Origin of the sequence: Nitrososphaera sp., from assembly GCF_013388945.1 — an archaeon.
In the GTDB taxonomy this organism is placed as follows: Archaea; Thermoproteota; Nitrososphaeria; order Nitrososphaerales; family Nitrososphaeraceae; genus Nitrososphaera.
This window is the reverse complement of record NZ_JACAEH010000021.1, coordinates 1-52,709: the sequence shown is the minus strand read 5'-3', so window position 1 is coordinate 52,709 and position 52,709 is coordinate 1. Positions and strand designations below refer to the sequence as shown.

Sequence of the window (52,709 nt, the reverse complement as noted above, 5' to 3'; positions counted from 1 at the left end):
GGCCGCTGTCGGCGGGTTGAACAGGTTGCCTCCCCCAGAAAAGCCTCCTCCAAAGGCGATTATCCCGACGCTCACGCCGACCCCGAGCGCGGAAAAGACCCCCACCATTATTGCAACCTGCCTCTTTGGAGTCACGTACTTACAGAGCCCCAGACCTTATTTATACTTGGACATCTTCATTATCCTGTCCCAGAGCTTTTCCGGGACGGGCATCACCGACAGCCTTGATATCCGCACGAGCTCCCAGCCTGCAAACGCGGGGTCCGCCTTTACCTGCTCAAGCGTCACCGGCTTTTCCAGCCTGCCGGCAGGCTTGACGTCGACTATCACAAGCGACTTGTCCTTGGGGTCCGGGTACGGATCAGACACTATGTCCATTATCCCTACCGCCCGCTTTTCGTCGCCTGTGTGGTAGAATATGGCCCTGTCGCCCTTTCTTGCGGCGCGCAGGTGCTTCAGCGCCAGGTTGTTTGCGACGCCGTCCCACACAGTTTTTCCATCTTTCTCAAGCTGCGAGTAGCTGTACGTCGAAGGCTCTTGCTTGAAAAGCCAGTAAGCCATGCCTGCGTTCACCAGGCTTCCAGATATTAAGTTACAAAGATAAGCAGGGCCGGCCCATGCAGAGCTGTTGAAGCCCGTGCCCGAGATAGACCGCATGGCAGGGATGGAGTGCTACTGCACGGACTTTGCCGGGACCGGAGGCTCGATAAAGCAGAAAAGCGAGGGGTTCAGGGTGTCAGAGCTTGTGGACGACTCGCTCCTTGCAGGCATATCGCCCGCGTTCGGTGGCGCGCACCGCTACCCTCTCTACGTCCTTGAAAAGGAAGGCGTGGACTCGAACCACGCGCTGATGGAAATAGAGCGCGTCCACAGGCTCCGGCTGCGCGTTATGGGGATAAAGGACGCCAAGGCGGCGACCACGCAGTACGCCGGCGCAAGCCACGCGTGGAAGGACCCTCCCAAGAGGCTCGAAACCCAGCACACCCTGCTCTCGCTCAAAGGCTTTACGAAAAAGCCCATCGGCAGGGAGTCGCTTGCAGGCAACGAGTTTGAGATAACAATCCACGGCGCCGGAAGCAGCATCGGCGGCTTTGCGCGGGAGGCGGGCAAAATAGCCAACTTTTACGGCCTCCAGAGGTTCGGGAGCGAGCGGATGGTCACGCACCTGGCAGGCAGAGAGATTGTGAAGCGGAACTTTGCCGGCGCCGTTAGGCTGTTGCTGTGTTACACCACAGAATACGACTCGGAGTCAAGCAGGGAGATCAGGAAAAAATGCGAGGATCCTGCAAACTATCGCCGCGCACTGAAGGAGATGCCCCGCGGCATGGACATCGAGCGGCAGCTGCTTGCCGCGCTGGCAGACGGCAAAGAACCGGTCGCGGCGCTCAGGGCGATACCGATAACAATCCGCCGGCTCTTTGTGCAGGCCTACCAGTCGTTTCTCTTCAACCGGTGCCTGAGCCTTGCAATCGCGCAGGGGCACGACGTGACAAGCCCGGAGGAAGGAGACCTCTGCTTTGAGATGGAAGGGCCCTTCACGTTTGGCAGGGTGATGAAATTCAGCGCTTCGGGCAAGCAGATGGTCCCGGCGGTGCGGATGGCCGGCTACACCTTCCAGCCTGGCAAGGGCAGGTTTGAAACTATTACCAAGGGGCTTTTAGAGCAGGAGGGTGTGGCTGCAAGGGACTTTTACATAAAGGAGATGCAGGAGCTCAGCCAGCAGGGAGGCTTCCGCCAGGCGCCGCTATGGTGCAGGGACCTTGCCTTTTCACAAAATCCATTGCGCGTGTCGTTCAAGCTTCCGAAAGGCTCGTACGCCACGACTCTTTTGCGCGAGCTGATAAAGCCGGAAGACCCGATAGCTGCTGGATTTTGAAATCGGGCCCTGCCCGTGGACGAGAGGAAGAGGCGGCGCCCGGAACAGGGCCCGAGCTTTTGGGTTAGCAGCATGAAGCTGGCAGCCACGGTATTAAAAAAATGGCTTAACATGGTTAACGGACGCTCGGCGCGACCTTCATCGCCCTCATCTTTTCCTTGTACTTTGTGCCCCGCGGCTTGGTCCTGAGCCTGTAGCCGCAGCACGGGCAGAGGTTGCCGTCGCATTTCAGGAAAAGGTCGCATATCTGGCAGCGCTTTTGTCCGCACGCGTACCTGCTCGGCCCCTCGGACCTGTACGCCCTGTAGCTTGGACAAATCCCCCTACATCCCATTACGCCATCTGTCCTCTTGCATGCAGGCGCTTTGGGCATGACGCTGATAATGTCTTGCTTAACTATGTTACGTAAGGCATTATTTGCAACCGTCGATACGACAGTCATGGCCGTACCGCGTTCAAGCGCAATACTTGTTGCAGCAGCCATGGCACTTGGAGCTCTTCTTGGTTCTGGCATCACATCATATCTCTCGCAACCTGCCGTCTCGCAGCCTGACCTGCCGCAGGCAAACATGCAGGCAACGGCGCAGGCTGAACAGCAGACTGCAGTCCAGGCAAACGACCTGACTGCAATCTATAACCAGGTTGAAAACTCGGTGGTCCAGATAACAGCCAGGGTATCTTCTGTCAACAGCAACATCATCATAAACGGCATGCCGCTTGAAAGTCAGTCGACTGTCCTTGGCTCGGGCTTTGTCTACGATACAGAAGGCCACATAGTGACCAACAACCACGTCGTCGACGGGGCAAGCGAAGTAGAGGTGACGTTCACCGACGGCAACACATACTCTGCAGAGGTGCTCGGCAGGGACGCGTACAGCGACCTTGCGGTGCTCGAAATAACCGACAGAATGGCCGAGACGCTTGAGCCGCTAAAGATGGCCGATTCGTCAAAGGTCGCAATAGGCGAGCCGGTGATAGCAATAGGCAACCCTTTTGGCCTTAGCAACACGATGACTGCCGGCATCATAAGCCAGCTTGGCAGGCTGCTTCCAAACGAGAGCTCGGGCTTTTCGATACCAAACGTCATCCAGACAGACGCGGCGATAAACCCTGGCAACTCGGGCGGGCCGCTCCTTAACACAAAAGGCGAGGTGGTGGGCGTCAACACTGCAATCCGCTCAAGCACCGGCGACTTTGCAGGCGTGGGCTTTGCAATCCCGTCCAACACCGTGAACCGCATAGTGCCGGTGCTAGCAAAGGAAGGCTCGTACGACCACCCGTGGCTTGGGATATCAGGCGCCAGCATCAACCCCGACCTTGCCCGGGAGCTCGGGCTTGAAAAGAACTACAAGGGCATCCTAGTGAACACCGTTATGCAGGGCGGACCTGCGGACAAGGCGGGCATCAGGGGAACGACGGTGGACAGGGCAGGCAACATTTCAGAGAAGGGCGACATCATTACTGCAATTGACGGCCATTCCGCAAAGAGGATGGAGAATCTGATAACGTACCTGGAAGAGCAAAAGGCAGTCGGAGACAGCGTGACGCTCTCAGTCGACAGGGCAGGTCATGAAATTACAATTAAAGCGGTCCTGGAAGCAAGACCCGGGCTGAACTAGCTCCCGCACAACAATATATACCGCCGGGTGGTACAGCGCGCAGGATGCTTGGAGACCGCAACCTGCGCGAGATAATCGAAAAGACTTTTGACAGGTTGTACCAGGACCTGAACGTCAAGGTAGACAGGGCAAACCCTGACCGCATCCACGCGATAGAGGCCGCGCTCTGCACCCGGCTTGCCTACTATGAGCGCCGTGACCCGCTGCCGGTCGACAACGCGACAAAGATGTCGATCCTTCTTTCGCACGGCATGCGCAAGGCCCTGAGCAACGTACGTGGCGAGTACAAGGCAGACAGCCTGGCACTGCAGGTGGACGCAGACATGGTAATAGCAGACGAGTTTGTCGTCCGCTTCGAGGTGGTTCCGGAGCTTCCCGAGGTCCCGCACCCGAGGCACATGCTCTACCTCAACGCGTGCCTGTTTGCGCTTGGCAAGCAGGACGGGATGCTCATATACATGACCGGCGACGGCAAGACCACCGAGTTTTCGATAACCAGGAACAACAAGATGTTTGAAGAGATAGTCAGGCGCGCAAGGGTGCTCAGCACGCTTTTAAAAGAGAACAAGGTGCCCATAGTCGAGCCCTCTGACCTTTGCACCAGCTGCAAGTATTATTCACGCTGCTATGCAAGGGAAAAGGTAAAAGAAGGAAGCGGGGACCTCCTGGCCGACCTTTTCGGCAAGCTGAAGGCCAAGTAAAAAAGATCAGCCGCCGTGGCTTTCCACGGCTGACGTGTATCCGCCGCTGTACCGCCTCGCCCTTGACCCGAAGAGGATCGCAGCGAGGAAGATGAACACGCCGATCGTCGTACCGAATATCATTGCAGCTGCTGTTTCCGCCATGCCGATGCGTTTTTTTCCAAACTTATTATCCTTATTGGTATGGCATATTCCACAAAGTGATATTATCATAAAATCTTATGGAAATGTCACGCTGAACGTCTCTTCCAGCGCGGAGGTCTCCAGGTTTGCCTGGGTCAGCCTGTACGCCGACGTGCCGGTTATCGTGTAAGTGGCAGAGCCGTCGACCATGCTGTCCCACTCTTGCGCTATCTGGTCGTTTCTTTCAACAGTCGTCGTGACTGCCGGTATGGGCGACGACCCCTGCGAGACTATCAGCAGCCCCTGCGAGCCCACCACGAACCCCTCGGCTATGTCTCCCCACTGGCCCTGCGTCACCTGCCTGTTATCGATGAACAAGTCGTACTGGATGGCCTCTATGTACATCGACCTAGGGTTGGGGTTGCTCACTGCAAACTTGACCTGCAGCTGCGCCTCGTCGCCCTCGACTCCCGTCACGGTCACGTCGGTAACCGACACTACAGGCGGGAGCACCTGCACCTGCGGCCGCTCCTGCGGGCCTGGAAGCGCAAGCCCCGGCCCGAGAAGGAAAAACACCGCAACGGCCGCGACAGCGATGCCACCTGCGGCCGCGTATACAAACTTGTTCACTGCAAGCTTTTCTCTGCTTCTTCTGTTTAAATCTGTCGATTGGAGTCTATCGTGCCGCTGTCTGCGTCCACCCTGACGCGCGTCCCGCCCTTGATTGAAGAGATGGGCTTTTTCGCAGGCAGGTCCACTACAGGTATCCTTGCTATTGCGCAGCCAGACGCTGTTGTGATGTCGGCCTTTGTGCAGACAATTGCCGCCGGAGCAGTTCCTGATTCTCTCAGCGAGTAAAAGACGTACGCGCCGACGCTGCTCCCAATCGCGTTTGGGAACACCAAGACCGTGTCTTTCAGGGACCTGCCGAACAGCTCATGCTTTTCGTCAGTTATCCTGCCCGTCTTTGCGTCGACCATCGCAAGAAAGTTTATCGGCTGCGAGCTGACAAGCGCCGCGCCTTCGCCTGAGCCCCCGACTATTTTCCTGCAGCCTGAGATCTTCATTGCGTGTACTCCTTCACTATGGTCTTCATGTCCTTGAGCGCGACGCCGACCTTGTTTGAGCTGTTCATGTAGTAGGCCGCCTTGACGCTGCTTGTTATAACCGAGTCATAGTTTTCCTTGCTGACATAAGGCGTGAGGCAGGTGCACGAGTCGCACATGAACTCGCCGCCCGCTTTTTCGAGCCTGCCGGCAAGCCCTATCTTGACTGCCTGGTTGTGAATCGCCCTCGAGCAGAAAATCATGCACCTTTTCTTGAACTTTTTGCCTTCAGTCAGGTTCGCGAGCGTGTTCAGCTCTTCGATGTTGAGCTGCGGGCTGCCAAAAGTGATGACGTCGCCGTCGTCGGCAGTCGACAGTTCGTCTTTTATCTTCCTTGCTTCTTCTTTTCCAAAAGAGATTTTTTCTTTTGCCTTGGGGTTCCCAAGCGTAAACATGCCGCACGACCCGGACGTGCCTATGCCGGCTGAAAGCGCCTTTGCCTGCGGCCGCGACAATGAATCAACTCCTGCAAGCGCGACGCTTGAGCCCTTGACGTTTTTGCCGGCAAAGTACCCGAGCAGGCCAAAGTCAAGCTCGCTTTTGAAATCAAAGTCTGCCTGGATCTTTACATTTGGGTTCCTGCCCTCGTCGAGCCTGAGGTCTGAGAGCGGCGCCTTGCCCGTCACAGAGCTTGCAAGCGCCGAGAGCGCTGACTCTTTGTTCGTCTTTATACCAAGGAGCGAGTTTGAGAATACAGCTGCATTGCTCTCTGCAAAGCTCACCTGCGTCCCCTTGCGGGGCATGTCAAACACGTCGTAGGGAGTGCAGGTAAAGGAGGGCTCGACGCCCATGCGCTCGTACGACCTGACTATGCTCGCCTGCTTTTCTGCAAATTTTTCAGAGATGCCTTCAGGATGGTTCATGTCGTAGCCCATCGGGTTGACAGTCGTCCTTATTGCGACCCTTGCCTCCCTGCTAAAGCTGTCAAGGAACTGGACGCCTGCGTCGCCAATCGTGTTGTAGTTGACGCCGGAGACATGCGCCCATTTTACGGGAACGAGTTTTTTTGCGCCCGTCGCCTCGCCTATTGCGGCAAGGATGCGGTAAGCGGAGGCAAGCGCCTCGCCCTTTTCGCCACGGAGCGCCCTCTCTTCCTCCCGGTCAAGTTCCACGATCTCACCTTTGGCAAATGACTATAATAACCATTGGAGGAGTGAGATTATATCGAGGGCAGAGATAGTTTTCCTGCTCTTGGCATCAGACGTGGGCGCTATACTGAAAAAGATGGAGGAGACTCTGCACCGCGAAAAGCCGCCCCGGCTCACCGCGCTGCGCGGGCTTCAGATGGAAGAGCACGGCGACCCCTTCAAGATACTTGTAGGCACCATACTGTCCGCAAGGTCCCGGGACGAAAACACCACCAAGGTCGTGAACAGGCTGTTTGCAGTTTACAATACGCCGGAGGCCCTTGCAAAGGCAGACATCCGCGAAATAAAAAAGATAATCCACAGCATCGGCTTTTACAATGTCAAGGCCGCAAGGATAAAGCAGGTCGCCCGGGAAATAGTGGACAAGTTTGCAGGCAAGGTCCCGTCAGACATCGACAAGCTGCTAGAGCTGCCCGGAGTCGGCCGCAAGACCGCAAACTGCGTTCTTGTCTACGCCTTTGACAAGCCTGCGATACCAGTAGACGTCCACGTGCACCGCATCTCAAACAGGCTGGGGCTCGTTAGCACAAAGACGCCGGAGCAGACCGAGCAGGAGCTTTTGAAAATAGTCGACAGAAAGCTGTGGACAAAGGTGAACGACACGTTTGTGATGTACGGCCAGAACATCTGCCTGCCTGTCAGGCCTAACTGCAGGGCCTGCGACCTGAAAAGAACCTGCAGATACTACGCTACTTCTTCCTCTTCTTGACAATCAGCAGTATGCCTATCACCGCCCCGACTCCGGCCATTATCGCGCCGGGCAAATAGTAGACGGGCGTGCCGACTATGCTTCCAAACACCAGGCTGAAAGAGACCGCGCCTGCGTAGGCGTTTGCGGGCAGTCCTGATTCGTCGTTTCCGTACACCTCTACAGACGCAAGGTTAAAGCCGTTCACGTCCAGCTTGTCGACCACGACGCGCTGGCCGTCAGAGATGAGAAGCCCCTGGTTTTCCACGTGGGTAACTCCGACAGGACCCTCGGTGGACCATCCTCTCTCGTCATTGCTGTAGATGGTGGTGTAGCCTATCTCCGGGCTGTTCACGTTCACGACATATTTCCTGACATCTCCGCCGTACATGTAAATCTCGATGAACTTTTCGCTCGGGGCCTGCTCGCGCAGCACCATCACCACCTTGGCGTCCTGCTTTGTAGTATAGGACAGCGTGTTTTGCACGCCCATTATCCAGTTCTGGCCGATGGGCTGGTCAAAGGTGTATACCACGGGGTCCCTGCGATCGTGGTTTGCGGCCCCGTACGGCAGGACAAAGCTTTCGTTGCGCTCGCCCTTGACAATGTCGTAGGCCTGGTCGCCCTGTGCGTATGCTGCAAGCGGTACAAGCACGACAAGCGTCAGAAAGACGGCCACAAGCGTGCGTGGAACGGGCACGAGGTGTATTTTCGCAGACTAGTAATATATACGACACGCGTAGAGCCCGGCTCCATTTCGGGCCATGCGGAACGCCCGTTTCAGAGTTCCTGATATAAGCTCTGGCCGTAATAAACGGCGGAAATGGGGTGGGCGAGGACGGCCGGCATTGTACTTGCTCTAGCGATTGCTGCATCGCTGCCAGCAGTCACCGCGCAGGCCCAGTCGTTTTACATTACAACGAGCAAGGGAGTCTATGAAGAGGGCGAGCGCGTGGTGGTGGCAGGCACGGTGTCAGACGCCGACGACCCGCGGCCCGTGCTGGTAAAAGTAACAAGCGGCGGGGACGAATGCGCAAGGCAGAACGTCAGGCCACTCCGAGACGGCTCGTTTGTCTCGAGACCCATGAACATCACGGACTGCGGCGCGGGCGATTTCAAGGTGACTGCCGCTCACGCCGACGAGACCACGTCCGCCTCTTTTGCAGTGCGGGGCAAGCAGGAAGTGGAAGACAGCTTTGAGCTGCGCGCAATCAAGTCGACGGTGACTGAGGCGCAGGATGTCGTGAACGCCCGGGTGCGCGAAATGCTTGACGCAAACCTGGCGATACCCGAGCGCGCCGCAGAGGCCTACAGCAAGGGCGCGGCGGAGGCTTCGCTCACCCTCCAGGGAGTCGAGCGCGGGGACGTCGAGTTCGCAGGCGAGCACAGGGAGCAGGCCCTTGCGTATTTCAGGGAAGCACTCGACCTGCTCTCGCCGGACAGGCTGGGCGCTGTGACCGACGACGTCAGGGAAGAGCAAACCCGCGTCTCTGCTGCAAACGAATGGCTCGGCCGGTTGCAAGATCTGTTTGGCAAGCTCGTAAACCTTGCTGACAAGAACAACCTCGTGGTGGACGAGGAGTTCAGCAGGATTGACGGATTTTTGAGCGACGCCCGGCAGCTCATCGGCGAAAACAGGACTGACAGCGCCGAGGAGTCGTTAAAGTCGGCAGACCAGCTCCTCGAAGAGGCCCGCAAGAAACTGATCCAGCAGGCTGAAGGCGGCGACTCGCAGGCGCAGTCCCTGACTTCGGCGGCCGACAGGCTGCAGAGCACTGCGCAGGAGCTGCGCGGCCAGGCCGACGGCGTCCCAAGGGCGCTTGCAAAGGTGAACGCCTCGTTTGTGCTCATTAACGGCGCCAGGGCTTCCATAGAGGAAGGAGACTATGACGCGGCCAAGGCTTCGCTTGACTCGGCGCTCAGGATTCTGGAAGACGCCAAAAAGATACTTGAAGACCGGGACTGAAGCTCCTCGGGATTCTTTGAAACAGGCATAACAGGGCCCGGAAGCGCAAATCGACTTGAAATAGCCCCGAACGCACCTGCTGCGCCAAGAAATGGCGCTGAAACGGGCGTTCCTAAGCGAATTCCACCCTCCCCCTAAAATAATCTGTAACAATCTATTAGGGTAATGTCTGCACGAAAAAACAACAGGGGAAAAATCGAGATAATGGCCGACATCCTTAACCTGTCAACGGTTGGGATCAAGAAGACACACATCATGTACAGGGCAAACCTGAGCTACGAACAGATACTCTACTATCTGGGCGAGCTCCAGGACAAGGGGCTCTTAGAGCAGCGCATCGAGGACGGCACCACTGTGTACGGCACGACTGAAAAGGGCAGGGAGTTTCTCGGCCACTTTACGCACATGTCGGAGCTGATGGTGCAGTACCCTGAAGCAGAGGCACCGCTTCTGGCTCACTAGCTATTTTCTTGTGATCCAGAAGAGGACCGCGAGCGCGCCGGACTGGGCGATGTTTATCGCAAAGAGGTACGGCGCGGCCGCGTCCACTATGTTTTTGATCGCAGGTCCGGCAGCGTAGAGGTTGGACCAGAAGATGACTATTACCACGTTCTGGACTATGAAAAGCGAGGCCACTATCACAAGCCCCCATGTGAAATACGACTTGATGAGCCGGAGGCTCTGGATGTACATCGCTATTATGCCTCCAAGGAGCCCGATGTTTGCCAGCGCGGCTGCAGCGGCGCCGAGCATAAAGTCCATCTAGCTTCCGCCCTCCCCGTTGCCTAATTTACTTTTTCCCAATTTGGCCCCAAGTGTCATTCTCTTCTCACCCTAGCAAGTATCTCCTGGAACGACTGGTAGTTCTTTTCCATGAGCGGCGTCAAAAAGTACGTGGCGCCGTACGCTTCGCGGTCTTCAGTTATGATAAGGCCGTTTTCGGTGAGCACCTTCAGGTGGTGGAGCACCGTCTTGTAGTCAAGTTTCAATTCTGACGCTATCTGGTTTGCGTTTGCCGGCCGGCTGTTTACAAGATCAATTATCTTGGCGCGGTTTGCGCCGCCCCGCGAGCTTGCTATCAGGTACCAGAGCACGCGTTTAAAGCGCGGGTCCAGGTAGCCACCTGCGCCGCCAGCCTGCCCGGCGGCGCGCAGGAAAGGCCACGCTATCAGTCCGGCGAGTCCCGCAAGCCCGGCGGCAAGAAACATCCGCGTCGATTGTTCCGGCCGGCAGATATAAAGTTGTCCGGGATTGGGGAAGAAACTGGGTCTGAATTGGGGAAAAATCCTTTATAGCTGCCGCCGATGCACGCGCAATGAACCTACGAGACGGAAACGGCAAGATAAAGCCAAACGTCCTGATAGGCGCGGTCTTTGCAGCCATGCTGGTTGCGATGGTGCCCGCCGTCATGGCGATTGGCATACAGAGAGCAACAATCGACGCCGAGGCGCAGGGCGCCAACGACAGGCCCTACGTCAAGGCGTTTGCAGGCGGAAAAGCGCTGTACGAGCCGAACGCCGGCAGGACCAACGTGTTCGGGCCGGGAGGCATATTCCCGTTCTTTAACGACACGTTTGCCTGTGGAAATGACATCACGTGCGGGACACCGGTGGACGCCTCGTTCAGGGGCGTGTTCAAGGAGGCCGGCGACGCTGAAGACAACAGGTTTGTAGCCACCTACGTCGCGCCCATCACCTATGGCGACCACCAGGTAGCGGGCCACAAGTACCGCGTCGAGATGGTCGACACAAAGTGGAACAACGACGACCCGGAGCAGACACCGCTGCCGACAAGGACGCCTGACTTCCTCGTACCCGGAGACGGCGTGGCGTTTGACCAGTACCAGCACGGCCACTCGATGGTCGACAGGGCCGACGTGCCGCTGTTCTGGAACAAGGTCGCGCTGTACGGACACGCAAACGTCTACGACGAGACAGATGGAGGCAGGATGGTTGCAGAGAACATATTCATGCACCTGATGGTCGGAAAGGCAGTCGACGAGAAGGCGTTCTTCTCTGACATGCAGAACAACGACGGCACGCCACTTGTTGTGCTCCTGTTCCTCGTCAACATCCCAAGTGGTGTGGAGCTTCCAGGCGGCATAGGCCCGCTGACGTCAGAGCAGGCGCAGTCGTTCACGCCGATGTCAGACGACCCGTCGCTCACAACGCCCCCGCCGGTAGACTATGCGCTCCTTGAAAAGCTTGGAGTGGACGCGCCAGAGCCTCTGCCGCAGTCGACGCCGTGGTCGGTGGACAACCCGACGCAGCCGGTGTTCTTCACCTTCCTGCTCTTCACAGAGGCCAAGGCGTACAATTCCGCGACAAACGACGTACCGGGGCTCTAAGCCCCTTCCCTTCTTTTTCACCGACAACTTGATTATCTAGTCATGTCTACCAAGATACCCGTGAACGCTGCCAGGCTTTGCGGCGAGATCCTTGATCTCGACGAGGGCATCCGCTTTGCAGGCATCGCCACGAAGTTTGGCAAGGTCGTGGCTTCGATATACCGTGAGGGGCTCGATCCGCTTTTGACAAGGCAAGAATCGGAACTTTCAGTCACGCAGTCGATAATCCGCATGGGCACCAGGCAGACCCTTGAGCAGAAACTCGGCAAGACAGTCTACGCCTTTGCAATGTACGAGAAGGTAAAGAGGGCCACGATACCCATGCGCGACCCGGAGAGCCACATCCTGATGGTGTCGTTTGACAACAGGTCAGACCACGAGCGGCTCATCCTTGAAAAAATAATCCCGCTTGTCAGGGAACAAACGGCTCCTTGAAGGAGACTATGAGTTTTGCTATCTCGGGCCGCATCAGGTGTGGCGCCGGGATCTCGCCGGAGCTCACCATCTTGCGCATCTTTGTACCGCTCAATTCTTCCCGCGATTCCGGACCGTGGGGGCAGTTGCGCTCGTTTGCAAACGAAAGGCACTTTTTGCAGTAGTAGAAAGCAGGAAAGAACACCGGCTGTATCTCTAGCTCAGGGTAGTGGGCAAATATCTCGTGCGCGGCAAACGGGTGGTAATAGTCGCCCACGCCGGCGTGGTCGCGGCCTACGATAAAATGCGTGCAGCCAAAGTTCTTCCTCATTATCGCGTGGTGTATCGCCTCCTTGGGGCCGGCGTACCTCATTTCCGTGTGCAGCGTGACAAACATGGCCCTGTTCTTGGGGTAATAGTTCTCGATGAGCGTCTCGTACGCAGCAAGTATCACCTCGTCCTTGAAGTCGCCCTGCTTTTTCTTGCCTATGAGCGGGTTTACAAACAGCCCGTCGTAGAGGTTGAGCGCCGCCTTTTGCAGCATCTCGTGCGCCACGTGCGGGACGTTTCGTGTCTGAAATCCAACTACCGTCTTCCAGCCGCGCTTTTCGATTTCTGCCCTTGTCTGGGCCGGCGTCATCCTGTATTTTCGGAGCGGGCCGTCTGCAATCTTCTTTGACACCTGTATCTTCCCTGCAAGCAGGCGGTCTTTCATGTTCACCATCTTGCTGACGCCCGGGTGCTTGGTGTCGCCCGTGCCGTAGATTGCCTTGGCAGATTCAAGTTTGTCAAAGCTGTACACTTCATCTATTTTGAGCGACGCAAACTTTTCGCCTGCGACTGCAAGCGCTACTTGTCCGGCATTCTTTGCCATCGAAGCGGTCTTTTCGTCGACGTCAAGCACAATGGGCACCGTCCAGGCAAGCCCGCTTTTCAGCCTGCCTCTTTTCACGATGCTCTCAAAGTCATCGCGGCCGACAAAGCCTTCAAGCGGGCTGAAGATGCCGTCTGCGATGTTCTCTATGTCGTTTCTCAGGTCGTTTGATACCTCTATCGCCTCCATGCCGTCGAGGCTGCCTGTCGAAAACCTGCTTACGAGCCTGCCGCCGTGTGGTGCTATCATCTCTTTCACTTTTTCTTTGTCGGGTCAAAGTGCAGGCCGCATTCCTTGTTGGCGGCGCTCTCCCACCACCACCTGCCGGCGCGCGGGTCTTCTCCTATCTTTATCGGCCGGGTGCACGGCTCGCACCCGATGCTCGGGTAGCCCATGTCGTGCAGCTTGTTGTACGGAACGTTGTTCTTGCGGATATAGTCCCACACCTGGTCTGAAGTCCAGTCTGCTATCGGGTTCAGCTTGATGATGCCGCCGTGAGAATTGTCAATCTCTATCTTTTTCGTGTCGGCCCTGGTCGCCGCCTGGTCGCGCCTGAGGCCGGTTATCCAGCCGTCGAGGTTTGCAAGCGCCCTGTTGAGCGGATGTACCTTGCGGATCTCGCAGCACAGCTTGCGGTTTTCCACGGAAGCGTACATCAGGTTCATGCCGAGGCTCTTGACCATCTCCTCGACCTCTTTCTGGTCCGGGAAGAACACGTTTATCTTTATGCCGTACCTGGTGCGCACGTCGTCCATCACGTCGTACGTTTCCTGGTTGAGCCGGCCGGTGTCAAGCGTAAACACGTTGGAGTTCTTGTCTATCTTTGCCATCATGTCTATAACAGCGACGTCCTCTGCGCCGAAACTGGATGCAAGGCCTATCCTCGGGCCAAAAGTGTCAAGGGCCCACTTTAAAACCTCATGCGCGGACTTGCTCTCAAACTCCATGGCAAGCTGGTCGACTTGGGCCGCAGTCAGCCTCATGTACAAAGGTGGATTCCGATCGCCTTATAATGATTGTTCTCAGCACGAGGCGTGCAAGAAATTTGTTTATTAACAAGTTATTTTCTATATATTGTGTATTACTTCGCTTTGGAATAGTGTTCGCTAGAGGAGATTGAGATTGGCAGATAATTTTTGGGAAATGATAAAGGAATACAGGAAACTGGGCTTTGACCCGCTCAAGTGGGTCTCTTCATGCACCGCAGAGGTAGACCCGCAGGTGCTCAAGGAAGCGCTGGCAGAGGTCAAGCGCAGCACGGTCAAGATAACCCCTTCATGGTTTGACGCGTACCCGCACATAGAGGGCAAGGAGCCCGAGCTGACCCGTCGCGTCTACGAGCTTGCAAGCCCTGCAGTCGACAAGGAAGTGGAAGTAAAGCGCGCCCTTGCGCTATTTCGCGTCCATGCGACCACGGGCGAGTCGCCAAAGGCGCTTGGCGAGACTTTGCACAATTTCCTGTCAGCGTTCAGCGCCAAGGTGGCGGTGTCAAACGCGCAAATAGCGCTCACCGAGCACCAGGACGCGCAGTTTGCGCTCTTTGACTACATCGCACTGCACCGGGGCAACAAGGACGGCCACATGCCGGCACTCACCTCCTTTGCGCAGGTGACAGACGTGACTGCAGGCCCTGACGCCGAGGTCCACGTGAAAATCGCGGTTGCAGGCGCCGTCGAGAGGCTCAACCTGCTTGGCTGCGGCAACCCGTCGCAGTACAAGTTCTTTCCGATATACGACGCGCCGTCTGAAGAGATGCTTGACATGATACGGAAAAACCTGGACGCGGCAACTGCGCGCCACAACCTGCCGATGGAAGATTACAGCTCGCTCAAGAAGGGCCGGCTGTTCTACGGCACGAGCGCGGTTGCGATAACAAACAAGGAGATGCCAACATGGTACGACCAAATAGAAGAAGGCATGGGCGTTATGATAACAAACAAGTTCGGCGGCCTGGCTTCGATCAGCATGCACGCGATGGCCCTCATGGAGCCGAAAAACGCAGACAAGTTCGAGAAGGCAGGCGTTAGCATGTCAAGCATAACAGCAGCAAGAGACGAGGCGCTCAAGAGCCTGAGCGAGCCCCACTTTGCGCTTGGCAAGATAATCGCAAAATACTGCCCCGAGTTCGGATCGCCATTTGACAAGCAGTCGCACATTACTGCTGTCTACCCAGTGGGCGCAAGGGGCCTGTTTGCGCTTGGAGACCTGGCCGGGCTTGCAAATTCACAGATAACTGTAAGCAGCATCCCTGTAAGGGACAAGGAGATAGCAAGGCTTGCCACAAAGGAATTTGCGGTTGAAAACTCGACAGCGTCGCAGAACGGCTGCCATGTCATAGTCGGGACAAACGACGTGCTGAACCTCGTCGCGCAGGACCTTTCCCAGCACCACTTTGCACCCGAGTTCATAGGCACGGTTGGCAAGAAGGGCGCGCCGTCGGTGGACGCAAAAGGCGCCGAGCAGTTTGTGGCTTCAAAGGCCAAGCTGGCAAGGCTTGCGCCGCAGCCTGCGCCGGCGGGTTAATATCTTCCCGCGATGCTAGACCGGCCATGCAGGACTGCATCTTTTGCAAAATAGTGCAGGGCAAGGTGCCTGCCCGGATAATTGCGCAAAGCGAGCGGGCGATGGCGTTTCTTGACGCGTTCCCGCTTGCCGCAGGCCACACACTCGTAGTTCCAAAGGCGCACCATGTCAAGGTGCAGGACATGGGCAAGGAGGACTCGGAGGCAGTCTTTGCGCTTGTACACGAGATTGTGCAGAAAGTCGAATCGGCGGCAGGTACAACCGCTTCGCTCATAGCAGTCCACAACGGGCGGGGCGCAGGGCAGGAGGTGCCGCACGTCCACGTGCACATCATACCCCGGAAGGCCGGCGACGGCGCAGGACCTGTGCACTCGATGTTTCGAAAACCCAAGGTGACGGCAGAGGAAATGGACGCCATCCTTTCAAAGATGGCCTAGCAGCTTTTCAATTGCAGCTGGCACGTCGGTCAGCTTTGCAACTGTCATCATGGCGCGCTCGCATTCTTCCCTTGGCTCCTGCAGCGCAAAAAGCGAGTCGGTGACCCTGACAGTCTTCATTCCTAATTTGTTTGCGGGGCAGATGTCAGTGTCAAGCCTGTCGCCCACCATTATGCAGTCTCTGGCGTCGCGCCCTGCCTCATTAAGGGCAAGCGCAAATATCTTGGGGTCGGGCTTTCTCAGGCCGACTGCCCCGGATATCGTCTTTACCTGAAAGTATTTGTCAAGCCCTGAGGACTCCAAGAGCGCGACGATGTCTTCTGACTGGTTTGCGATTATCCCGAGATCATACTTGTCAAACAGCCGCTTTATGACAAGGTCCGCGCCTTCTGCAAAGCGGAAAAGGGTCTTCCTGCCCTCCTTGACTGCAGGGTCCATCCTGCGCACCACCGATTCGCCGTAGCCTGCAGGGAGCACCGCCTTGCAGATCTCTATTGCCAGGTCCCTGACGCTTCCGTGGCCTATCTTGCGGTCTCGGATTATGCTGTCCCTGACTGCGCGGTAATTCCTCATGTCTATCCGCGCCCCAAAGCCGTTGAGCACCTCGAGGAACCTGCGATCAAAGTGGTCGATAAAGTCCCACTCGGATACGAGCGTCTGGCCGAGGTCAAAGAACACGAACGGCTTCATGCTGTCAGTTTTTCTCCAACACTTTAAATAGCGTTTTGGCTCTGTTCGCTCTAACAGTACATGTCCGGACAGCGTGATTATGACATTATCATCGCAGGCGGCGGGCTTGCGGGCATGATAGTTGCAACATCGGCAGCGTATTACTCTCGGCAGAGTCTGAAGATCCTCGTAATCGACAGGAACGCGTTTCCCCAGCAGGGCATGAAGACCATATCGGGCTGGGTCTGCGGCGACGCAGTGGGCAAGAACACCGTCGACTACATGACAGAGCGCATACACATCAGCTGGGGCAAGCCCGAGATAGAGCACCCTGTCAAGGGCGTGGTGGCGTTTTCGCCTGACCACGAGACAAAGGTCTCATTTGACGGGGAAGGGTATATCCTGAACCGCAAGATGCTCCCGCAGCGCCAGCTTGCGGACTGCCGCAAGATGGGGGTCGAGTTCAAAGAGCGCGTCGCACTCAGGTCGCTGATAGTCGAGGATAACACGGTGATAGGAGTAGAGGGCGACGACTTGGACAACAAGACAGTGTTCAAGAAAACTGCAAAACTCGTCATTGACTGCGCCGGCGTGACTTCAGTCCTGCGCACCAACCTGCCGATAAAGTCGCACATCGAGCGCAGAATAGACCGCGATGACCTTGAAGCCACCGGACGCTACATCTACAATTTCGAGCAGGACCATGAGGATTTGACGTTCTTTGACCCAGACTACTGCATCATCCATTTAGATCAAAAGCTTGCGCCGGGAGGCTACGGCTGGGTCTTCCCCAAGGGCAAGAACAAGGTCAACATCGGCCTTGGCGTGCAGCAGAAAGCCTTTGACGCCCGCAACAAGGAAATGGGCGTCCACCCCAACCTGCACACCCTCATAGACGAGTACGTCAAGTTCAACCCCGTCATCAAGAACCCGACGCTTGCAGACGGCGCGATGGACGACGGCAACGCCTGGGGCACGTGGCAGGTCTCTGTCAGGCGCCAGAACGACTGCATGGTCGCAAACGGCTACATGCTGGTAGGCGACTCGGCGTGGATGCCAAAGCCGCTGGACGCAGGAGGCATAGGGCCCGCGATCATCGCTGCGACAATCGCAGGGAAAGACGCAGTCGAAGCGATACAGGCAAACGACACTTCTGAAAAGTCGCTTTGGAAGTACAACAAGCACTTCATCAACGACTATGGCTACAAGACTGCAGGCCTCGAAGTGTTCAGGCGCATGCTGCAAGGTTTGACCAACGACCAGATAAACTACGGCATGAAGCACTTCCTCTCAAAGATGGACATCGACAAGATAACGAAAGGCGAGCACCCCGAGTTCAGCACCGTCGACAAGCTGGGCATGATGATACGTGGTGCAATGAACAAGAAACTTGCAGACGACCTGCGCTACTGCGCAGACATCAACAAGAAACTGACGGAACACTATTACGATTACCCTGAAACTCCGGGCGGGTTCCCCGACTGGAGCAAGCGACTGCACGGCATGCTGCAGGAAGCGTTTGCCAAGTACAAGTAATGACGTCGCAATACGCGAGCTTTCCAGTGCAGGAAACATTCGACCTGAAAGAGATTGCTGAAATCCGGCTTGCAGCAGACAGGATGGCAGACGCCTACCAGAAAAGCGCGGACGAGTTCAGCTTTCGCATACTCTTGCCCCGGAGCGAGAAGTCAAACAGCAGGGCAAAGAAACTTGGCATGACCATGCAGGGAGAGTTTGTTCTCACGCTGCGCAAGCGCGACATCGTGCCCATAGTGAGAGAGGTGCGATACGTCCACGACGAGTCGCACTACGGCTGGATATTGGCAAGTTCCAAAATGTTTGACAGGTTTGAACAAAAGGCCTAGAGTTCACGCCGAGCGCCTTTTCGATAAACCGGTGACTGGTCAAAGGGTAAGCCGGAAACTCCCTGCTGTCTGCATCCATTCGCTATCACAGCATGACTCACGCATGCGGGATCATAAAAAGGGCATAAAGCTCATAAATATACCAAAGTATGCTAATGTCATAGAAGATCCCAACTATTATCATAAACTATATAATGTCTCCATAATAAGGGACTTTATGTCTACTCAAGTAAACGGACGAAAGATGATTTTGCTGATACCTGCAGTCGCAGTGCTGGTATTTGCAACAATCAGCCTTGGAATAAAGCCCGCATACGCGCCCGGAGGGACGGTCACCTCCTTCACGTACGGCTACAACAGCGCAACACAAACAGACACCTCTGCAAGCTATGGTTCCAATTACGTGAAAGTGTATGCGAACCGTGGAGGCACCGGATCCGATATCTATGCCACCGCGGCTGTCTACACACCGATCACCCTGCCGTCAAATGCCTACAATGTAAGAATCACGTCAGCCAGCGCGCAAATCACTGGCCTGCTGCAGGATGGCAGTAGCGATACTAGCAAAGGATCGAACATTGTTGTTACCGCATGGATAAACGGCGCGGCGTGTCCGTCCCCCAACACTCTGCCGAGCACGAATGCCAGCACCCAGGTCCTGCTGTTCTCCCAGTCAAAGAATTCAATGACCTCTCCAAACCCTGTGACATGGTCAAACCACTCCGTCAACACGGGCATGGGAGGCGGAATAAATGTGACGGGCGGAAACGCATGCGTGGTAGTCAAGGCTGTGGGCGGAGCCAGCTCAGGTGCGCCTGCGTCGCCCAACACGCAGTCGAACTTCAAGGATCTGACATACGGGATAAAGAGCCTCACGGTCAACTGGTCGTACAGCACCACTCCGTAGGTCGGGTCATAGGCAGAAAGACTACAGAATCCCGTGAAAGTCCAGCGAAAAAGCTGGCACCTTCTTTTTCTACAGGATAGTACGCCAGGTATTTATTTAAGAAATGTATCTTAGACCATTTCCTGCCGCGCTTCAGTAACCTGTATTTATCAAGTATTAAAGAACTAATAATTCCGGGGGCTTTTCCACTGGAAACGACCCCCCTCCCTCCCTCTACGCTTTCTGCTCGTCCTCTTTTCCCTTGAACCGCGACATCTGGAAGGGCACTTGTATCTTCATCGTGTTTGCAAGAACAGCCGAAACGACGACTCCTATCAAGAATCCTCCAATGACGTCCATCGGGTAGTGCTGCTGCACATACACGCGGGAAATCCCTATAATCACCGGAAAAGCCCAGACAGCATAGCCGGCCCACCGCGCCTTTCTGTACAGCAAGTAGCCGACCAGGAACGCAAGCGCGGTTGCGCGGGACGCGTGCCCCGATGGGTACGAAAAGCCTGCCGCAAAAGGCGCAAGGCTGTCAGTCTCGATGTTGAAATTCTCTGGAAGTTCTACGCCCGGGACAAAGGCGTACGGCGGGACGGCCCTCCCGAAAAACGGCTTCATGTACATCGTCACTATTGCAAGCACCACTATTGCTATCAGAAAGATCATGCCTGCCTTGCGCGTGCGCCTGATTATCGTGATTATTATCGCAAACACAAAGAGCGTGCTCACGTCGCCCGTGGTGGTTATCGCTATCATGAGCACGTCAAGCGCTGGGTTGCCCTGTATCGACTGCGCGTACCTGTTCACAGGGTCGTCTATGCCGGCTGTCGCTCCGGACGCGACTATGACGCTGAACGCCACGAACACGGCGACAAACGCCGCAAACTTGCCTGTGCGCAGGCGGAACAGCCACGGAGGGCTTGGCTCTTGCAACAGCCAGAGCCACGGAAAGTTGGCGTTTAACTGTTTCCTATTTCCTTGCCTTGTACAGCACTATTACCGCCACTGCGCCCATCATCCCTCCCAGTATGAGGAGCACCTGCATCGTGAACAGTGGTGGACCAACTGTGCCCTGCTGGTCGAGGTTGACGCCTATCACCTCCAGGTCGCCGTTTTCAGGCTTTGTCTCAAGCGTGGTGTAGCCTGCTATCTCTATCTGCGCGTTTGGCTGGGGAGTCGAGATGTGCACCCTCAGGTCGCTGCCGTCGATGCTCGCAGTCGAGTCTGCCTCCCTCGGCTCGGGGCAGCCTTCCCTTATGCTGCACTCGCCAAGCGAGTAGACCGAGAGCACCTTTGCCCTGCCGATGTCGGTGTTTATCACGCCCTTGACGCTTGCCTGGCTTATAGTCGGGTCAAAGAGTATGTGCCACCTTTCAAGTGGCATCCTGCCGATGTCGCCAAAGTCAAGTATAGGCTCTGTCATTATCGCTTTTGTTTCAGAGTTTGCGTCCATCAATTTCTGCGCAAACTCGGGGAACGCCGCCTGCAGCAAACCAATGGGCTCGTTCACGTTCACCTGCCCATGCTGTTCAGCATCCACTATCACCGGCCCTTCGATGACAAACCCGCGCCAGTTCGAGTCGACAAGGATTGTTTCCGTGCTGTTGTCAGACCGGTTAAGGACGTATCCGGACACAAGCGCGTCAAGCTCGGTCCTGTACGCAAGGGTGAGCGTGTCGTGCGAGCCCCTGATGGTGCCAGAGTATGTTACGTTTGCGTTTGCAAGCTGCATAGGGCTGTTGCTCTCAATAAGCGCCTTGTTTACCTGCTGCAACTGTTCTGCTGTTAGCGGCACTGTGAACTCGATCTTTTGGTTCACACCGTCAAACACGTTTGCAACGTCGCTACCTTGCGGGTATTTTATCTGGATGAACTTCAGTCCCATGAACTTGGCATAGCCCTCGTCGTGCTCTGGTATCAAAAACGCGTTTATCTGCGCGGCCTGCGCCGCGTTTGCGCCAAGCAGGCCTGATACGAATATTGCGCCTATAGCTACTGCGGCTATGCTAGTTCTTGCCATCGATGTTTTTTCCAGATTATCGATTTTATTGCTTGCTCACCTGATGGATTCACACAAGGGACTCCCTTAAGGGGAGCAACGTTATTTGGACAGTTTTGCCAATATACCCTGTAGCAGAGATGCCGGAGCTGCAGAACCCGAACATCCTCAACCCGTTCGTTCTCATGGACCCGAGTGTGGCCCCTGCAGTCGCGCTCGTCGTCATGGCAGTGTCCGTGTCGGCGTCGTTTCTTATTGCCAGGTATTTCTTCAAGTCCTACTCTTTTTCAGGCTTTGGATACCTGCTCGGGTTTCCCACAGGGTTTGCGTTCCTTGGGCTGTCGTACTTTTTCCAGTTCGCCGGCTGGGCGTACGCAGGCGATGCGCTATTGCACCCCGCGTTTTTCTGGATGCAGATAATTCTGCAGGCAGAAGGCATCACGCTGATAGCGCTGTCGTACCACTTCAAGAACAGCATTGCCAGGGAAGATGCTGCAGTTACGCGCTACAGGCCCCGGCACATGCTGGTTGCGGTGCTCCCGATGCTCATGGTGGCAGTCTCGTTCATAATCCCGTCGTCGGCCTTTGTCTCGTCGCCCTACTTTAACTACCCCCGGCTTGCAGACCTGAGCTTTGTCATGACGGTGTTCAACATTGCGGTGCTTGGCTACATATTCAAGAGCGCGATAATCTCGCTTGTCAAGTCTGCTAATGCGAAATTACTGTACGCGCCTGCAGCGTTTGCACTTTTGTCGCTTGAGCAGTACTCGCTTGTGCTCACCTACTTTGACAACAGCAGCGTCGCGTTTGCCGGCTCGCTTGTAGTCAGGGTCGCAGGGCTTGCTCTGCTCGTATACGCGATGCGCCACGCAATCAGGATGGCGCAGGCAAGGAGGAGGGACCTGGAAATTGAGGCATGAGAAGCGCCACCGCCTGCAATTGTATTACGACATACTGTGCGCAATAGAGGAGGACACGTTCAGAAACGGCGACGCGCGGCCGACCCGCATACAGCACTACTCGAGGCTCTCGTACGACAAGATGGTCAACCACTTTGAGGAGATGGAAGGCAAGGGTATGATACAGCGCACACAAGACGGCCTGCTCACCATAACTGAAAAAGGAAGAAAGTTCGTCCAGCAGTACGACGAGTTGATAACCCTGATAGAAAGCGTGGGCCTCTAGGACAGGTTTGAAGAGCCGCAAGCAGGGCACTTTTTCGGCTCCTCGGCCTCTGCAAACCACGACTTGATGTTACAATCCTTGCAGGTCTTTTCTTCAAGGTCCGTCATTATCTTGTAGTAGCGCGTGTTGAAATTCTGCGCAATGGGGCGCAAAAACCCCGTCTGCTCCATCTCCAAGAGCACGTCTTCAAAGTCGAGCACGTCCAGGTTCATTCCCTTGTAGCGCTCGGTCTCGTTGAGGTGCTCCAGTATCTCGTCGTTTGAGAACCTGATGTCAGTCGCGTTGAAGTTGTCAGAGATTATCCTGCGAATGTCCTGCCTGCTCACCTTTGGCGACGACATGCCTAAAGCGTCCGGCTGTCTTCCTGGAGCTTCTTTGCCGAATCAGGGTCGCGATCGGCGTAGTATTTGACCATGCCAAGTTTCAGAACCTTGAGCGACAAGAGCGCGCACTTGATCCTAGCCGGGCCGAGGTTCATGAGGCCGATGTTTTCAAGTATGTCGTCCTTTGTCAGGTCCTTGACCGACGTGAGCGGCTTGTTCATCACCATTTCAGTCAGCATGGACGCGCTTGCCTGGCTGATTGCGCAGCCGCGCCCTTCAAACTTGATGTCCTTTATCTTGTCACCATCTACCTTTAGGTGGATGTCTATCTCGTCGCCGCAGAGCGGGTTGGAGTCGTGGATGCTGACATCCGCCTCGGCCATCTTGCCCTTGTTGCGCGGGTTCCTGTAATGATCGAGTATTATCTCGCGGTAAATGTCGTCACTCAAATCTTGAACAGCCTCCTTGCCTCGTCGAGCGCTTCAATGAACTTGTCGACCTCTTGTTTTGTGTTGTAGATATAAAAGCTTGCCCTCGAAGTTGCAGCGACGTCGAGCCTCTCCATCAGCACCTGCGCGCAGTGGTGGCCCGACCTGATTGCGATGCCATGATCGTTCATTATGGTCGCAAGGTCGTGCGGGTGTATGTCGCCTATGTTAAACGAAACGACGCCGCCCCTGTCCTTTGCGTTTGCCGGGCCGTAGACCGTCACGCCCTTGACGCCGGAAATCCTGTCAAGCGCGTACTTTGTTATGTCTATCTCGTGCTCGCGCACCCTGTCCATGCCGAGGTTGTCGAGATAATCGATCGCCGCAGAAAAGCCTATTACGTCTGCAATGTTGGGAGTGCCTCCCTCAAACTTGTACGGCAGGTCGTTGTATCTTGTTTCATATTTGTGGACCTCCTTTATCATGTCGCCACCGCCCATGAACGGCGGCATCTTTTCAAGAATGTCGCGCTTTACGTAAAGCACGCCCACGCCGGTCGGGCCGAGCATCTTGTGGGCAGAAAACGCCATAAAGTCGCAGTCCAGCTTCTGAACATCGACTGGCATGTGCGGGACAGACTGCGCGCCGTCGATAAGGACCGGTATGCCCTTTTCGTGCGACGACCTGATTATCTCGTTTACCGGGGTTATCGTGCCAAGCACGTTTGACATCTGCGACACTGAAACCAATTTCACCTTGTTAGAATCAAGGTAGTTCCTGTACTCGTGCATCTTCAGGTAGCCGTCGTCGCCCACCCCGACGTATTCCAGTTTGGCGCCCTTTTCCTGCGTCAGTATCTGCCAGGGCACGATGTTGGAGTGGTGCTCGATTTCAGTTATGACGACCCTGTCGTCCTTTTTCACGTTTGCCCTGCCCCACGAATACGCGACCAGGTTTATGGCTTCAGTCGTGTTGCGCGTGAATATTATCTCGTCAGTCGACTTGGCGTTGATGAACTTTGCTATTTTCTTGCGCGTCTCCTCGTACGCTATCGTGGCTTCCTCTGCCATCTGGTGGACCGCGCGGTGGATGTTTGAATTGTAGTTTGTGTAATAGTCAGAAATGGCGTTTATGACTGAAAGTGGCTTTTGCGTGGTCGCCGCGTTGTCAAGGTACACAAGCGGCTTGCCTCCCATCACCTTGCGCTGGAGTATGGGGAAATCCTGCCTTATCTTCTCAACGTCAAAAACGCCTTTTTGCAACATAGGCTTAACCGATATCGATGTAAATTCCCGCGTCCTGTATTTTAACCTTGTAAGTTTTAAGCGGGGCTTCTGCCGGAGGGTTCTGCGGCACGCCGTTCTCGAGTTTGAAAACAGAGAGATGCAGAGGGCATGTGACTGTGCACTGGTCCTCGTTCATAAAACCAGTAGAAAGGTCTGCGTAGGCATGCGTGCATATCCTGTCGGTGGCATACACCCTGCCTTTTGCTTTTGCAACCAGGATCTTCTTTTCCCCGTGGTTAAACTCTGCCATCTCGCCGTTTCCAAGCGACTTGTCGTCGCAGACCCTTACCCAGCGCTCCAATAGATCACCGGTACTTGTAGTGCTTCTCAAAGATGTCCTGCGTCTCGCGGTAGCGGGACTTTTCCACTTCAAGTATCTGCTCCATTGCCTCGTCGGTCCTGAGCATCAGCGCGTTGCCCTGCCACTTGTTTTCAATCAAATAGTTGACCCACGCCCTGATGGTCGGCCCCATCTTCCTTGAAAGTGGCTCGAGGAACCCGGACACTATCTCGCGCTTGGCGCCTTCTCTTGAAAGCCCGCGTGTCATAAGATAGAATATCTGGCCCTCGTCCATCTGCGCGACAGAGGCCGAGTGCGTCGCCCTGACCTCGTTTGTCAGGATCTCAAGGCCCGGTATGGAATCGGACTTGGCACCCTTGTCAAGCAGTATCGCGTGGCCCGACAGATACGACTCTGTGCCCTTGCCGTCCTTGCCTATCTTTATCATGCCCTTGAACAGCGACTTTGAGGTGTCCTTGAGCACCGACTTTACCTGCACCCTGCCCCTGGAGTGCTGGCCGTTGTGTATGAGGTTTGACGTGACGTCAAATGACTGGTTGCCTGCGCCAAACACTATCTCGATGTCTTCTGCCGACGAGCCGGCGCCCTTCATGACGCTGTCGGTCCTGTAGCGCGAAAGCAGGCTCCCAAACAACCCCGAGTACCACGACATCTTGCCGTCCCGCTCTACAAACGCCTTCCTGTTGGAGACGCACACCGTGTCTGCGCCCATCGCCTGCAGGGTGACTGCTTCAAGGTGTGCGTTGGGCTTGACAGAGGTTTCGATGAGCTCAAAGTACCCTTGCTGCGTCCCGCTGCCGGCGCCTGGTGCGTACAGCTCTTGCACCACAGTCGCTTTTGTGCCTTCCTCTGCGACGAGGATGTTCCTTGACACAAGCGACGTGCCGTCGTCTGCAAGCGAGGTTATCAGCCTTATCGGATCATCGAGCACCACGTTCCTTGGGACGTACACAAAGACGCCCGACTGGAAGGCCGCCGTCTCAAGCGCAAGGTACCTGTCCTCGCCAAAGTCAAGCGGGTTTTCATCAACATGCGCCTTGACAAGGTCAGCGTACTTTGAAAGTGCCTGCCTGATGTCGGCGACTATGACGCCCTTTTTTGCCACGTCGTCTTTTACAAACACGCGGCCGGCCTCTGAGCCGACCTGCAGTATGCCTGTCTCTTTTTCAAGCTCTTCGAGTCTCTTTGCGAGGTCGCCTGCTATCGTGTGTTTTGCCGGGGCCGTCGCAAGGTGGACGCTCTCTGGTTTTATCCTGTTTGCGTCAGAGTACTTTGAATAAAGCGGCGAGACTTCTGCCGGGAGCTCTAGGTACTTTGCCAGTGCATCCTTTCTGGCCTGAAGGAGCCACGCCGGCTCGCCCTTTGACACTGCATCTACATGGCTTTGGTTGACGCCTGATAGTGTGGTCATGTCCCGTTTCACCAGAAAAGCGCGGGATTAACCGACGGAGCCTTCCATCTCGAGCTTTACCAGCCTGTTCAGCTCGACGGCGTACTCCATCGGGAGCTCCTTTGTGAACGGCTCGATGAAGCCGCCTACTATCATCGACAGCGCGTCAGATTCAGAGTATCCCCTCGACATCAGGTAGAATATCTGATCCTCGCCTATCTTGCCCACCGTCGCCTCGTGGGTGATGGTCGCGTCGTCCTCGTTCACCTCAATGTATGGGTATGTATCGGTCCTTGATTTTTCGTCAAGAAGCAGCGCGTCGCACCTGACGTTTGACTTGACTCCAGTCGCGCCCTTGGCTACATGCAGCAGGCCGCGGTAGGTGGTCCTGCCAGAGTCCTTGCTGACTGACTTGCTTGTTATCCTTGAAGTGGTGTTTGGTGCAAGGTGGACTGCCTTTGCGCCTGCGTCCTGGTGCTGGTCCTTGCCTGCAAACGCGATTGAAACAACTTCTGCGTGAGCGTTCTTGCCGAGCATGTAGACGCCCGGGTACTTCATCGTCAATTTGCTTCCGATGTTGCCGTCAATCCACTCGACCTTGGCGCCCTCGTAGGCATACGCCCTCTTTGTCACGAGGTTGTAGACGTCCTTGCTCCAGTTCTGGATTGTGGTGTAGCGTATCTTGGCGCCCTTTTTCGCGATCAGTTCAACGACTGCAGAGTGCAATGATTCAGTGGAATAGACAGGCGCGGTGCAGCCTTCAATGTAGTGGACCTCTGCGCCCTCGTCTGCAATGATAAGCGTGCGCTCAAACTGGCCGATGTTCTCCGCGTTTATCCTGAAGTACGCCTGCAGCGGCAGGTCTACCTTGACGTTTGGCGGGACGTAGATGAACGAGCCGCCGGACCAGACGGCGCTGTTGAGCGCGGCAAACTTGTTGTCCTCCGGAGGGATGACCTTGCCAAAGTGCTTCTTTACTATCTCCGGGTACTCCTTTACTGCGGTGTCTGTGTCGACGAAAATCACGCCCTGCTTCTGCAGGTCCTCTCTCAGGTTGTGGTAGACGACTTCAGACTCGTACTGCGCGCCCACGCCGGCGAGGAACTTGCGCTCCGCCTCCGGGATGCCCAGTTTTTCAAAAGTGTTCCTGACAGACTCGGGCACTTCGTCCCAGCTCTTGCCCTGCTTCTCTGAAGCCTTGGCATAGTAGTAGATGTTCTGGAAATCGATCTTCTTCAAGTCGCCACCCCATTCCGGCATCGGCTTGCTCATGAAGACGTCATACGACCTGAGCCTGAAATCTCGCATCCAGTCAGGCTCGCCCTTCATCTTGCTTATCTCCTCGACGGTGCCACGGGAGAGCCCCTTCTTGCTCAGGTAAACGTAAAGCTCGGTTGAATCCTTAAAGTCATACTTGCTATAATCCATGTTCAGGTCTTCTGTGGTCATCTGCAGCCTGTATAACGGTGTTATTTTATATATATTTTCCACCCCGCGGCGGGTGTTTTGTGAATTTGTACAGCCTAATTTTCTATAATTTGTACAAGCTAACCGTGCGGCGCCAGCCTTAAATCGATTGAAGTCTGTACATGACTCATGCTCCGCCAGCTTGTTGCAGCCTACATCGGCCTGTTTGTTGTGTTTGCAGAAGTGTTCAACTTTAAAGACCTGGAAGCGCCGGCGCTCAACGTCGAATACTATCCGCAGATAAGGAAAAAGAGCGACGCCGGGCTGTCTGGGACATTCAGCCGCCCTGCCCTACGTGGTATGCCTTAGCGCGTTTTTCATTTCAAGCGCGCCTTTTCGCACCAGCGCCTGCACATCAAGCGCAAGGTCGTCCATCTTTAGCTCGCCGCTTTTCAGCTTTTCAAGCACGTCGCCGACGGTCATGTCCCTGCCCTTGACAGCCACCCTGCTTTCCAAGACTCCCTGGCCGGTCTTTACGCCGAGCACCCAGAGCAACTCTTCGACCCTTCCCTTGCCCTGTGCCAGCTTATCTGAATACTGCTTCACCGCTTCCTCGTTGTGCTCCTGCATCGCCTTTGCGAGCATTTTTGCTATCGCGTTTGACTGGCCTTCAAGCAGGTCTATGCGGAGCCTGATGTCTTTTTCAGAGCGCAACCAGGCTTGCTAGCCTTCAAAGGGCTTTAACCATTTTGGCCCTTTGTTGACCAGAACGTGCCGTTTTCAGTTTTCCACTTGCGATAATCCGCAAGTATCTTGGCGTGGTCAAACGCTATCCTGTCCTTCATTTTTTCCACGTCTGCAAGTTCCACCCATTGCAGGCCTGCCGCGTCGTCGCTTGCCTGTTCGACCCCGCCGGTTATTATCGAAACAAACGCGACAGTGAGCACGTGGCGCCTCGGGTCCCGTGCAGGGTCTGAATAGACGCCGAGTATCTCTATCGGCTCTATCTCAAGCGACGTCTCTTCCAAAGCCTCGCGCCTTGCCGCGTCCTCGACGGTCTCGCCCTCGTTCACAAAGCCTCCGGGAAGCGCAAGCCGGCCGGCAAATGGCTCCTTCTTCCGGCGTATCATCAGGACCTTTGAGCCCTTTTGCAAAATCACGTCCACAGTGGGCACCGGGTTTCTGTGGCTCACAAAGTGTCTGCATGCCGGCACAAGTATTAACCTTCCAGCCTCGATTCCATCGACAAAAATTATCTATAAAGACATTATTTCGCATAGATCTATGATGTTCGGGTACGGATACTGCAAATACAGTGGATTATTTCAAATTAGTGCCAAAATCTTAATAATTTGGCCCTACGATATTGTAGACAATGTCCGTCGCGTTTGAGATGGAGACCGAAGCTCCGGCGCCTCTGAGCATCTGCCCGAGGTGCGGGAGGCAGGTAAGGATAGACGGCCACTGCGAGTGCGAGGCCGTGTTCCTTGTGCAGGACTATGAAAAGCCACGCAAGTAGACGCATGCAAACCCTGCGCGGTGCCGCCGGCTAGCCTATGTTGCGACGTAGCTTAGAATCGTTTTCTGCCCTGTGCACGACCTGTCTATCTCCCTTGTGCCGAGGTGGTCGGGAAAGTCGCTTTTCATCCCGCCTGCGCGCACCATCTCTTCGAGCATGCCTGTAATTTGTTTGCTGTAGTCTTTGTCGCATGCGACGTAGCTTGCGGCAAGCGGCTCTTCAAACCCGTAGAGTTTTTTGTACCGCTCGATTCCGTCTTCAACGCCAAGCAGCGCAAGGGCCGCCTTCATCCTGTCCCAGATGTCAGTCCTGAGTCTGAGCATCGCGCCAAAGATGTGCTTTACGCCTGCGCGCCTGCACGCCTCAACAACAGCTCCAATCTCCCTCTCGCTGTCAGTCACAAGGGGCATTATCGGATCCACGTTCACGCCGCAGGGGACGCCAGCCAGGGTAAACTTTTCAATTGCTTCAAATATCCTTGCTGCTGGCGGCGTCCCGGGCTCGACAATCCTCCTTATCTGCTCGTTGCAGGTCGTGACGGACCAGACGATAAAGCAGTTGTCGCGGTATTTTGTGTGCAGTTCCAAGTCGCGCTCTATTATGGCCGACTTTGTAAAGACATAGTACGGAACCTTGTACTTTTGCAGCACCTGCACGCACTTTCTTGTGAGGCCGTAGCGCAGCTCCGCAGGCTGGTAGGCGTCAGTAGCAGACGAGACCATGACAGGATCGACTTTAGTTCCTTTCCACGAGGCAAGCTCGCGCTCTAGGATCTCTGGCGCGTTGCTCTTGGCGTAGATCCTGTCGTAAAACTCGGGCGACCACTCGTACGTCGCGTAGCAGTAGGCGCACCTGTGCTGGCACCCCTGGTACGGGTTTATCGTCAGGCCGCTGTAGCCCCTGACGTTGAAAGGGTGGATTATGGACCTGCTTGCCTTCTGCTCGTATTCCGGAGCGTGCGCGTTGTACCATAGTCCTGGCATGTTGCAACATGTGTGTGCAGTGCTATTAAGCAGGGGAGCACTGGTGGGGGAGGGGGTCACCCCCTTGCGTATATGCCCTGCAACCCTTCTGCTACCACAAAGTCGTGAAGCTCGATAGCCTTTGCCGCGCTTGCGCTGTCGATCCTTGTGAGGTCGTAGGCGCACAGGAGCGCTGCCTTTCTGAGGCCGATAGAGTCGTGAGAGGGCTCTGACATGCCGTTTTCCACGAGCCACGTGTTGTCCTTGGCGAGCCTGAGAGCCGATCCTTCCGGGCGCAGGTTCGACGTCCACTCTGCCACCCTGCTACCGATGCCTGCCCTGCCGCGCCCTGACTGGAGGTCTCTGTACGTGGTCCTTGCGACTGCCGGCGGCAGCTTGGTAGGCCTTTCGACCAGCGCGGCCATGGCAACCCTGCCTTCAAGGGGCTCAAAGAACGCAGACACTGTGTTGTCCCTAAAGGCTGTGCTGGTGTAAAGCAGGGCCGCGTTTTCGCCCTGCGCGATGCTTCGCGCAAAAACAGCCGGCTCGTTCTGCCTTATCTCGTCGAGCACCTCGCCAAGCCCGACGCCGGACCTGTGCACAATCCTGTCAAGCTCGTCGCTGAACCTCTTGAGCAGTATGTCCGCGCCATAACCCAGAGAGGACCAGAGCGCCTTTTCAAATTCGACGTAGTTTGACAGGAGCTCTTTTTCATTTTTGCCTGTCATGGTCGACATGTGGTAGAGTAGCGCGGCCACTGACTGCTCGCCCAGGACCGCAAGGGCCCTGCGGGCGGCAGAGGACACTATCCTGTCCTGCAGCCTGAGCGGCTCATAGCCCCTTTCACGCAGCAGCTTGGGGATGTCCAGCCTAGTCATGCCCGCCTCTTTTCCCTATATCCAAATATGGTAATATCATAAAATTGCATCGCATTCTGGTAAGTATCATTATATGTTACTATCTTATAGAGATGATCTCCACGATTTAACCTTTATTCTGGCACGCTTGAAGATCCGAGTATAGTTTTTTATTGGCGCAAGGAGGCATCAGGTGCATGAAGGTCGGCGTCGTTGGCCTCGGGCTGATGGGCTCGGGGATGGCAAGGAGGCTTGCAAGCGCCGGCCACGAGCTTGCAGTCTACAACAGGAGCAGGCAAAGGGCGGAGCCCTTTTCCACGATTGCACGCATTGCGGCAAGCCCCAAGGAGCTTGCCGGCTGGTGCGATGTCGTGATAACAGTCGTCACAGACTTTGAAGCAGCCAAGCAAGTGCTGCTGGGGCCGGATGGAGTTGCAGAATCGAAGAACCGGCCAATAGTCGCCGACGCAAGCACGATTGCGCCTGCGCAGTCAGAATATCTGGCGCAGGAGCTGAAAAAGCGCGGCATAGAAATGCTCGGGATGCCTGTGATGGGCGGGCCTTCAGCCGCGGAAGCAGGCGAGCTGACGCCGATGGTTGCCGGCGGCAAGGGCGCGTTTGAGAAGGCAAGGGCCGTGATAGAGTCGCTTGGCAAGAACGTGTTTTACATAGGCGAGAAGGCCGGCTCTGCAAACGCTGTAAAACTTGCATTAAACCTCAACATCGCGCTCATCGCAACTGCGGTCTCTGAAGGCATAACGCTTGCAAGAGGCAGCGGCATCGACCCCGCAGTTTTTGTCAAGATATTAAACTCCACGTATTTCAAAACGGGCCTGTCGGAGAAAAAGGGCCCCAAGATGGTCGAAGGCGAATTTGCGCCGTCGTTTCACCTGAAGAACATGCTCAAGGACCTGGAGCTTGCCACCGCGACTGCGCAGGCAACCGGCGTCGCAATCCCGGCGACGTCGACTGTCCAGCAGATGTTCCGGGCGGCAAGCAACAGCGGGTTTTCAGACCAGGACTATACTGCGATATGCGCCTTTTTAGCAAAAATAAACGGGATGGCAAAATGAAGCTGAGCGTCACAAAGCAGGTCAAAAGCGACGGCTTCTCGCTCTTTGCGTCGTTGCCTGACATGGGCAGGGTGGGCGGCCTCGTCTCGTCGTTTCTTGCCCAGAACCTGAAATGCGAGCAGGTGGCCGAGATTGTCTCAAGCGACAAGCCCTGGGTGTCGTATGCCGACGGCGTCGTGAAAAGCGCAAGCGACACTTACAGGATCCATTACGACGACGAGCGCAAGCTCATGATATTCACCGGCGAGTCGCAGCCGCAGGACCCGGGCGAGCTGTACGCGCTGTGTGGCGCGCTGCTTGACTTTGCGCAGAATGCCGGAAAGGTGGCAAGGCTGTACGGCGCAGGCGGGTACCTGCGCGACCAGCTGACGGGCGCTCCGCGGGTGTGCGGCGTGGTGAACAGGCCGGAATTGAAGAAGGTGCTTGCAAAGGCAGGCATAGATCTCGTGGGCTAGGAGATATCGAACATCACCTGGTTCAACGGCGTGATACTTGGCATGGCCGCAGAGCGCGGGATAGACGCCATCGGGCTGTTTGGCGAGATTTCTGAAACTACCGTCCCCCAGCCGCTTGCAGCAAAGAGCATCCTGGCCGCGTTCTCAAAGCTCGAGAGCATACCGCTTGACACAAAGACGCTTGACAGGCAGTACGAGTCGATACTTGAAGAGGCCCAGAAAAAGAAAGAGCCCAAGTACGGGCCCGGAATAGGCTAGTGTATCGGCGCGCCAAGCGGCGCGTCTTCTGCTATCGTCAAAAAGACCGGCTTTCCCTCCGGCCCGTCTGCCGCAAGCAGCATCCCGTTTGATTCTATGTCGCCTATCTTGCGCGGCTGCAAGTTAGTGCATATCACCACGGTCTTGCCCACAAAATCCTCCGGCTTTATCCAGAGCGCCGCGCCTACTGCGACTTCGCGCTTTTCAGTGCCGATGTCAACCACCGCCTTGAACACCTTTTTCATCTTGGGGATGGGTTCGGCGCTTGTCACCTTGCCAATCTGCAGCTTTACCTTCATGAACTCGTCAAACGTGATGTATTGCGCCGGTTCGCTCATGCTTTCTCAAAGCATGGCGGGGTTATTTATTCGAGCGTTCTCAAACGTTATTACAAATGCGATCGTTTCAGCTTCCTACGACCTGTTTTGTTTACTACGTCGATGTTTGTTCTTCATCTTATGATTCTTTTTGTTTTTGGAAAGATCGGCAAGAATCAAGTCCCTGATTTTCTTTGCCGTACGATCATTGTTTATTACAAAAGGATTGCGATATTTCCAGTCTTTTAGAGGGCAGAGATAGCCCGGCTTGAGGTTTTGTATTTTGAGCGTTTGCCTTCTCCAATTCATAGGTACGACTTGAAATTCGCTGCCTCTAGGTTTTTTGAATCTTGGGTCGTAAATAACGCAAGTGAAATCCAGTCCTACGCCCAAGCGCCCGAAAGCTCTTCTTTTCCTATCGACCATCTTTCTGATAAATCTCCAAGCATGACCACCGTATTGTTGAAGTATCTGCTCCTTCTCATGCTTTGTGCGTGAAAGAAAAATCTTATAATCGAAAATATACATTAGTGAAACAGCGTCAAATCCGTATTGTAGTAGGGCAAGTGCTTGCGAAAGACCCTCGTAATAGGATAGATTCAGCGATCGACGCTTCGGCCTAAAATACTTCACCTCTGTGACTGTAACCATGTTATTGACATGAGTGAACAACAAGTCTATGTCAGGTTGAAGTTTTGGGGCAGGAAGCGGATCTAGTATTTGTTCTAGCTTTTTAGATAAGTGCTTTATGTTTACATCGACCTGAATATCCTTGTAAACATGTTGAAACTTCCTCTTCAGTTCCTTAGCGAGCTTGGTTTTGACATCTTTCTCCTTCACAACGCCATGTGATTGATGCAACCAGTAAAGCATTTCGATATCAAGTGTTGTACAAAATATCCGATGATCAGCCAATTAGAGTGACATCTCTAACGAATTCGGATATCATTTCACGATCTCGTCAAAGCGCTTCATCGCTTGAGGCAGGTCCTCGAGGAGGTCGGTAGAGGTCATGTGCAGGCCGACGCGGTTGAAGGACAGGTTGCCTGCAAGGCCGTTGAAATACACGGCAAGGAGCGACGCTTCAAAAGGCTCCATCTTGCACAGAAGCCCTGCCGCGACTCCGGAAAGCACGTCGCCGGTGCCGCCGACTGTCATGGCGCAGTTGTGCGTCCTGTTTATGCCGACGCGCTTGCCGTCTGACACAACGTCAGTAGGCCCCTTTAACAAAATAGTGATTCCGTATTTTTTTGCATTCCTCTGCACGTTGACTATGCGCTCCTTTTCTGTCCTGCCCGCGTCCTCGCCAAACAGCCGTTTGTACTCGCCGGCGTGCGGCGTTACGATGGTGTTGGTGTCCTTTATCTCTGGCAAGACGTCGGGCACGAGGGCCGACGCGTCAAGCAACAGTCTTGCTCCCATCTCTTTGAGGTTCCTGACAAGCGCAGTTAGCGCCTCAGGCTTTGCGATGCTCATTCCCATGCCTATTGCGGCCGAGTCTGGCTTTTTTGGCATCATGGCAACAAGCCTGTTTGCCGAGCCTACCGTCAGCTTGTCGTCCGGCAGTGGCAGGACTATTAGCGCCGGCGAGAACGATCGCACCTCCGTCTTTATCGAGCGCGGCACCGCTGTGTAAACAAGATCCGTGCCGGAACGCAATGCTGCCATGCTGGTGAAAACGGGCGCGCCGTGGTAAAAGTGGCTCCCGCCTGCTACGAGCACGGTGCCGCTGTCGCCCTTCTTTGCCGTGGCTTTCCTTGGCGGCATCAGCTTTTTTGCAAGCGGCAGGTTGATGGTGATGACTGCCATCCAGCCAAGAGCAGCGCGCCGGGGATATAAAGAGTCAATCCGGATGGTTCCGTCAAGTCCGGCTTGCAGACAACTAAAAGGTTATTAGCTTGAGCTAATTAGCTAGCATGAGAGAGATGGGGGCGGAGCGGGGGCTTCACCGAGCAAAGATGCTGGAACAATCAGCCAACCACGCACTTGTTGATATCTGCGACAGCCTTTCCATACTTGACATGGAATCTGTCGATGCACAGGCTTAAATTTGAAAAAGGGGTTCGGTGGGATTCGCTACGCTACCAGAAACCTTGTCAGGAATGCCTCTAGCTCATACTCGCGGTAGCTTTGGTGAGAGCTGTTGTTCGCACAGTGCTCTTCCCTGTCTGCCTCGTGGCGGAAAACCCTGTTGCACTTTTGGCACTGGTAGATTTTCAACAGCGGATGATGGTCTTACAAGAACTTAATCAGGTGTATGTAAATGTAATAACAATAAAGCGGGTTCGGTGGGATTCGGACCCACGACATTTTAACCCAGATGAACTGATTGGTTAAGAGCCAAACGCTCTACCTGGCTGAGCTACGAACCCGCAAAACTTTTCGTGTAAAATGCGTTATTTAAACGTAAGAGGAAAAAGGGAAAGGGTTAGGCCGTTTTGGCCAGAGCTTCCTGCCTGTCCTTGATTATCTTGATTATTGCCTCAGAGACAGAGCAGCCCATTTCCTGTTTTTCCTTCAGGACGTGCCTGTAGGCGTCAAGGGTGATGTATACAGGGATGGAGCCGGTGCCTTCGAGAAGAGCCTTTACCCTGTAAAGGCCTGTCTCCATGCCGCGCTCTGCAATGCCCTTGAGCTTTACTCTGTCGATGAACCCGCCGAGAGGTCCCATAGGCATATCATAGTCGACATCGAGTGTGACCCTGCTCTTTTTCTCGCCCAGCGCGTCAAAAGTGGCTGTTATCTCCCATCTCTTGAACGGGCCTTCGATCATCTTGGCTTTTATTCTGTGGAGAAAGTCGTACTCTACGGTTTCGCAATCCCATTCGAGCCTCTTGCCGTCAAAATCACCGCTGATCCTAAATGTCGTACCAACGCCCATGCCAGCCTTGACATCAACTGGTACCACGTTGAGACCCACGTTCTCCGGGAACTGGTCTGCCATGTGCTCCGGCCTTGCAAAATATGTGAAGGTCTCATTTATTGGAGCATTGATCTCCACGCTCTTCTTGATAACAGTCATCGTGAGTTTCAGGCTGGCATTCTGAATTTAAAGGTTTTGGGTTCTGAGTGACATTTCAGAGAAATGCGCGCATGCAGGTCGTGTCTATGACAAGATTTGATGAATGATGATTGCATTGCATTGCAGATTTCATGTTATCAGACGCTAACATTTTATTTCTCATACATGCAGTGCGTCATGCCATGATACTGAGTGGTGCAAAGGGCAAGCTGCTAAAGATAGACACCGAGGCGAAGACAGTCACGGTGCACAAGCACACGGGTGTGCAGGATTTTGGCTACGACAAGAATTTCGACGCTGAAAAGTACACGCCGCTTGTGGGAAGCATCGTGAACATAGAACTGTGCGACTTTATGGTGATAGGAATAACAAAAGAGTAGGGCCGCGGCCTTTCAGGCCAGCGGGTTCTTGTTGACGATTTCGTCCAGGCAGCCGATGATATCCTGCTTTGTGACAGGTATCGGGTTGTTGTCAAGGTGGCCCCTGTCCGGCATGATTACGTCTGCCGCCGCGTCCAGCGGTTGCTTCAATTTCAGCGGCTCGAACTTTAGCTTTTGCGCAATCTCCTTGAAGCGCTTGTAGTAGACGGACTTGTTGAACTTGTGGGCGACAGTCGTGCACGACGAGAGCGCATAGCCGTGGGGCACGCCTTCATTGGAAAAGACGTATGAAAGCGCGTGTCCAAGAGTCGTCGACGAGTTGCCAAAGCCGATGCCTGACAGCATGGCGCCGTACGGGAGCAGGTTTGGCTTGTCGTTCATTATTGCGTCGTAGAGTATGTCAAACGCCTCCTTGCAGAAGAACTGCGTGAACGGGTTGCCGGCCTTGCTGTCGTAGCCTTCGGAAGCCTGCGCTGCTGCGTCGCACGCAGAGTTGCGCATGATGTTAAAAGGCGTGCCGGGCAGGAAATACGGGTCGACAATCGCGGCGTCGGCAAGGAACGCCTCGTCCTGCAGGAGCTTTTTCTTGTGCTCAAAGCTGATTACAGCATACGTGGTCATCTCGGCGCCGGTGCCAAAGGTGGTCGGGATGAGTATCTTGGGGATGCCGGTCAGCTTGCTCAGGTATTTGCAGACGTCCCTAGAGCTCCCGCCCCCGAGGCCGATGTAGGCGCCTATCTGCTTGCCCTCGTACTGCTTTTTCAGGGCCTCTATAGTTTCGATGGACGGGTCGGGTGTGACCTTGTCGTAGACTTCATAGTTCTTTATGCCCATGTAGTCGAGCCACTTGTTGTATATGTCCGGCGTCGTAGTCGTTACCACCAGAGAATTCTTTGGATACTGGAACTCCTTGGCCGCGTTCTCGCCAAAGACTATTTTCCTCGGCATCAGTACTTTCCACATGGAAAAGCCATGCCCCTGCAGGGGTTTTATGTCTTACTAGGGATCTGCTCGCGCAGCTTCTTTTTCTCGTACCGCATCAGGTATGTTATTCCACCTATCAGGAATACCTCGACATACTTGGCAACCACGCCTGCCACCTCAAGCTGCTCGGGCTGGTCGGTAGGTGAAAGGGGCGGCGGGAATATGACAGAATACGTATACAGCCCCACAAGGATTGCTGTTCCGGCCATGCCAAACAGGTTGAGCCCAACTGTCTTGCGGTAGTACCGCGCAGGATCGGCGCCGGCGCCCGACGTCAGCGTTAGCATGATGTACATGATGCCGTAGCTCACCTGCATGCCGCCGGCTGTTATCAGGAATATTGGATACTCCAGCCTTAGCGAGCCGTGCTCTGAAAACACGGCAAAGTGGACCATCCCGCCCCCGAGCGCGGACAGCATGACCGCGTATTTTATTATCTCGCTCCTGTCGCTTAGCTGGCCGGCGCTCCTCTTCTTGCGGAAGCTTATCCAGAGCACAGAGCCTATCCCTACAAGCGGCGCGAATATCGCGCCAAGGACGGTGTAGGTGAATATGTCGCCAAAGGTCGCCGAGATGTTGAGGTTTGAGACGACGCGCTCGCAGTTGCAGCCGGCAGTGCTCAGGAGCGTGCCCCTTGGCGGGTCGACGGTGTTTGAATTCACGGGCCCGTTTGCTATGCTGAATATCAGCTGGTAGTTTCCGGCTTTAGGAAACGTGTAGTAGAGCGTAAAGTCTCCGATGTCGTGCTTTGTCCAGGGAAACGCCTTTACGCGCTCGCCAGTGCTTGAATAGATCTCGACCATCGTTTCAACGTCGCGCACGTCGTTTCCATCATAGTCCTGGACGCTGAACATGATGGCTGTGAGCTGACCCGGGCCTGCGTACTCGGGCTCGAGCGCCTGGTGTATGACATAGTCTTCTACGCCCCTCTGCATGCCGTTGTAGTGCGGCAGGTGCTCGAGGTGGGCAAAAGCAGGAGGAACAGAGAGTGCAATAATGACCGCAACGGCCAGAGCGTACGGCCAGGGAGCCACGCGCTAATAGCCGCCGATTGAGAGTATAAACCTAATCCCGGATTGCCGGGATTGTCGTCTTGGCAGTCATCCTGAACAAATAGACTACAGTCATAAGCACCATCGAGAACAGCACGAGCCCGAGGCCAAGGTGCGCAGTCACAAGCACAGAGTGCAGGCGCTCGACTATGACTACTGCGCCAAGCGCAATCTGTCCTATCACGGCGCCGGCGGCAATTATCGACGCTATCTTCATGCCCCTAGGCGTTTCTTTTGACTTTAGCACAAAGGCCATCGTGGCTATGACGAGCAGGCCCGTCGTTGCGGCGACTGACCTGTGTATATACTCGATGATAAAGTCCTGGTGGGGCAGGAACCCTTGCGGGCACAGCGGCCACTCGGGGCACGAGAGCCCGACCCCCGACGCGCTGACGTAGCCGCCTATGAAGATCAAAGAAAAGAGGACGGCAAGCGTCGCAAAGGGCAGGGATCTCAGGATCATTCGATTTGCAGCTTGCCTACCATGTACGGATGGACAAGACAGAAGTAGTCGTATTCTCCAGGTTCAAGATCCGCGGTATCGATTGTGGCCGTAGCCCCTGCCTCCATCAAGTCTGTGTCAAACGCCTGTCCTGCGTCTGCATCTGAAGGCGCGCCAGAAGTGGCTGTGTGGAAGACGTTGTCCGCGTTGCGGACTGTTATCACGTCGCCCGCGCTCACAGTCAGCGGGTCTGGGTCATAGTCAGGAGCGCCTTGAGCCGATGCGCCTGCAAGTATTGTCAGCGTCGGACCTTCTGCGCTTCCGCCGGTGGCGCCACCTTCTTCGGCTTCCACAATCGTCAATTGCGAGGTCATGTACGGGTGGACCTGGCAGAAGTACGGGATAGTGGTGCCCACATCTGCATCAATAGTTATCTCGGCTGAGGACTCGCCGCCGTTGACAAGCCCTGTGTCAAAGGCTACGCTCATCTCTGCGTCTTCCGGCCCTGTGCCTGAAGTCGCGGTGTGGAAGACGTTGTCGCGGTTCTCCCACACGACCTTGTTGCCTACCGGCACCTGCGCGTCGTCTGGGTCATAGTCAGGGGCACCTTGCACCGAAGATCCCGCAAGTATCGCTATTCTAGTGACTCCCGCTGCAGGAGGTGGAGGTGGCGGTGTCTCTGGCTGGATCCTCGTCACAGGCGCCGACTGCGAGAAAAAGTTGTCAAACTGCGTGACAACCACGGCCGCGCCTATTGCAAGCGTTACTGCCACTATTATGATGCCCCTCGCCATCCTTCCCGGCGAGGTCAACAACACTGGCTCGTCCTTGTGCTCGTGCTCTGCCATGTCTGGAACCTCCTAGTGGTGCGGCTCCTTCCGCGTGTAGTCGTAGTACTGCTCTCCAAGCTGGAACGGGTCCCGCATGTCTGCAGGCTTGCCCTTTCCGGCGCTGTAGATGAGGTTGCCCATCAGGAGCGCGGCTCCCGCGCCGGTTATCCACGCGCCGACGCTTGAAATCTGGTTCATCACTATCAGGGGCTCCACTGGCACGTAGTCAAACGTCCTCCTCGGCTGGCCATAAAGTCCTAGCACGTGCTGCGTCAGGAAGATCATCGACACGCCGACGAACAGCAGCCAGAATGTAACCATGCCTATCCTCTCGTTGTACATCCTGCCCGTTATCATCGGGAACATGTAGTGCAGCATGCCCAAGAACGCGAACGTGATGAGGCCCATGACGAACAGGTGGAAGTGTCCCACGACCCAGTAGCTGTCGTGCGTGAGGAAGTCAAGCGGCATCATAGAGTTGACGACGCCTCCGGCTCCCGCGTAGAAGAACAGCACCAGCCCGCCTACCACAAACGACATCGGGGTCGCAAACCTGATCCTGCCTCCCCACATCGTGGCTATCCAGTTAAACACGTGCATTGCAGACGCAGGGACCGCGGCAAGTGTGCCTATCATGAAGGTTGTCTTCATGGTAAAGTCCATGCCTGTCGCGTACATGTGGTGAGCCCACGATGCGAACGCGACTATGGATAGCAGCACGAACGCAGTCACTCCAGACTGGTAGCTGAACAGCGGCTTGCGCGAGAACTTGGGTATCAGCTCGTACGCCATGCCGATTGCAGGTATCGCAAAGATGTACACCTCGGGGTGGAACGTGAACCAGAACAGGTGCTGGTACGCTATCGGGTCCCCGCCCATGTTGGGGTTAAAGAACCCGCTCACTCCAAGCCTGTCGGTGAACAGCATGATGAGGGCCGCCGTAAACGTGGGAAGCGCCACGAGTATCATTATCGACGTCACGAGTGTCGCCCAGACAAACAGCGATGTCTTCATGAGCGGCAGGTCGGGGTGCTTCATCTTCAGTATGGTGACGATAAAGTTGATGGAGCCAAGTATCGACGAAAGACCGAGTATCTTGATTCCAAATATCCACATCTCGGCAGCCGGACCCTTAGCGCTCAGGATAGAGTAGGGCGGCGTCGCGTACCAGGTAAAGTCGGCCATGCCGAGCCAGACAAGTGCCATGCCTACAGGTATCATCCAGAACGCGACTGCGTTCAGCTTCGGCCAGGCCATGTCTTTGTACTTGACCATGATGGGTATCAGGTAGTTGCCGATTCCGGATGCAAACGGGAGCAGCCAGAGGAACAGCATGTTTGTGCCATGTGTCGTAAAGATCCTGTGGAACGTGTTGGGGTCGCTGATTATCTGCGCGCCCGGCAGGAAGAGCTCTGTGCGGATGACAAGCGCAAGCGCTCCACCTATCATGAAGGCGACGAGGCCGAGGATTATGTAGAGCAGCCCGACGTCTGTGTGGTGGGTGGAAAAGAGTATCTCCCACATCGGACGAGGTTTCTTAACTTCTAAAACCATTCAAAATCCCTCGCTTGCTGCTCACCGGCACGGTTTGCAAATAAAAGTATTTTGGACATCATCAGTTGCTCACAACCGCTGCTTTTGTTGCCGGAAGCACTACCGGTATGTCCTGCGTTTCGATTGGTGCGCTCACGTTTGACACTCCCTCCTCAACGAAAAGCTTGGCGCGCATCTGGTAGTGGCTAAATCCGCAGTATTCCCTGCACTGGATGAGGTACTCGCCTGTTGCGTCAGGCATTACCCACACAGTGTTTATCCTGCCAGGCACCGCGTCTATCAGCACGGTCAGGTCAGGTATATTGAAAGCATGATTGACGTCCCTCGAGGTGACCTCGAACTTGTACGGGACGCCCTCTTGCAGGTGGAGCTCGCCTATCTCCCGGGTCCCGTCCTCGTGCTCAAACGTCCAGAGCCACTGCTGGCCTGTGACCTTGATGACTTTGGAATCCTTTGGTGGGTGGTCCAAAAAGCGCTCGACGTCCCACGCAGCTGCGCCAAGGTATACAAGCAGCATGACTACGACTCCCACGTAGATCCACTCTATCATCGCGTGGCCCATCTACTGGTGTCCCTCCGGAAGGCCCCTTGGAATGTTCTTGGGGTTTGACTCGCGGAAACGGAAAACTACGTACGCAATTACACCCATGATGACTGCGCCTATGGTGAATGCGATTACCATGCCCTTGTAGAAAAGGCCCCACACCTCGACGCGGTTTATGATCACTCTGTCCGATTCTTGCGCGAACGCCGGCTGTATTATAGAAAACACGACGACGGGAACAATCAGAATTACGGCGTGCCGTAGAGAGATTCCCATACGCGTCGTTTTGGTTTTGATATCTTATTTAAGGTTTTGGGAATTTATTCAAGCGGGTACCTGTGCATCGCCATGACGTTGACGCCGGAGAGCGAGTACTCTTTGCTTTCCTGTTTCAGTATAGTCATCGACGCGTTGCGTATGTGCCATTTGTAAAGCGCTTCCGGCTTTAGATCCAGAAGCGTCGCAATTGCAGCTTTTATCGGGTCAAGGTGCGTGACGCACAGGACGTTCCTGTCCGCGTGGTTTTCGGCTATTTCGTCAAGCAGGCTTCTGACCCTCTTTTTCACCTGCAAAAACGGCTCGACCCCAAAGCTCTCGAGGACAGGGTCGTGCTCGTCGTAGAATTTCAAAAACAGGTTGCCGTACTTTGTCACCACTTCTTCGTAGTTCATGCCGACAAGCTTGCCAAGCTCTATCTCGTACAGGCGCTCGTCCACTTTGTAATCTGCCCCTATGGCGTTGCAGACAATGTCTGCAGTTTCCATCGCCCTGATGACTGGCGACACCACCACCCTATCTATCGGGACGTTTTTCAGCTGCTTTGCGGCATCTGCCACCTGCTGCCTGCCAAACTCGGTCAGGTGCGACTCCAGGTGGCGCCCGACGAGCATCCTGTTGACGTTGTTGTCAGCCTGCCCGTGGCGCATAAAGATGACAAGTGGCACGGAAAATAGGTCGCCAGACCGATACTTAATCCTTCTAATGTAAAGTTAATATCCAAACCACTTGCAACTGGCAGCATGAAGATTGGAATAGTAGGCGGCACCGGCGGCATGGGCGAGGGCTTTGCCCTGAGGTGGTGCCTAAAACACGACGTGATAGTCGGCTCGAGAGAGGCGCAAAAGGCCCAAGAAGCTGCTGCAAACTACTCTAGCGCCGCAAGACAGGCCTACGGAAGCTCGATGGCAGGGAGCATAACAGGCGACGACAACATCTCCCTTGCGAAAAACTCGGATGTGCTCATCCTTTCAATACCGTACGAGTTCATAGACGACACGTGCTCAAAACTTGCAACACAGGCAAGAAGCGACTGCATCGTCGTGTCGCCCATCGTTCCCATGACGCGCACCGACACCGGCTTTGTCTACATACCAATCGAGCAGGGCAAAAAGCCTGCAGCCGTGATGGTCGCAGAAAAAATGGCCCCGCGATCAAGGGTGGTGTCTGCGTTCCACACGATATCTGAAGTAAAGCTGAAAAATGTCGGCTCGAGCCTTGACGCCGACACCTTCATCTGCGGCGACGACCCGAACGTGGTTGCAAAACTTGCCGAGCTCGTGTCTGAGATACAGGGTCTGAGGCCGGTGTACCTCGGTCCGCTCTCGCTCACGTACCAGGCAGAGGTCCTCACCCCGATGCTTCTAAACGCCGCCAAGCGCAACAAGATGAAGAACCCCGGAGTCAAGCTGACGTAAACGTTATCAGGACTGGTGCTGGCTAAAGACCATGCGGCAGGAGCGCGGGCCGGGGCGCGGGCGCAACTGGATGTCCGCGATGGGCATCCTGTTCTTCGTGGCCGGCGGGATAATCGCGATCAGGAACCTTGTCCTGTACAGCCTCGAAGCCGCGTCAGGCACGATAGAAAGCGGCACGCAGGTGTTCTTTGACAACTTTGTAAATGGGCAGGTGACAAACGAAAAGTTCGTCCTTGTCATGTTTGCGATAGGCGGCTTTTTGCTGTACTGGGGCTATTTCAAAAAGAAGGAAGATTACGGGCCTCCGGACGAGCACGAATGGCGTAGGTTCAACAGGTAATTCATGAAATAAGTCGATTGTCGAAAGGCATTACCTCAATATTCTGCATGTTTCCTCTCAAAAAATCGAGAAATCCCACTTCAATAAAAGAATTTCGCAATTTCAGGCAGTTTTGAGAAGGAATTAGCAAAGTTAAAGTCAGGGATTGCATGATGCAGTACTTGCTGGAGAAAAAATCCGGATAATGAAGAAAAAGCACGCAAAGGCAAAGGCCAGGGCGGCAGGCAAGACGAAAACCGCAAAAAAAGCCCGCAGCGTCTTGCGGGTCCACAAGGCAAGGCCTTCGGCTGGCGTGAAAAAAGTGGTCCGGATTATGGGCCAGGGCCAGTTCTACGTCGACGCGGCGACTGTCAAAAAGCTCAACGCGATTGACGACTCGCTTGTCGAGCTTGTGGCAAGCGAAAAGGCAGATGACGGCAAGTTCAGGGAGATGCTTGCAGAGCTCATCCACGTTGCGGCAAAGCGCGGCAAGCCAGTCGAGCGGGGTGAGATAGTGAGGTCTGACATCATCCTGCCAAGCGCCGACCTGCCTGTCGACGAGGCGAAAAAGCTGTTCATGGGCGAGGGCGTTATCCCCAACTAGGATTTGTGCAGGAAACTTTCCAGTTTATCCATCGCCTTTTCAAGTATGTCTTCGGGCGCAAGGTAGACTATGCGGAAGTGGCCCGAGCCGTACGCCGAGCCAAAGCCCGAGCCGTGCACGGTCAGAACGCCGGTGCTGTTCAAAAGATCGATGACAAAGTGCTGGTCGTCCTTCCACCTTCCCTTGACGTCTATCTTTGGAAACGCATAGAACGCGCCGCGGGGAAGCCTGCACTGTATGCCCATGCCCGCCAGGCGCTTTAGAACGTAATCGCGCCGCTTGCGCAGCTTTTCGACCATGACAGGAATGTGGTCCTGCGGGCCCCTGAGCGCCTGGACTGCCGCGTGTTGCACAGGCAGGTTCGAGGCTATCCTGACCCGTGCAAGCTTGGGCACGTCCTCTCTGAACTGGTCCAGCTTGCGCGACTGGCTGTTCATGCAGATGTAGCCGCAGCGCCAGCCTGTCATCAGGTAGGCCTTTGAAAAGCCGTTTAGCAGGACAACGGGCGCGTCTTTTGCAACCTTGCCGATGCCGGTGAACTGCGAGTCAAACGTTATCTTGTCGTAGATCTCGTCGCAGATGACGTAGAGGTCGTGCTCAGTCGCGATGTCTATCAGCTGCTGCAGGCTCTTTCTGTCAAACACCTCGCCTGTCGGATTGTTCGGGCTGATGATGCAAAGAGCCCTTGAGCGGGGCGTTATCTTTTTGCGCAGGTCTTCAAGGTCCGGCCTGCCGTCCTCGTGCAGGCGGAACTCGACAGGTTTTCCACCGTAAAACTTGGCGTAAGACGCATACGGAGGATAGTACGGCCCGGGCATCAGCACCTCGCTGTGCGGGTCGACTATGGACGCAAGCGTCATGTCAAGGCCCTCCGACACGCCGTTTGTGACCAGCACGTCGTCCTCTGTTATCGAAAGCCCCTTTGCAGATTCTTTTTCCACTATCGCCTTGCGCAGCTCTGGCAGGCCCTCAGAGTCGGCGTAATAGTTCTCGTCGCGGTTCACCGCGTCGATGAGCGCCTTTTTGATGTGGTCCGGCGTCTTGAAGTCGAACTTGACAGGGTCGCCTATGTTGAGGTAGATTATCTCCTTGCCCTGCGCCCTGTACTTGTTGGCGTATGCGGTGATATCGCGGATGGCGTACTCGACGCCATGCGTCCTGTCAGAGACTTTCAACTGCAAAGCTTGGCAGCCCTACCGAGATAAATTGTTATGTATCACGCCACTCTTTACCAACTCATCATGTCGTCGCAATTCGGGCCGGCGGTCAAGCGCGCAATAGACGCGTTCAACAACCCTGCAGACAGGACAGGGTACTTTGGGCTGTACGACCAGAATGTCGTCTTGCACGGCTTTCCTGCAGGCCTGCCGCCGGGGATTGAAGGATTGAAGGCGTTCTACGCAGGACTGTGGAAGGCGTTTCCCGACTGCAGGCTTGAGCTGAGCAATGTGGTGACGCAGGGCGACAGGGTAGCGACGATGTACACATTCAGGGCGACGCACAGAGGCGAGTTCATGGGCGTGCCGGCGACGGGGAGGCGTGTGGAGGTAACGGGCATGACAATCCTGCGCTTTGTAGGCGACAGGTGCGTGGAGCGCTGGGACGTCGCAGACATGCTGTCTCTCATGCAGCAGATAGGCCCAAAGTAACAATAAAAAGCACGTCAGGGCACCCTGCTTGTGTTAAATGTCAAACTATGACAAGGTGATGAAGCTGGCCCTTGAGCGGGGATTCTACTTTCCAAGTTGCGAGATTTACGCCGACGCGCCTGCAGGGTTCTGGGAGTACGGGCCCACGGGCGTTTCGATAAAGAACAAGTTCATCGACCTCTGGAGACGTGAGCTTGTACGCCGGGACGGCATGATGGAAGTGGACGGGTGCCAGATAATGAGCAAGAGCGTCTTTGTTGCGTCGGGCCACATCGGCAACTTTACCGACCCGATAGTCAAGTGCACCAAGTGCAACTCTATCTTTCGCGCAGACAGGTTCATAGAGGAAAAGACAGGCCAGCGTGTGCCGGAGAGGCTCTCAAACGAAGAAATCGATTCACTGTTGAAGAACAACGGCCTGAAGTGCCCAAACTGCAAGGGAGATTTCGGGCCAGTCAGCAGGTTCAACATGATGTTCCGCGTAGGAATCGGTCCTGCAGGCGAGGAGGCGTACCTGCGCCCCGAGACGTGCCAGTCCATATTTGTCGATTTTTCAAGGGTGTTCAAGACGATGCGCGGCAGGCTTCCCCTTGGCATAGCGCAGATAGGCAAGTCGTTCCGGAACGAGATAGCACCGAGGCAGTCGCTTCTGAGGCTGCGCGAGTTCTACCAGGCAGAGATTGAGGTGTTCTGCAACCCAAAGCGCCTGGACGACGTGCCGAGGTTTGACGAGGTGAAAAACACGACGCTTAGATTGTTCAAAGACGGCGACGGCGCGGTAATTGCAGTGAGCGCCGGCGAGGCCGTGGAAAAGGGGCTCATACCAAACAGGCTGGTCGCATACTACCTTGCGCTGCTAACGGAATTTTACGAAAAGACAGGCATCGACGTGTCAAGGAGCAGGTTCCGCAGGCTCTCCGACGAGGAGAAGGCGTTCTACGCTTCAGTTGCGTTTGACTTTGAAGTCGAGACTAGCACCGGCTGGCTTGAGCTTGTGGCATGCAACTACCGCTCTGACTATGACCTGAAGGGGCACGCAGAAACGAGCAAGGAAAAGCTCGAAGTCGTCGACCCTGCAGACCAGCAGAAGGTCCTGCCGCATGTTTTCGAGCTGTCGATGGGGATTGACAGGAGCCTCTACACAATCCTTGAACACTCGTACTACGAAGAGCAGGCAAAGGACGAGACAAGGGCGGTGCTGAAGCTCAAGCCGTACCTTGCGCCGGTGCTTGTAGGAATACTGCCACTTATGACAAAGGACGGCCTTGGTGAAAAGGCGCGCAGGATACATTCTGACCTGAAGCGCGACTTTGACACGTTCTACGACGAGTCGGGCTCGATAGGCAGGCGCTACAGGCGGCTCGAGGAAGCTGGCGCGCCCTTTGCAATTACTGTGGACCAGACCACCATGCAGGACGACACGGTGACCGTGCGCTACCGCGACTCGATGCAGCAGGTGCGCGTCAAGGTGCCCGACCTTGCGCAGTTTCTGCGCGACTCACTTTTAATAAAATGACGCGCAAGAGGGAAGCAAAGGAGGACGACCTGCCTGCTGAAAAGTGGCTCGTCGCATTCCGGAACCCGTCGTCGTCAAAGAGCCCCGAGGGCTCGACTTTTGTCAGGGAGTTTTACGCGGCCGGCTACTACGAGGCCTACGACGCCGTCCTCACGCACGCTGAGCGGATGAACCTGGAGGTGCTCTGGTTTCGGGAAAAGCGCAACTGCGGCCCCTACATGAACCGCAACTACCCCGGCCTGGAGGCAAGGTGCACCTACTGCAACAAAAGGTTCGGCCACGAGCCGGTGCCCTGCGCGGACGGCAAGTGCGAGTCAGAGTTCTGCTCAAGGCAGTGCATGGACGACCATGCAATGCTCAAACACAGGGTCAGGACTTGACAAGGTCGATTGTCACCATGCGTATGCGCTCGGGGTCGCCCCTGAATTGGTCCAGGCAGCGCGAGGAGTATTCTGCCGGCGAGCCTTCCCTCATGTCCGCCACCTTGAACCCGAGCGAGCGGAACGTCTCTGCAAGCCACACGCTCCAGAGGTCAAACGCGTCCTGGCCCACAGGCTGCAAGAGCTCGTCTGTAATTTCAGTGACGATCCGAAACGCCCCCGGCCTTTTCAATTTGGCTTGCATGGTCTTGTAAAATGGGCGCCACTGCTCCTCCTTTTTCTGGTCGATAAACGACGGGTCTGGAAGGATTGCGATAAAGCCGTCGATAGACTCGTCTGGAAAGCGCGGGACTAATTCTTCAAACGAGCCCTGCATCACAAACGCGTTCTGCAGGCGTATACGCTCCCTTGCGCGGTCGCACTGTTCCCTGTCAAGCTCTATTCCGATGTAGACTGTCTGCGGATCGCCCTGCGCTAGCGCCTCAAGGACGCGCCCGTCGCCCATTCCAAGCTCGACTATTGTCCTTGTGTGCGGCGGGACTATGGACGGTTCTGACATTAGGCCTTCAAAAGCTCTGACTCTAGCAACTGCTGTACAAGCTGGACGACTTCCTGCTCCACCTGCTGCCTGGGCATCCCAAGCTTTGCGGAGAACTGGTCGGTCAACTGCGTTATCGTTTTCGTGCCGTCGCAGCTCTTCCAGAAATCCACTATCGCCTCGTTTACCATGAACCCCTGCTCCTTCTCGTTTGCCAGGATCATCGAGCCGTCCTCCTGCTTGATGAACCTACCCTGCTTGAGCGGCATCGACTTTTCATAGTCTATCTGGAAGCGGAGCTTGGGCTTGCCAAATCCAAGCTGCTCGCGGACAGCAGGGTTCATCTTTTCGAGGCTCCAGGGCGGATCCCACACTATCTCGACGTTGATGCTGCCTATTCCGGGCACTTTTCCCACGTAGCGCTTGACGTCACTGACAAGCGTGTCATGGAGCGGGCAGCCGCGGGTGGTCATGGTCATCTTGATGTCAACGTCCTTGCCCTGCGCGACTTTGACCCCGTAGATGAGCCCAAGGTCCACGACGTTTACCGGGATCTCGGGATCCATGCACTTGCGTAGCGCTGTGTAAACCTGATCTTCTGTGACCTGCTGTGCGGCTGGCATCGGCGTGGTAAAGTTGCCCACAACACGATAAATACTTTGTCTAGCCAAGCATTGCCTTGAGGCTCTTTTCAAAAGGCGGCTTTAGCACGCCCTTTTCGGTGATTATGCCGGTTATCAGCTCCGGCGGCGTCATGTCAAAGGCAGGGTTGAATATCCTGACCCCCTTTGGCGCGACCCTCTTCTTGCCCACTTTTACCACCTCGTCTATCGAGCGCTCCTCGATTACGACCTCGTCGGGGCTGCTCTCAAAGTCAAACGTCGAAAGCGGCGCGGCGACATAAAACGGGATCTTGTGGCGCTTTGCAAGCGTCGCCACCTGGTAAGTCCCTATCTTGTTAAAGACGTGGCCTGTGCGCAGCACCCTGTCGGCGCCGACGACTATGCGCTTTATCGCGCCCCTTGCCATCATGTGGCCGACTGCAGTGTCTGGAATGAGCGAAACGTCTACTCCGTCGTGCTGCAGTTCAAACGCAGTGAGCCTTGAACCTTGCATGACAGGCCTTGTCTCTGTCGCAATGACGCTCAGGCGCTTGCCCTGCTCCCTTGCAGCGCGGATTACACCAAGCGCGGTGCCGTATGCGACAGTAGCAAGCGAGCCGGCGTTGCAGTGGGTGAGCACAACGTCGCCGTCCCGGAACAGGCTTGCGCCAAACGAGCCCATCTGCCGGTTGGCCTGTATGTCTTCTTCCCACATCTTTTTTGCTTCCGAGAGGACCGCGTTTCTGGCGTCTTCCACCGTCTTTGCCCTCTTTGCCTTTGCCATGACCCGCTCCAGCGCCCAGAAGAGGTTGACCGCGGTGGGCCTTGTAGCACGGAGCACCTTGAAGGCCGCGTCAAGGTCGGTCCGAAGCTCTGAAATGGTGCTGGCCTTGCTCTGCTGCGCGGCAAGGGCAAGCCCCAATGCTGCGGTCACACCTATTGCAGGAGCGCCCCTGACCACCAGCTTTTTTATCGCGTCAGCGACCTGCTTGTAGTCCGTGCATTTTACGTAGACAAGCTTGTTTGGAAGCTTTGTCTGGTCTATCATTACAACGGAATCGTCCTTCCATTCGACTGTAAGCAAGAGGTCGAGGTTCTTGCGGGCCAAGCAGGAAAATTCGCAATCGTGGCGGTATTAAACCTATGTCCGGCGCCCTATCGAGGCAAACCTGGTGAACTTTGAACCATCGAGCATTCCTCTGCCGTCGTACACCGGCGCGTCGCCAAGCTCTTTCTTTGACAGGTTGCGGTACTCGGCATGGTCGGTTGCAAGTATGACAAGGTCGGCACCTTTCACGGCCCTCGCAAGGTCTTGCGTCAGCATGACGTCTGCGGGCAGCGCGCTATCGCTTTTGACCATCGGGTCGTGCACACGGATCTCTTTAGCGCCGAGCCTTTTCAATTCTGAAACAACTGCATAGGTGGGCGAGAGCCGGGTGTCTGATACCCCTCCCCGGAACGCAAGCCCCAGGATTGCAACGCTGCACTGCGCCGGCTCCAAGGCGCACAGCGAAAGCGCCTGCCTCACGCAATGTGCCGGCATCGAGTCGTTGACGTTCCTGCCAAGCCGGGTGATGTTGCAGTCGGCCTTGACCATGTCAGCCGTATGGAGTATGAACTGCGGGTAGACGGGTATGCACGCGCCCCCCACGCCGACGCCGGGTTTGTGGATGTGGCAGAACGGCTGCGAGTTTGCTCCTTCCCTTGCTTCCCAAAAGTCCACGCCTGCCTTTTCGCAGAACAGCGCAAGCTCGTTTGCAAGGGCGATGTTGACGTCCCTGTATACGCCCTCGAGGAGCTTCTCGGCCTCGGCGGTCCTCATGCTGCTCATGGTCATCACGCCTTTTTTGAACACGAGCGAAAAGAGCGCGGCGCCTGCCGCCAGGCTTGCCGGGCCGGCGCCCGACACGATTGCAGGGTAGTTGTCCTCGATGTCCTTTATTGCCCTGCCCTCGTAGATGCGCTCAGGGCTGTAGACCATGAGAAAGTCCCGCTCTGCCTTGAGCCCGCTTTCCTTTTCGAGCACCGGGACCACGGCGTCCTCTGAAGTTCCGGGCGGGACGCTAGGGTTCAGGACCACGATGTCGCCCTTTTTCAGCCCCTTGGCTATCGATGATGCAACCTGCTTTACCGCGCCAAGGTCTGCAGAAAGCGACTGGCCGGTCGTGAGCACAGGAACGCAGATCATCTTTATCGAAGAATCTTGGGACGCCTTTACCGGGTCGTCGTAAACGAAAAAGCGCTTTTCCTTGAGGCCCTTTGAGAAAGCCTCTGCCACGCCGGGCTCCGGGATGTGCGTCCTGCCCTTTCTTGCGCTTTCAAGCACCGAGGGCGACTTGTCGACGCCTATGACGTGGGCCCCGAACCTGAGCCACACGGCGGCTATTGGCGAGCCTACGTGCCCGAGCCCGTAGACGGCTATCCTAGTTTTGCCCGACCTTATCCTGGATGCAAGTTCGGCGACTGCGCCCTTTCTCCGGCCGGCCTTTTTCATGACGGTGCAAGGATGTGATTTGTGCTATAAACCCTTGTCTGTCGCAGACAGGTTTAATGCCCCAGAGCCCCTGCCAACTGTACCATGATCCCTGCCCCCGTGAGGGACTTTGTCGCAAGCCTGCCGGGCCCCTCGGCCCTGGTAGGATGTAGGGCCGGAGGGTATGCGTTTTCATGCTGCGAGTATGACATTGCCGTGTTCGGGCAGGGCAAAAACTGCGTGGTGCAGGTAGGCGACCATGCGGTGGAGCTGATATACGTAAACGGCGGCGTACTTGAATTTGGCGACATCGAGATGGTCAAGGACACCAAGTCGTTTTCCCTCTCTTCAATACTGAAAGAGGCGACTGATGAAAAACGTGCGAGTGCGCTCCGCTCCTCTGGCAGAAAGGCTCTGGTCACGTCGCTCATGTACCAGCAGAGGATGAAGGACGCAAAACAGCCATTACTTGCATCGATGTGGCTCAAGGCAGGGGCCTACCAGTTTGTCAGGGGAGCGCTTGCCGTCTCTGGAATACGACCTATGCCGGCCCACGAGCTTGAGCAGGTCAGGCAGGCAGACCTTGAGAAAATGTCAGAGGGCATACAGACGGCGCTTGAGTGCATAGGCATAGAGCGTGCTACCCGGCCTGCAATATCAAGGTCTGTCGGCGCGGTGGAAGAGCTGAAGACAGGCGACTACGACTCGGCCCTGGTGCGGTCCAAGGCCGACTGGCTTCTTCAAAAAAGCATGCTTGCAGACTGCTACTATTTCCTTGGCAGGGCGGCGTGCGAAAGCCTTGCGGCAAAGAAAAGCGCGTTCCACCAGAAATACGCCAAGCTGGCCCAGCTTGCGCTCGACCTTTCTTTGGACCAGCAGGGGCTGGAAAAGCTGCAAAAAAGCCTTTTCCGGGCTGCAAAAAAAGCCCTTTTGTAGGCTTATCTCTTTCGCACCGTGAGGACCGGGGCAGGGGCCACCTTGGCAGCCTTGGCACGGAGCTTTGCCTTGTACTTCAGGTTCCTCGGTTTCGTCCTGAGCCTGTAGCCGCAGCACGGGCACCAGAGGCCATCCCACTTGATGAATATCTCGCAGATCTGGCACCTCTTCTGGCCGCT

General features: G+C 55.5%; 68 protein-coding genes, 1 tRNA gene and 1 pseudogene (1 of these 70 running past the window's edge). 27 read left to right on the top strand and 43 right to left on the bottom strand.

The window, feature by feature from the left end; genetic code table 11:
* Positions 1-135, bottom strand: partial view of a hypothetical protein gene (locus HXY31_RS10115; protein ID WP_292642637.1) — the 5' portion only. 558 nt of this gene lie to the left of the window's left edge; the window shows 135 of its 693 coding nt (coding positions 1-135); it begins with the start codon at positions 133-135; its stop codon lies beyond the left edge, outside the window.
* A gap of 21 nt (positions 136-156) precedes the next feature.
* The gene (locus HXY31_RS10110; RefSeq protein WP_292642635.1) at positions 157-561 is read right to left on the bottom strand and encodes an EVE domain-containing protein; all 405 of its coding nucleotides are present in this window, start codon (positions 559-561) and stop codon (positions 157-159) included.
* Positions 562-637: 76 nt separating this feature from the next.
* Between HXY31_RS10110 and HXY31_RS10105 the strand changes: the two genes are divergently transcribed.
* Positions 638-1,876, top strand: a complete 1,239-nt coding sequence (locus HXY31_RS10105; RefSeq protein WP_292642883.1) for a tRNA pseudouridine(13) synthase TruD — start codon at positions 638-640, stop codon at positions 1,874-1,876.
* 115 nt (positions 1,877-1,991) lie between these two features.
* Here HXY31_RS10105 and HXY31_RS10100 read toward each other — a convergent pair whose 3' ends face one another.
* Positions 1,992-2,210 carry a hypothetical protein gene (locus HXY31_RS10100; protein WP_292642633.1) on the bottom strand — a complete coding sequence of 73 codons (219 nt, stop codon included), beginning with the start codon at positions 2,208-2,210 and terminating at the stop codon, positions 1,992-1,994.
* Positions 2,211-2,316: 106 nt separating this feature from the next.
* Between HXY31_RS10100 and HXY31_RS10095 the strand changes: the two genes are divergently transcribed.
* Positions 2,317-3,495, top strand: coding sequence for a trypsin-like peptidase domain-containing protein (locus HXY31_RS10095; RefSeq protein WP_292642631.1), 1,179 nt, complete (start codon positions 2,317-2,319; stop codon positions 3,493-3,495).
* A 44-nt stretch (positions 3,496-3,539) separates the two neighbouring features.
* The gene (locus tag HXY31_RS10090) at positions 3,540-4,196 is read left to right on the top strand and encodes a hypothetical protein (protein WP_292642629.1); all 657 of its coding nucleotides are present in this window, start codon (positions 3,540-3,542) and stop codon (positions 4,194-4,196) included.
* A 6-nt stretch (positions 4,197-4,202) separates the two neighbouring features.
* On the opposite strand, the gene HXY31_RS10085 is transcribed toward HXY31_RS10090, so the two are convergent.
* The 4 genes from HXY31_RS10085 to HXY31_RS10070 all read right to left on the bottom strand — a co-directional run bounded on the left by HXY31_RS10085 (position 4,203) and on the right by HXY31_RS10070 (position 6,537).
* Positions 4,203-4,340: a hypothetical protein gene (locus HXY31_RS10085; RefSeq protein WP_292642627.1), complete on the bottom strand. Its 138-nt coding sequence runs from the start codon at positions 4,338-4,340 to the stop codon at positions 4,203-4,205.
* Between the two features lie 75 nt (positions 4,341-4,415).
* Positions 4,416-4,949 carry an LEA type 2 family protein gene (locus HXY31_RS10080; protein ID WP_292642626.1) on the bottom strand — a complete coding sequence of 178 codons (534 nt, stop codon included), beginning with the start codon at positions 4,947-4,949 and terminating at the stop codon, positions 4,416-4,418.
* Between the two features lie 26 nt (positions 4,950-4,975).
* The gene (locus tag HXY31_RS10075; RefSeq protein ID WP_292642624.1) at positions 4,976-5,386 is read right to left on the bottom strand and encodes a DUF126 domain-containing protein; all 411 of its coding nucleotides are present in this window, start codon (positions 5,384-5,386) and stop codon (positions 4,976-4,978) included.
* A complete protein-coding gene (locus HXY31_RS10070) occupies positions 5,383-6,537 on the bottom strand; it encodes an aconitase X catalytic domain-containing protein (protein ID WP_292642622.1) in 1,155 nt (384 codons plus the stop codon). Before HXY31_RS10070 ends, HXY31_RS10075 begins: the two co-directional genes overlap by 4 nt.
* Before the next feature lie 91 nt (positions 6,538-6,628).
* Between HXY31_RS10070 and nth the strand changes: the two genes are divergently transcribed.
* The gene (nth, locus tag HXY31_RS10065; RefSeq protein ID WP_366933097.1) at positions 6,629-7,282 is read left to right on the top strand and encodes an endonuclease III; all 654 of its coding nucleotides are present in this window, start codon (positions 6,629-6,631) and stop codon (positions 7,280-7,282) included.
* Here the strand turns inward: nth and HXY31_RS10060 are convergent.
* Positions 7,263-7,961: a hypothetical protein gene (locus tag HXY31_RS10060; protein ID WP_292642618.1), complete on the bottom strand. Its 699-nt coding sequence runs from the start codon at positions 7,959-7,961 to the stop codon at positions 7,263-7,265. The two genes, nth and HXY31_RS10060, sit on opposite strands and share 20 nt — an antisense overlap.
* A 123-nt stretch (positions 7,962-8,084) precedes the next feature.
* On the opposite strand from HXY31_RS10060, the gene HXY31_RS10055 reads away from it, so the two are divergent.
* Positions 8,085-9,227 (top strand): hypothetical protein, encoded by a 1,143-nt coding sequence (locus HXY31_RS10055; RefSeq protein ID WP_292642616.1) that lies wholly within the window; start codon positions 8,085-8,087, stop codon positions 9,225-9,227.
* Positions 9,228-9,392: 165 nt separating this feature from the next.
* Positions 9,393-9,689, top strand: coding sequence for a winged helix-turn-helix domain-containing protein (locus HXY31_RS10050; protein ID WP_292642614.1), 297 nt, complete (start codon positions 9,393-9,395; stop codon positions 9,687-9,689).
* Here HXY31_RS10050 and HXY31_RS10045 read toward each other — a convergent pair whose 3' ends face one another.
* Together HXY31_RS10045 and HXY31_RS10040 are read right to left on the bottom strand one after the other, a co-directional pair.
* Positions 9,690-9,989, bottom strand: a complete 300-nt coding sequence (locus HXY31_RS10045; protein WP_292642612.1) for a hypothetical protein — start codon at positions 9,987-9,989, stop codon at positions 9,690-9,692. It lies immediately after the preceding gene.
* 56 nt (positions 9,990-10,045) lie between these two features.
* Positions 10,046-10,435: a winged helix-turn-helix domain-containing protein gene (locus tag HXY31_RS10040; RefSeq protein ID WP_292642610.1), complete on the bottom strand. Its 390-nt coding sequence runs from the start codon at positions 10,433-10,435 to the stop codon at positions 10,046-10,048.
* 107 nt (positions 10,436-10,542) lie between these two features.
* On the opposite strand from HXY31_RS10040, the gene HXY31_RS10035 reads away from it, so the two are divergent.
* On the top strand, positions 10,543-11,574 hold the full coding sequence (locus HXY31_RS10035; RefSeq protein ID WP_292642608.1) for a hypothetical protein: 1,032 nt from the start codon (positions 10,543-10,545) through the stop codon (positions 11,572-11,574).
* Positions 11,575-11,616: 42 nt separating this feature from the next.
* Entirely contained in the window at positions 11,617-12,009 is a 393-nt protein-coding gene (locus tag HXY31_RS10030; protein WP_292642606.1) for a hypothetical protein, read from the top strand.
* Here HXY31_RS10030 and sat read toward each other — a convergent pair.
* Entirely contained in the window at positions 11,987-13,111 is a 1,125-nt protein-coding gene (sat, locus tag HXY31_RS10025) for a sulfate adenylyltransferase (RefSeq protein ID WP_292642604.1), read from the bottom strand. The two genes, HXY31_RS10030 and sat, sit on opposite strands and share 23 nt — an antisense overlap.
* 5 nt (positions 13,112-13,116) lie before the next feature.
* Positions 13,117-13,845: a phosphoadenylyl-sulfate reductase gene (locus tag HXY31_RS10020; RefSeq protein WP_292642602.1), complete on the bottom strand. Its 729-nt coding sequence runs from the start codon at positions 13,843-13,845 to the stop codon at positions 13,117-13,119.
* Between the two features lie 160 nt (positions 13,846-14,005).
* On the opposite strand from HXY31_RS10020, the gene HXY31_RS10015 reads away from it, so the two are divergent.
* Positions 14,006-15,385, top strand: coding sequence for a SelD-related putative sulfur metabolism protein (locus HXY31_RS10015; protein WP_292642600.1), 1,380 nt, complete (start codon positions 14,006-14,008; stop codon positions 15,383-15,385).
* Between the two features lie 26 nt (positions 15,386-15,411).
* A complete protein-coding gene (locus HXY31_RS10010; RefSeq protein ID WP_292642598.1) occupies positions 15,412-15,822 on the top strand; it encodes an HIT family protein in 411 nt (136 codons plus the stop codon).
* Here the strand turns inward: HXY31_RS10010 and HXY31_RS10005 are convergent.
* Positions 15,808-16,512 carry an HAD family hydrolase gene (locus HXY31_RS10005; RefSeq protein ID WP_292642596.1) on the bottom strand — a complete coding sequence of 235 codons (705 nt, stop codon included), beginning with the start codon at positions 16,510-16,512 and terminating at the stop codon, positions 15,808-15,810. The two genes, HXY31_RS10010 and HXY31_RS10005, sit on opposite strands and share 15 nt — an antisense overlap.
* Before the next feature lie 60 nt (positions 16,513-16,572).
* Here HXY31_RS10005 and HXY31_RS10000 point away from each other — a divergent pair, with 60 nt between their 5' ends.
* From HXY31_RS10000 to HXY31_RS09990, 3 genes are all read left to right on the top strand, one after another.
* Positions 16,573-18,027, top strand: a complete 1,455-nt coding sequence (locus HXY31_RS10000) for an NAD(P)/FAD-dependent oxidoreductase (protein ID WP_292642594.1) — start codon at positions 16,573-16,575, stop codon at positions 18,025-18,027.
* Positions 18,028-18,053: 26 nt separating this feature from the next.
* Entirely contained in the window at positions 18,054-18,356 is a 303-nt protein-coding gene (locus HXY31_RS09995; protein ID WP_292642592.1) for a hypothetical protein, read from the top strand.
* Between the two features lie 217 nt (positions 18,357-18,573).
* Positions 18,574-19,263 (top strand): hypothetical protein, encoded by a 690-nt coding sequence (locus tag HXY31_RS09990; protein WP_292642590.1) that lies wholly within the window; start codon positions 18,574-18,576, stop codon positions 19,261-19,263.
* 213 nt (positions 19,264-19,476) lie between these two features.
* Here the strand turns inward: HXY31_RS09990 and HXY31_RS09985 are convergent, their stop codons facing one another.
* Positions 19,477-20,184, bottom strand: coding sequence for a phosphatase PAP2 family protein (locus HXY31_RS09985; protein ID WP_292642588.1), 708 nt, complete (start codon positions 20,182-20,184; stop codon positions 19,477-19,479).
* 37 nt (positions 20,185-20,221) lie between these two features.
* The gene (locus HXY31_RS09980) at positions 20,222-21,271 is read right to left on the bottom strand and encodes a hypothetical protein (protein ID WP_292642587.1); all 1,050 of its coding nucleotides are present in this window, start codon (positions 21,269-21,271) and stop codon (positions 20,222-20,224) included.
* A 95-nt stretch (positions 21,272-21,366) separates the two neighbouring features.
* Between HXY31_RS09980 and HXY31_RS09975 the strand changes: the two genes are divergently transcribed.
* Positions 21,367-22,170: a hypothetical protein gene (locus HXY31_RS09975; protein ID WP_292642585.1), complete on the top strand. Its 804-nt coding sequence runs from the start codon at positions 21,367-21,369 to the stop codon at positions 22,168-22,170.
* Positions 22,160-22,435 carry a winged helix-turn-helix domain-containing protein gene (locus tag HXY31_RS09970; RefSeq protein WP_292642583.1) on the top strand — a complete coding sequence of 92 codons (276 nt, stop codon included), beginning with the start codon at positions 22,160-22,162 and terminating at the stop codon, positions 22,433-22,435. Before HXY31_RS09975 ends, HXY31_RS09970 begins: the two co-directional genes overlap by 11 nt.
* On the opposite strand, the gene HXY31_RS09965 is transcribed toward HXY31_RS09970, so the two are convergent.
* Genes HXY31_RS09965 through sufB form a run of 6 tightly spaced genes read right to left on the bottom strand, consistent with a single transcriptional unit; the run spans position 22,432 to position 27,612 of the window.
* A complete protein-coding gene (locus HXY31_RS09965) occupies positions 22,432-22,776 on the bottom strand; it encodes a hypothetical protein (protein ID WP_292642581.1) in 345 nt (114 codons plus the stop codon). The genes HXY31_RS09970 and HXY31_RS09965 overlap by 4 nt on opposite strands.
* Positions 22,777-22,778: 2 nt before the next feature.
* The gene (gene sufU / locus HXY31_RS09960; RefSeq protein WP_292642579.1) at positions 22,779-23,207 is read right to left on the bottom strand and encodes a Fe-S cluster assembly sulfur transfer protein SufU; all 429 of its coding nucleotides are present in this window, start codon (positions 23,205-23,207) and stop codon (positions 22,779-22,781) included.
* The gene (locus HXY31_RS09955) at positions 23,204-24,451 is read right to left on the bottom strand and encodes a cysteine desulfurase (RefSeq protein WP_292642577.1); all 1,248 of its coding nucleotides are present in this window, start codon (positions 24,449-24,451) and stop codon (positions 23,204-23,206) included. Before HXY31_RS09955 ends, sufU begins: the two co-directional genes overlap by 4 nt.
* A gap of 4 nt (positions 24,452-24,455) precedes the next feature.
* The gene (locus HXY31_RS09950; protein ID WP_292642576.1) at positions 24,456-24,773 is read right to left on the bottom strand and encodes a non-heme iron oxygenase ferredoxin subunit; all 318 of its coding nucleotides are present in this window, start codon (positions 24,771-24,773) and stop codon (positions 24,456-24,458) included.
* A 4-nt stretch (positions 24,774-24,777) separates the two neighbouring features.
* Positions 24,778-26,184 (bottom strand): SufD family Fe-S cluster assembly protein, encoded by a 1,407-nt coding sequence (locus tag HXY31_RS09945; protein WP_292642574.1) that lies wholly within the window; start codon positions 26,182-26,184, stop codon positions 24,778-24,780.
* Between the two features lie 27 nt (positions 26,185-26,211).
* A complete protein-coding gene (gene sufB, locus HXY31_RS09940) occupies positions 26,212-27,612 on the bottom strand; it encodes a Fe-S cluster assembly protein SufB (RefSeq protein WP_292642572.1) in 1,401 nt (466 codons plus the stop codon).
* A gap of 147 nt (positions 27,613-27,759) precedes the next feature.
* Here sufB and HXY31_RS09935 point away from each other — a divergent pair, with 147 nt between their 5' ends.
* Entirely contained in the window at positions 27,760-27,939 is a 180-nt protein-coding gene (locus HXY31_RS09935) for a hypothetical protein (protein ID WP_292642571.1), read from the top strand.
* Here the strand turns inward: HXY31_RS09935 and HXY31_RS09930 are convergent.
* Positions 27,922-28,284 carry a hypothetical protein gene (locus HXY31_RS09930; RefSeq protein ID WP_292642569.1) on the bottom strand — a complete coding sequence of 121 codons (363 nt, stop codon included), beginning with the start codon at positions 28,282-28,284 and terminating at the stop codon, positions 27,922-27,924. The genes HXY31_RS09935 and HXY31_RS09930 overlap by 18 nt on opposite strands.
* Before the next feature lie 26 nt (positions 28,285-28,310).
* A complete protein-coding gene (locus tag HXY31_RS09925) occupies positions 28,311-28,763 on the bottom strand; it encodes an NUDIX hydrolase (protein WP_292642568.1) in 453 nt (150 codons plus the stop codon).
* A gap of 182 nt (positions 28,764-28,945) precedes the next feature.
* Here HXY31_RS09925 and HXY31_RS09920 point away from each other — a divergent pair, with 182 nt between their 5' ends.
* The gene (locus tag HXY31_RS09920; protein ID WP_292642566.1) at positions 28,946-29,089 is read left to right on the top strand and encodes a hypothetical protein; all 144 of its coding nucleotides are present in this window, start codon (positions 28,946-28,948) and stop codon (positions 29,087-29,089) included.
* Positions 29,090-29,124: 35 nt separating this feature from the next.
* On the opposite strand, the gene HXY31_RS09915 is transcribed toward HXY31_RS09920, so the two are convergent.
* A complete protein-coding gene (locus HXY31_RS09915) occupies positions 29,125-30,072 on the bottom strand; it encodes a radical SAM protein (RefSeq protein WP_292642564.1) in 948 nt (315 codons plus the stop codon).
* A 56-nt stretch (positions 30,073-30,128) separates the two neighbouring features.
* Positions 30,129-30,929 carry a hypothetical protein gene (locus HXY31_RS09910; protein ID WP_292642563.1) on the bottom strand — a complete coding sequence of 267 codons (801 nt, stop codon included), beginning with the start codon at positions 30,927-30,929 and terminating at the stop codon, positions 30,129-30,131.
* Positions 30,930-31,105: 176 nt separating this feature from the next.
* Between HXY31_RS09910 and HXY31_RS09905 the strand changes: the two genes are divergently transcribed.
* Positions 31,106-31,981 (top strand): NAD(P)-dependent oxidoreductase, encoded by an 876-nt coding sequence (locus HXY31_RS09905; protein WP_292642561.1) that lies wholly within the window; start codon positions 31,106-31,108, stop codon positions 31,979-31,981.
* A pseudogene (locus tag HXY31_RS09900) lies at positions 31,942-32,694 on the top strand (PAC2 family protein). Before HXY31_RS09905 ends, HXY31_RS09900 begins: the two are co-directional and overlap by 40 nt.
* On the opposite strand, the gene HXY31_RS09895 reads toward HXY31_RS09900, so the two are convergent.
* From HXY31_RS09895 to HXY31_RS09875, 5 genes are all read right to left on the bottom strand, one after another.
* Entirely contained in the window at positions 32,691-33,032 is a 342-nt protein-coding gene (locus HXY31_RS09895) for a methionine--tRNA ligase (RefSeq protein ID WP_292642559.1), read from the bottom strand. The pseudogene HXY31_RS09900 and the gene HXY31_RS09895 sit on opposite strands and share 4 nt — an antisense overlap.
* 75 nt (positions 33,033-33,107) lie before the next feature.
* A complete protein-coding gene (locus HXY31_RS09890) occupies positions 33,108-33,851 on the bottom strand; it encodes a hypothetical protein (protein WP_292642557.1) in 744 nt (247 codons plus the stop codon).
* A gap of 105 nt (positions 33,852-33,956) precedes the next feature.
* The gene (locus HXY31_RS09885) at positions 33,957-34,820 is read right to left on the bottom strand and encodes an NAD(P)H-hydrate dehydratase (RefSeq protein WP_292642555.1); all 864 of its coding nucleotides are present in this window, start codon (positions 34,818-34,820) and stop codon (positions 33,957-33,959) included.
* Positions 34,821-35,291: 471 nt separating this feature from the next.
* Positions 35,292-35,383, bottom strand: a tRNA-Lys gene (locus HXY31_RS09880).
* A gap of 56 nt (positions 35,384-35,439) precedes the next feature.
* On the bottom strand, positions 35,440-36,033 hold the full coding sequence (locus HXY31_RS09875; RefSeq protein ID WP_292642553.1) for an SRPBCC family protein: 594 nt from the start codon (positions 36,031-36,033) through the stop codon (positions 35,440-35,442).
* A gap of 182 nt (positions 36,034-36,215) precedes the next feature.
* On the opposite strand from HXY31_RS09875, the gene HXY31_RS09870 reads away from it, so the two are divergent.
* Complete coding sequence (locus tag HXY31_RS09870; RefSeq protein ID WP_292642552.1) at positions 36,216-36,413, top strand: hypothetical protein; 198 nt, start codon at positions 36,216-36,218, stop codon at positions 36,411-36,413.
* 12 nt (positions 36,414-36,425) lie between these two features.
* Here HXY31_RS09870 and HXY31_RS09865 read toward each other — a convergent pair whose 3' ends face one another.
* The 8 genes from HXY31_RS09865 to HXY31_RS09830 all read right to left on the bottom strand — a co-directional run bounded on the left by HXY31_RS09865 (position 36,426) and on the right by HXY31_RS09830 (position 42,763).
* A complete protein-coding gene (locus tag HXY31_RS09865) occupies positions 36,426-37,376 on the bottom strand; it encodes an iron-containing alcohol dehydrogenase (protein ID WP_292642550.1) in 951 nt (316 codons plus the stop codon).
* A 26-nt stretch (positions 37,377-37,402) separates the two neighbouring features.
* Positions 37,403-38,431, bottom strand: a complete 1,029-nt coding sequence (locus HXY31_RS09860; protein WP_292642548.1) for a hypothetical protein — start codon at positions 38,429-38,431, stop codon at positions 37,403-37,405.
* A gap of 31 nt (positions 38,432-38,462) precedes the next feature.
* Positions 38,463-38,912 carry a COX15/CtaA family protein gene (locus HXY31_RS09855; RefSeq protein ID WP_292642546.1) on the bottom strand — a complete coding sequence of 150 codons (450 nt, stop codon included), beginning with the start codon at positions 38,910-38,912 and terminating at the stop codon, positions 38,463-38,465.
* Positions 38,909-39,739 (bottom strand): plastocyanin/azurin family copper-binding protein, encoded by an 831-nt coding sequence (locus HXY31_RS09850; RefSeq protein ID WP_292642545.1) that lies wholly within the window; start codon positions 39,737-39,739, stop codon positions 38,909-38,911. The genes HXY31_RS09855 and HXY31_RS09850 overlap by 4 nt, the downstream gene beginning before the upstream one ends.
* 12 nt (positions 39,740-39,751) lie before the next feature.
* The gene (locus HXY31_RS09845; RefSeq protein WP_292642543.1) at positions 39,752-41,275 is read right to left on the bottom strand and encodes a cbb3-type cytochrome c oxidase subunit I; all 1,524 of its coding nucleotides are present in this window, start codon (positions 41,273-41,275) and stop codon (positions 39,752-39,754) included.
* Between the two features lie 61 nt (positions 41,276-41,336).
* Entirely contained in the window at positions 41,337-41,837 is a 501-nt protein-coding gene (locus tag HXY31_RS09840; protein WP_292642541.1) for a hypothetical protein, read from the bottom strand.
* Positions 41,838-42,095 carry a heme transporter CcmC gene (locus HXY31_RS09835; protein ID WP_292642539.1) on the bottom strand — a complete coding sequence of 86 codons (258 nt, stop codon included), beginning with the start codon at positions 42,093-42,095 and terminating at the stop codon, positions 41,838-41,840.
* 44 nt (positions 42,096-42,139) lie between these two features.
* The gene (locus HXY31_RS09830; protein WP_292642537.1) at positions 42,140-42,763 is read right to left on the bottom strand and encodes a histidine phosphatase family protein; all 624 of its coding nucleotides are present in this window, start codon (positions 42,761-42,763) and stop codon (positions 42,140-42,142) included.
* 75 nt (positions 42,764-42,838) lie between these two features.
* On the opposite strand from HXY31_RS09830, the gene npdG reads away from it, so the two are divergent.
* The 3 genes from npdG (at position 42,839) to HXY31_RS09815 (ending at position 44,436) form a co-directional block, all read left to right on the top strand.
* A complete protein-coding gene (gene npdG, locus HXY31_RS09825) occupies positions 42,839-43,513 on the top strand; it encodes an NADPH-dependent F420 reductase (RefSeq protein ID WP_292642535.1) in 675 nt (224 codons plus the stop codon).
* Positions 43,514-43,544: 31 nt separating this feature from the next.
* The gene (locus HXY31_RS09820) at positions 43,545-43,853 is read left to right on the top strand and encodes a hypothetical protein (protein WP_292642533.1); all 309 of its coding nucleotides are present in this window, start codon (positions 43,545-43,547) and stop codon (positions 43,851-43,853) included.
* 184 nt (positions 43,854-44,037) lie between these two features.
* Positions 44,038-44,436, top strand: coding sequence for a hypothetical protein (locus tag HXY31_RS09815; protein WP_292642531.1), 399 nt, complete (start codon positions 44,038-44,040; stop codon positions 44,434-44,436).
* Here the strand turns inward: HXY31_RS09815 and HXY31_RS09810 are convergent.
* A complete protein-coding gene (locus HXY31_RS09810; RefSeq protein WP_292642529.1) occupies positions 44,433-45,611 on the bottom strand; it encodes an aminotransferase class I/II-fold pyridoxal phosphate-dependent enzyme in 1,179 nt (392 codons plus the stop codon). The genes HXY31_RS09815 and HXY31_RS09810 overlap by 4 nt on opposite strands.
* Positions 45,612-45,677: 66 nt before the next feature.
* Here HXY31_RS09810 and HXY31_RS09805 point away from each other — a divergent pair, with 66 nt between their 5' ends.
* Genes HXY31_RS09805 through HXY31_RS09795 form a run of 3 tightly spaced genes read left to right on the top strand, consistent with a single transcriptional unit; the run spans position 45,678 to position 47,981 of the window.
* On the top strand, positions 45,678-46,085 hold the full coding sequence (locus HXY31_RS09805; RefSeq protein WP_292642527.1) for an ester cyclase: 408 nt from the start codon (positions 45,678-45,680) through the stop codon (positions 46,083-46,085).
* A 37-nt stretch (positions 46,086-46,122) separates the two neighbouring features.
* Positions 46,123-47,601, top strand: a complete 1,479-nt coding sequence (gene glyS / locus HXY31_RS09800) for a glycine--tRNA ligase (protein ID WP_292642525.1) — start codon at positions 46,123-46,125, stop codon at positions 47,599-47,601.
* Positions 47,598-47,981 (top strand): hypothetical protein, encoded by a 384-nt coding sequence (locus tag HXY31_RS09795; protein WP_292642523.1) that lies wholly within the window; start codon positions 47,598-47,600, stop codon positions 47,979-47,981. The genes glyS and HXY31_RS09795 overlap by 4 nt, the downstream gene beginning before the upstream one ends.
* Here HXY31_RS09795 and HXY31_RS09790 read toward each other — a convergent pair.
* Genes HXY31_RS09790 through HXY31_RS09775 form a run of 4 tightly spaced genes read right to left on the bottom strand, consistent with a single transcriptional unit; the run spans position 47,971 to position 51,615 of the window.
* On the bottom strand, positions 47,971-48,540 hold the full coding sequence (locus HXY31_RS09790) for a methyltransferase domain-containing protein (RefSeq protein ID WP_292642522.1): 570 nt from the start codon (positions 48,538-48,540) through the stop codon (positions 47,971-47,973). The two genes, HXY31_RS09795 and HXY31_RS09790, sit on opposite strands and share 11 nt — an antisense overlap.
* Positions 48,540-49,142: a PqqD family peptide modification chaperone gene (locus tag HXY31_RS09785; RefSeq protein WP_292642521.1), complete on the bottom strand. Its 603-nt coding sequence runs from the start codon at positions 49,140-49,142 to the stop codon at positions 48,540-48,542. Before HXY31_RS09785 ends, HXY31_RS09790 begins: the two co-directional genes overlap by 1 nt.
* A gap of 40 nt (positions 49,143-49,182) precedes the next feature.
* The gene (gene mtnA / locus HXY31_RS09780) at positions 49,183-50,229 is read right to left on the bottom strand and encodes an S-methyl-5-thioribose-1-phosphate isomerase (protein WP_292642519.1); all 1,047 of its coding nucleotides are present in this window, start codon (positions 50,227-50,229) and stop codon (positions 49,183-49,185) included.
* Positions 50,230-50,262: 33 nt separating this feature from the next.
* Complete coding sequence (locus tag HXY31_RS09775) at positions 50,263-51,615, bottom strand: nucleotide sugar dehydrogenase (protein WP_292642517.1); 1,353 nt, start codon at positions 51,613-51,615, stop codon at positions 50,263-50,265.
* A gap of 84 nt (positions 51,616-51,699) precedes the next feature.
* On the opposite strand from HXY31_RS09775, the gene HXY31_RS09770 reads away from it, so the two are divergent.
* Positions 51,700-52,530 carry a hypothetical protein gene (locus HXY31_RS09770; RefSeq protein ID WP_292642516.1) on the top strand — a complete coding sequence of 277 codons (831 nt, stop codon included), beginning with the start codon at positions 51,700-51,702 and terminating at the stop codon, positions 52,528-52,530.
* The last annotated feature ends 179 nt before the right edge of the window (positions 52,531-52,709 follow it).

What these genes read in the sequence shown, in the direction of transcription:
- HXY31_RS10110 (WP_292642635.1), bottom strand. Translation starts at nt 561, where the DNA reads ATGGCTTACTGGCTTTTCAAGCAAGAGCCTTCGACGTACAGCTACTCG.
- HXY31_RS10100 (WP_292642633.1), bottom strand. Translation starts at nt 2,210, where the DNA reads ATGGGATGTAGGGGGATTTGTCCAAGCTACAGGGCGTACAGGTCCGAG.
- HXY31_RS10095 (WP_292642631.1), top strand. Translation starts at nt 2,317, where the DNA reads ATGGCCGTACCGCGTTCAAGCGCAATACTTGTTGCAGCAGCCATGGCA.
- HXY31_RS10090 (WP_292642629.1), top strand. Translation starts at nt 3,540, where the DNA reads ATGCTTGGAGACCGCAACCTGCGCGAGATAATCGAAAAGACTTTTGAC.
- HXY31_RS10085 (WP_292642627.1), bottom strand. Translation starts at nt 4,340, where the DNA reads ATGGCGGAAACAGCAGCTGCAATGATATTCGGTACGACGATCGGCGTG.
- HXY31_RS10075 (WP_292642624.1), bottom strand. Translation starts at nt 5,386, where the DNA reads ATGAAGATCTCAGGCTGCAGGAAAATAGTCGGGGGCTCAGGCGAAGGC.
- HXY31_RS10055 (WP_292642616.1), top strand. Translation starts at nt 8,085, where the DNA reads ATGGGGTGGGCGAGGACGGCCGGCATTGTACTTGCTCTAGCGATTGCT.
- HXY31_RS10050 (WP_292642614.1), top strand. Translation starts at nt 9,393, where the DNA reads ATGTCTGCACGAAAAAACAACAGGGGAAAAATCGAGATAATGGCCGAC.
- HXY31_RS10045 (WP_292642612.1), bottom strand. Translation starts at nt 9,989, where the DNA reads ATGGACTTTATGCTCGGCGCCGCTGCAGCCGCGCTGGCAAACATCGGG.
- HXY31_RS10040 (WP_292642610.1), bottom strand. Translation starts at nt 10,435, where the DNA reads ATGTTTCTTGCCGCCGGGCTTGCGGGACTCGCCGGACTGATAGCGTGG.
- HXY31_RS10035 (WP_292642608.1), top strand. Translation starts at nt 10,543, where the DNA reads ATGAACCTACGAGACGGAAACGGCAAGATAAAGCCAAACGTCCTGATA.
- HXY31_RS10030 (WP_292642606.1), top strand. Translation starts at nt 11,617, where the DNA reads ATGTCTACCAAGATACCCGTGAACGCTGCCAGGCTTTGCGGCGAGATC.
- sat (WP_292642604.1), bottom strand. Translation starts at nt 13,111, where the DNA reads ATGATAGCACCACACGGCGGCAGGCTCGTAAGCAGGTTTTCGACAGGC.
- HXY31_RS10020 (WP_292642602.1), bottom strand. Translation starts at nt 13,845, where the DNA reads ATGAGGCTGACTGCGGCCCAAGTCGACCAGCTTGCCATGGAGTTTGAG.
- HXY31_RS10015 (WP_292642600.1), top strand. Translation starts at nt 14,006, where the DNA reads ATGATAAAGGAATACAGGAAACTGGGCTTTGACCCGCTCAAGTGGGTC.
- HXY31_RS10010 (WP_292642598.1), top strand. Translation starts at nt 15,412, where the DNA reads ATGCAGGACTGCATCTTTTGCAAAATAGTGCAGGGCAAGGTGCCTGCC.
- HXY31_RS10005 (WP_292642596.1), bottom strand. Translation starts at nt 16,512, where the DNA reads ATGAAGCCGTTCGTGTTCTTTGACCTCGGCCAGACGCTCGTATCCGAG.
- HXY31_RS10000 (WP_292642594.1), top strand. Translation starts at nt 16,573, where the DNA reads ATGTCCGGACAGCGTGATTATGACATTATCATCGCAGGCGGCGGGCTT.
- HXY31_RS09990 (WP_292642590.1), top strand. Translation starts at nt 18,574, where the DNA reads ATGTCTACTCAAGTAAACGGACGAAAGATGATTTTGCTGATACCTGCA.
- HXY31_RS09980 (WP_292642587.1), bottom strand. Translation starts at nt 21,271, where the DNA reads ATGGCAAGAACTAGCATAGCCGCAGTAGCTATAGGCGCAATATTCGTA.
- HXY31_RS09965 (WP_292642581.1), bottom strand. Translation starts at nt 22,776, where the DNA reads ATGTCGTCGCCAAAGGTGAGCAGGCAGGACATTCGCAGGATAATCTCT.
- HXY31_RS09955 (WP_292642577.1), bottom strand. Translation starts at nt 24,451, where the DNA reads ATGTTGCAAAAAGGCGTTTTTGACGTTGAGAAGATAAGGCAGGATTTC.
- HXY31_RS09945 (WP_292642574.1), bottom strand. Translation starts at nt 26,184, where the DNA reads ATGACCACACTATCAGGCGTCAACCAAAGCCATGTAGATGCAGTGTCA.
- sufB (WP_292642572.1), bottom strand. Translation starts at nt 27,612, where the DNA reads ATGACCACAGAAGACCTGAACATGGATTATAGCAAGTATGACTTTAAG.
- HXY31_RS09935 (WP_292642571.1), top strand. Translation starts at nt 27,760, where the DNA reads ATGCTCCGCCAGCTTGTTGCAGCCTACATCGGCCTGTTTGTTGTGTTT.
- HXY31_RS09920 (WP_292642566.1), top strand. Translation starts at nt 28,946, where the DNA reads ATGTCCGTCGCGTTTGAGATGGAGACCGAAGCTCCGGCGCCTCTGAGC.
- HXY31_RS09915 (WP_292642564.1), bottom strand. Translation starts at nt 30,072, where the DNA reads ATGCCAGGACTATGGTACAACGCGCACGCTCCGGAATACGAGCAGAAG.
- HXY31_RS09910 (WP_292642563.1), bottom strand. Translation starts at nt 30,929, where the DNA reads ATGACTAGGCTGGACATCCCCAAGCTGCTGCGTGAAAGGGGCTATGAG.
- HXY31_RS09905 (WP_292642561.1), top strand. Translation starts at nt 31,106, where the DNA reads ATGAAGGTCGGCGTCGTTGGCCTCGGGCTGATGGGCTCGGGGATGGCA.
- HXY31_RS09895 (WP_292642559.1), bottom strand. Translation starts at nt 33,032, where the DNA reads ATGAGCGAACCGGCGCAATACATCACGTTTGACGAGTTCATGAAGGTA.
- HXY31_RS09885 (WP_292642555.1), bottom strand. Translation starts at nt 34,820, where the DNA reads ATGGCAGTCATCACCATCAACCTGCCGCTTGCAAAAAAGCTGATGCCG.
- HXY31_RS09875 (WP_292642553.1), bottom strand. Translation starts at nt 36,033, where the DNA reads ATGACTGTTATCAAGAAGAGCGTGGAGATCAATGCTCCAATAAATGAG.
- HXY31_RS09870 (WP_292642552.1), top strand. Translation starts at nt 36,216, where the DNA reads ATGATACTGAGTGGTGCAAAGGGCAAGCTGCTAAAGATAGACACCGAG.
- HXY31_RS09865 (WP_292642550.1), bottom strand. Translation starts at nt 37,376, where the DNA reads ATGTGGAAAGTACTGATGCCGAGGAAAATAGTCTTTGGCGAGAACGCG.
- HXY31_RS09855 (WP_292642546.1), bottom strand. Translation starts at nt 38,912, where the DNA reads ATGATCCTGAGATCCCTGCCCTTTGCGACGCTTGCCGTCCTCTTTTCT.
- HXY31_RS09850 (WP_292642545.1), bottom strand. Translation starts at nt 39,739, where the DNA reads ATGGCAGAGCACGAGCACAAGGACGAGCCAGTGTTGTTGACCTCGCCG.
- HXY31_RS09845 (WP_292642543.1), bottom strand. Translation starts at nt 41,275, where the DNA reads ATGGTTTTAGAAGTTAAGAAACCTCGTCCGATGTGGGAGATACTCTTT.
- HXY31_RS09840 (WP_292642541.1), bottom strand. Translation starts at nt 41,837, where the DNA reads ATGGGCCACGCGATGATAGAGTGGATCTACGTGGGAGTCGTAGTCATG.
- HXY31_RS09835 (WP_292642539.1), bottom strand. Translation starts at nt 42,095, where the DNA reads ATGGGAATCTCTCTACGGCACGCCGTAATTCTGATTGTTCCCGTCGTC.
- npdG (WP_292642535.1), top strand. Translation starts at nt 42,839, where the DNA reads ATGAAGATTGGAATAGTAGGCGGCACCGGCGGCATGGGCGAGGGCTTT.
- HXY31_RS09820 (WP_292642533.1), top strand. Translation starts at nt 43,545, where the DNA reads ATGCGGCAGGAGCGCGGGCCGGGGCGCGGGCGCAACTGGATGTCCGCG.
- HXY31_RS09815 (WP_292642531.1), top strand. Translation starts at nt 44,038, where the DNA reads ATGAAGAAAAAGCACGCAAAGGCAAAGGCCAGGGCGGCAGGCAAGACG.
- HXY31_RS09805 (WP_292642527.1), top strand. Translation starts at nt 45,678, where the DNA reads ATGTCGTCGCAATTCGGGCCGGCGGTCAAGCGCGCAATAGACGCGTTC.
- glyS (WP_292642525.1), top strand. Translation starts at nt 46,123, where the DNA reads ATGTCAAACTATGACAAGGTGATGAAGCTGGCCCTTGAGCGGGGATTC.
- HXY31_RS09795 (WP_292642523.1), top strand. Translation starts at nt 47,598, where the DNA reads ATGACGCGCAAGAGGGAAGCAAAGGAGGACGACCTGCCTGCTGAAAAG.
- HXY31_RS09790 (WP_292642522.1), bottom strand. Translation starts at nt 48,540, where the DNA reads ATGTCAGAACCGTCCATAGTCCCGCCGCACACAAGGACAATAGTCGAG.
- HXY31_RS09785 (WP_292642521.1), bottom strand. Translation starts at nt 49,142, where the DNA reads ATGCCAGCCGCACAGCAGGTCACAGAAGATCAGGTTTACACAGCGCTA.
- HXY31_RS09775 (WP_292642517.1), bottom strand. Translation starts at nt 51,615, where the DNA reads ATGAAAAAGGCCGGCCGGAGAAAGGGCGCAGTCGCCGAACTTGCATCC.
- HXY31_RS09770 (WP_292642516.1), top strand. Translation starts at nt 51,700, where the DNA reads ATGATCCCTGCCCCCGTGAGGGACTTTGTCGCAAGCCTGCCGGGCCCC.